Raw genomic sequence first — 48367 nt, forward strand, 5'->3', positions numbered from 1 at the left:
ACGGAAATGGCAGAGATCGTCTTTGCGGCCGGCGCGCCGCATGCGCCTGGCCTGATCGGTTTGCTCGAAGCCGCGCCCGCCGACGTCAAGGACATCGTCACGGTCACCTATCGCAATCTCGCCGACGCGATCGGCTCGGCCCGGGCGGATGTCCTGATCGTGTTCGCCAACGATCATATCGCCAACAGCCGCATCCGTGCCTATCCGGACTTCCTGATCGGCATGGCCGCCGAGCATCACGGTCCATTCGAGTGGTTCAAGCCGTGGATCGGCTGCGAGGACTATACGGTGAAGGGCTCGCCCGAGATTGCCGCGGCGCTGTTCAGCGGCATGACCCGGCGCGGCATCCGGATGTTCGCACAGAACGAGAACCTCAAGTTCGACGACAACATCTCGGTGCCGGTGCTGCTCACCAATCTTGCCGGAATGGGAATTCCGATGGTGCCGGTCTTGCAGAACTGCACCGTCCCGCCGATCCCCGACCAGCATCGCTGCTACGCCGTCGGCGAGGCGCTCGGCGACTTCATCCGCAACGACCTGCCTTCCGATATGCGCGTGGCACTGCTCGGCTCCGGCGGCCTCAGCCACGAGCCCGGGGGCGCGCGCTACTACTTTATCGACGAGGCGTTCGACCGCTGGTTTCTCGATCTCGCCGCTTCCGGCGACCATCAGAAGCTGTTGAAGGAGCTGACACTGGAAAGGATGGAGGCCGCAGGCTCCGGCGGCACCTCGGAATTGCTGTCGTGGGTGGTCGTGCTCGGCGCGATCGGCTCGAGGCCCGGCAAGAATTTCGGCTACACCGTCCACCGCGACTTCAAGTGCGGCGTCGGCGCCGTGCTGTGGGACATGAAGGCCAACCTGCCGAAGCGCCGCGCGGCATAGGGAGAGCCCCTTGGGACTGGAGAAATTTGACCCGGCACTTGCCGTTCACGACCTGATCCAGGACCTGAAATGGTCGGTCGAGTTGCGCGCGAAATTCGCCGCCAACGAAGCTGCCGTGCTCGATCGATATCCGCTGCGCGAGGACGAACGGCGTGCGATCGAGACAAGGAATTTCCTGGCGCTCTACGACATGGGCCTTCACCCCTACCTCGGCGGCCAGCTTGCCCGCCTGATCTTCGGAAACGAAGCCGGCAAAGGCGCGACAGTTGCCGTGAACAAGCTCGTCGAGTCGCTGCAAGGCAAAGGATCAGTGGCGTAAGCAACGCCGCTCTTTCATTGCGGGCAGCCCCGGAGCAATGGCGTTCTCAGAGCTGGCGGACGATGCCTGGCCAGGCATATCGAGGTCGCGCTGTCATCGCGGGAAGTCTGATAGTATTTTTCTCGCTGGCCTTAAGCTCCACTCGAAACCGGATTTGAAGTCATGCGGCGACGAGATCTCGTTTGCCTTTTCGGAGGGGCAACAACGCTGCGACCGTTGACCTCGTATGCTCAGCCTCGCAATCGGCTGATCCGCCTCGGCTACCTGACCGGCGGCGGCTTCAATGACGTTCAGCTCGGCTTCTTCCGTCAGGGTCTCGCGCACATTGGCTGGACAGAAGGTCGCGACTTCACACTCAGCGTACGGTACGCGAATTTCGACTACGAGCGTTTGCCTGCGCTGACTGACGAGCTCCTGGGAGAGGGTATCGATCTACTGATCGCCGTCGGACCTGCGACACGCATGATCCAGATCACGCAACGGATCGTGCCGATCGTTTTTGCCTTCAGTGGCGACCCGGTCGCCGCGGGATTCGTTGGTGGTTTTGCGAGACCCGGAGGCAATGCGACCGGCATGTCGTTTCTTGCGCTTGAACTGGCAGGCAAACGCCTCGACATTCTGCGCGAAATCCAGCCAACGGCACGGCGGGTCGCCGTTCTTGTCAATCCCCTCCACCCGGGAGAACAGGACGAGCGCCGTGTCACGAACGAGTCGGCCACGCGGTTGGGCTTGCAAACCGTCTTCTTTGAAATGCGCAACGACCGTGAGCTCGTGACGGCTCTCGGGGGAATCGCAGCTGCGGGGTGCGATTCGTTCACTTGCTTTCCCGACCAGGTCACTCTCGCCAACAGCAGGCCGATTGCTGATCATGTACGGCGCGATCGGTTGCCGAGCGTATTCGGATGGCGCAACTATTGCGATGCGGGTGGTCTGGTGAGCTATGGTCCCAGTATGAAGGATGGGTTTGCACGGCTTGCCTACTTCGTTGAACGGATCGCAGGCGGAGCGAACGCGGCCGACATTCCGGTCGAGTTGCCTACGGTGGTTGAGACTGTCGTCAACATGAGGACCGCGAAGGCACTCGGCCTTACCATCCCGGCATCGATCCTCGTCCGCGCCGACGAGGTGATCGAATGAGGCGGCGCTGCCTGATCGTCGGCCTCGGAAGCGGCGCCGCAACGTGGCCGGTCGTCGGACGTGCACAGCAATCCTTGCCCAAGGTTGCCGTGATCATGGCGACGGCTGAGTCGGAGCGTTTGGGCCAGGATCGTCTCAAATCATTTCTGCGCGAGTTCCAGCGGCTTGGCTGGGTGAACGGGAGCAACGTTCGGCTTGATGTTCGATGGGCCGGCGGCAGCGACAATCGGATGCGCGAGATCGTGGACGAAGTCGTGGCGATCAAGCCGGCCGTCGTGCTCGCAAATGGTACGCCGACAGTGGCCGCCCTGAAGCGCGCGACGACTTCGATTCCGGTCGTGTTTGCCGGTATCAACGAGCCGGTGGTTCAGGGCTTCGTCGCGAGCATGGCGCGCCCCGGCGGCAACATCACCGGCTTCACCCAGGTCGACTTTTCGATCGTTGGCAAATCGGTGGAGATGCTCAAGGCCATGGCGCCTGCCCTTTCGCGGGTCGGCCTGATGTACAATCCGGAGACCTACGGCTTCTACGACACTTACCTGGCAAGGTTTCAGGCGGAGGCGCGATGGCCGATTGAGTTGACACGCGCAGCGGTGCGCACGCCCCCTGACATCGAGATCGCCGTCGCGAACATCGCTTCTCGGCCGGGAGGTGGGCTCGTGGTCATGTCAGACGCATTCAACTTCATCAACAACGCGATGATTCGTGCGGCGCTGGAGCGCCATCCACTACCGCACATCGTTCCCTGGCGCCAATACGTCGCCGGCGGCGGCCTGATGTCCTACGGCCCTGACCTCGACGATATATTTCGTCGGTCGGCTGACTACGTAAGCCGGATCCTCAAAGGTGAAAATCCAGCGGACCTTCCTGTACAGGCGCCGACCAAATATGAGCTTGTCGTCAATCTCAAGACCGCCACGGCGCTGGGATTGAACGCGTCTACGCCGCTACTCACCCACGCCGACGAGGTGATCGAGTAGTCGGTTTCGCTATGTCTGCTTATGGGCCCGAAGCAGCTATCGGGTTCGCAAACTGCGATGTCCGCGACTGATGCGACATCCGGCAGCGCTTACACGCGCTCGAGGATCGACAGGCCCCGGTTGCGATCGATCAGGTAGATCAGGCCTCGATGGTCGACGTAGACGTCGTTGCTGCAAACACGCTGGGCCCCCGCCGGCACATCCGGCATCCACCAGGCGGCCTGCTTCATCGACAGGGGATTGGCGATGTCGATCACCCTCAGCCCATTGGCGAACCAGGCGGCGGGAACCTCGTTGCCGGTGACGGTTTCGACGGGCTGGTGGCAGGCCGTCATCAATGGCGTCTCGATCCCGACCAGTTCCGGCAGCTGGAAACAGCTGACCGGTACCGGGCGGGTCTCGTCGGTGATGTTCACCATCCAGAGCGCCGCCGGCAGCTCGGGCGAGAGCTTGGGATCCAAAGGCTGCACGTGCTCGTCCGCGACCAGCATCCAGCGATGACCGGCGATCGGCACATCGATCGGCACCAGGCTGTGCGTGGGCCAGCCGAAGGGTGGACTCCAGTCGAGGCTGGCGATCAGCTTCGGCCTGGTCATGTCGCTGATGTCGAGGATGACCCCGCCGCCGTACCAGTAGCTGACATACAGGCGGTCGCCGCGCCGGATCGGATGGTGGCAGCGGTGGTTCTTCGCCTTCCAGCCCGGTGTTTCGCCGCCGGCGGTCCACTGTCCCAGCATCCACCAGCGCCCGACCTCTTCGGGTCTGGTCGGATCCTTCAGGTCGAGGATCATGACGATGGTGCCGACATAGCCCTCTTGCTCGGTGGAAATGTAGGCGTACCGGCCATCGAAGGTGAAACGGTGCACACCCGTCCCGGCGCACTGCCAATGGCAGATGTCGCGCGGGTTACCCGGCCGGCTGACGTCGAAGATGCGGAGGCCGACGAAATCACCGGGCGGCTTCTCGCCCCGCGTACGCTCGCGGTTCGCCACCATGACGCCGTTGGCCACGCGTACTTTGTGGGAATGCAGGCCCGGCGGAATGTCGATCGAGGCGACGACTCTCGGATGCGCCGGATCACTCACGTCCAGGATGGAGGTCCCGTGCGGCGGCTGCATATGTCCGACATAGGCGTGATTGCCGTCCACGACGACCTGGCCGCCACCGGCGATATCGATCCAGGCCACCTCGCGAATGCCGGAACCCTGACCCACGGTGTTTTCCCCTTCCGTAATCTTCTCAGCCCGCGGGCAGCTGCTCGAGCAGCCGCCCCTTGCCGGGAAGGGGCGTGTCGAACTTCATGGTCTGCAGCACCGCCCACAACGCCGCCTGGTTGGTGGTGATCACCGGCTTGCCGAACTGGCGCTCCCAGGTGGCGATCCAGTCCATGGTCGGGAAATTGCCGCCCGGCACCATCAGCGCGTCGATGCCCGGGCGATCGATCCGGCGGAATGCCGCCTCGGCCATGCCGGCGTCCATCTTGCCGATGGCGTAGGCGTTGGCGGCGCCCAGGCTTTCCGAGGCGACTACGGTGATGCCGTACTTGGTCTCGTAGTAGCGCCGGGCCCGTCCGATCACCTCTTCCGAATAGGGTGTCGCCATGGCGACGCGGGACGCCTTGAGGGCGTTCAGCGCCCGGCCGATCGCCTGGGCGGAAGTCAGGGACGGCACGCCCGACGCCTCGGTCATTCGCTTCACGGTCACCGCGTCGTAGTCGTCGGTGAACAGGCTCGCCGAGGTTTGCGCCAGCGCGATCACCTCGACCCGCGCCTCGCCGAGCAGCTTCGCCTGATAGGCCACGTCGGCATCCAGGCTCGGCGAAAACGGCGTGTTGCTGCCCTTGCCGAGCCGCCCGGTGTGCACCTGCAGCTCGCGGGCCAGGCGGCAGAACTCGATCTCGCAAGTGGTGTTGGTCGAGGGGACCAGGATCCCGAAATGTCGCGGCATGGCATCGTCCCCCTTCGACGCCAGCGTGGCACACGCGGTGTGTTGTTTCCAGATCATGAATCTTTCCTCGGGCGCTCCTGCGATGAGGCAAATGACGCGATTTGATCTGGGTCAAAGCGAATGGCCACTACCCTGATCATCCTTACAGCCATATGGCCTTGCGCCGCGCCTCACATAAGGGAGGTAACGATCATGACGACGCTCCAGGATCTCCGGCGAACGATCGGTCACTTCGCCGACCGGACGCGCAAGCGCATGCAGCTGCGGCGGGAACTCGAACAGCTCGAGGCCCTCGGGTCCCTCGATGCGGTTCTGGCGGATGCCGGCCTCGTGCGCTCGCAAATCGAGCCTCTGATCACAGGATGTGCCGGCTCCAGAGATCTGCTGGACAAGATGCTCGCCCGGCTCGGGATCGACGCGGCCCAACTGCCCGTCGAGAGCCTGCGCGACATGACGTGGACCTGCACCACCTGCCCGGACAAACGCAAGTGTCGCAAATGGCTGGCCGGCATCGAGGAAGCGGACTTCCATGCCTTCTGTCCAAATGCCGAGCAGCTCGACCATGCCATGGCCGCTGCGGCGCCGGCCGGCTGCTCGTACCGCGCCGCGCCGACTGGCGGCCCGAACGACGACGCCTTTCACCCGAGCGCCGACGAGCTCAGACGACTGCGTGCCGAGGCCAGCCGACGCGAGACCCGCGCGTTGCTCGATAGCGCGCGCCTCCTCTAACCTGACGCGAACTGGCGAGCCGCGGCCCGCGTAGTCTTCCGCCCGGACACGGTATTGGCGGCGTTTGGCGGCGCATCCTCGTCAAGAAACATTGCTTTGGCATCGGCGCTTTCTCCTTCAGGAGGGCGGGCCGGCGGATGACAATGCCTGCCGATCGCAAACCCGGAGTCCCGCCGTCGTGCGCTTTGGTTTCTATCTTCCCACCCGTGGTCCGCTCGCCACGCGCGACGCGGTGCTTGCCCTGGCGCGCGAAGGCGAGCGGCTGGGGTTTCACTCCGCCATGATCGCGGACCACGTCGTCTTCCCGGTGGGCAGCGAGTCGCCCTATCCCTATACGCTGGACGGCAAGCATCCGAGCGGCGGCGATGCGCTCGAAACCCTCTCCATTCTTGGCGTCGTGGCGGGCGCGACGGAGAGGTTGCGTCTCGTCACGTCGGTGCTGGTGCTGCCGTACCGCAACCCGGTGCTGACGGCGAAGATGGTGGCGTCGCTCGACGTGCTATCCGGCGGGCGTGTCACGCTGGGGGTCGGAGTCGGCTGGCTGAAGGAGGAGTTCGAGGCGCTGCACAGCCCCGATTTCGAGCGGCGCGGCGCCGTCACCGACGAATGGATCGCGATCTTCAAGCAGCTCTGGACGCAATCGCCTGCGAGCTTCAGCGGCCGGTTCTACAGCTATGCCGACATCCGCGCCGAGCCGTTCCCGCTGCAGAAGCCGCATCCGCCAATCTGGATCGGCGGCCACTCGCGGGCCGCCCTGCGCCGCACCGCGCGGCATGGCAATGGCTGGCATCCGGTCGGGGCCATCGCGGCCTCACCGCTGCCGCCTAATGAGATTCGAACGCATCTCGAGACGCTGAAGCGGATGACCGAGGCGGAGGGGCGGGACTTCTCCAAGCTCACCATCTCCTACAAGGCGCCACTCTACGACACCGGCGTTCCCGATCGTGCCGGCGACCGCCGCAGCTTCTCGGGCACCGCCGAGGAGATCGCCGGCGACATCCGGTCGTTTGCCGCCATCGGCGTGCACGAGTTGATCTTCGACTTCCGCGGCGGCTCGATGGCTCAAAGCATCGAAGCCTTGCAACGCTTCGCTGCCGAGGTGATGCCTCTGCTTGGCGATTGAACTCGGGCGTTCAAGCGCGCCCGGCCCGCGTCCGACGGACAGCACGAGGCCACCGTTGGTCACAGCAAGCACGCTCTGGTCACAGCCGCTCGGGTGCGGACTGGGGTATGGCATTTCAGAGCGAGTGCATGGAGAGACGCTGGTGGCCTATCTGTGGCTGACGCTGTGCGATCCCGATCCGCAGAACAACGGTCAGTTCATCTATTCCGGCGGATTGATCAGGGCAGTAGCCAATGCCGGTGCCGAACTGACGGTGCTCGGTCTCAGCCGCCGGCCCGGGCGTTCGCACGGCCGCCGCGAGCCCAATATCGACTGGCATCTGGCCGAGGACCGGCCCGCGAATCGATGGATGCGCGGGGCCTCGCGGTTGCCGCCGTTTGCGTTGCGCACGCGCGTGCCGGCGATGAGCGCAGCCCTGGCGGTGCATCTTTTGACCGGGCGTTGGGATGCCATCGTGCTGGACAGCTTCAACGTGGCCTGGGCGCTGCCTCATGCCCTGCGCCATCGCCGCCGCCATCCGCACACCAAGATCGTCTACCTCGCGCAGAACAACGAGACGGTCGCCGCTCGAACGCTGGCGAAGGCCGCAACCGGTCCCATGCGCGCAGTCCGTATGGCCAATGTCGCCAAGACCCAGTGGCTGCAGCGCCGGCTGGTGGAGACGGCGGATCTGGTCGCGGCCGACTCGCCCGACGATTGCCGTGACCTTGCGGCACTCGCGCCGGGCAAGCCGATCGTCTTCGTGCCGCCCGGCTATGGCGGGCCACGCCTCGCCAACCGGATCATCGACTCCCGGCTGCCGCGGCGCGCCATCGTGGTCGGCAGCTTCGATTGGCCGGCCAAAAGGATCAGCCTCGACGCCTTCCTGTCGGCCGCGGCGCCGCTGTTCGCGGCCAACGGCGTCGGGCTGCAGGTCGTGGGCCGCACGGAGGATTCCCATATTGCCGCCCTGCGTCGCCGCTTTCCCTCGGTCGAGCTGGTGGGCACCGTGCCCGACGTGCGACCCTATATGGAGAAGGCGCGGATCGCGCTGGTGCCCGACATGCTGGGCGGCTTCAAGCTGAAGTCGCTGGACTACATCTTCAACCGGCTGCCGATCTTCGCGATGGAAGGGGCTGTGCCCGGCACGCCGCTGGCCGACGGCTGCGGCCTTCGCCTGTTCGGGAGCCATGCAGCGCTTGCGCGCGGCGTGGTCGACATGATCGACGACACGGCAAGTCTCAACGAGCAGCAGCAGACCGCCTATGCCCTGTCCGCGGATCGTTTCGACTGGGGCACGATCGGTCGCGGCCTGGTGCGTCAGATCCAGAAGCCGCCGATGAGGCGCACCAACGGCGCGGAAACGAGCGAAGACTACTTCATGGCCGCGCCCATGCCGCTCGGCCGCTGCCGGCCGCTCGTCGCGCGCTGCCTGTCCGCCTTCAGACCCGACTGAGGCCAATCCGACGACGGCGAGGCGACTTGTTTGCCTCGAGGGACATTCCTGCCGGAGAGGAGCTCACCATCAACTACCGGCGCATGGACGAGCAGTTCGACAATCTCAGCCGGGATGTCGTTATCGAGGATGATCAGTTCCTAAAGACGGCGTCGTAGCCGCCGCGCTCACAGGAGCTTCGCCTGCTCCGGCGGATAGGTGATGGTCCGGCCGTCTACCTGCGCGAAACTCGTGAGCTTGTGCAGGCGCCAGCTCGTCTCGGACAGGATCTCCACCACGGGAACGCCGCGCACGCCGAGCGCATCGGCGACCAGGGAGCGATGGCAGCGCCATGGCACCGCCTCCGCGCACATGATGGCAACCCGCTCGGCGGCCGCCAGATGCACCAGGGTCTCCAGTCCTTCCCGGAAGGCCGGTGTCTGCATGTAGTCGGCGTAGCCGCGGAAACTCTCGTTGCGCCAGCCCGTGTTCGGCGAATCCTTGCGTGGGCGGCGCAGCCCGCCCAGCGCCGGCAGGGGTCGATAGTCGATGTGCTCCTTCGCAAGCGAGAGGCCGAGCGTGTCGCCGTTGAATTGCGGATTATGTCGCGAGCGCGGGACCGTTCGTATGTCGGCCAGGCATTCGATGCCATACGTGTGGAGCAGTGCGACGAACCGCTCGAGCGGCAGGGTCGAGTGTCCGACGGTGAAGAGGGTTCCCTGCGGCCAGTCGGCCTGTTGCGGGGGAGGAGAGGGTGTCATGCGCTACAGAAACGCCATGGCCGGGGTTCAGGCAGCAAGGCAAATGGAAAAGTTTCACCTTGAACGAGCGAACGATAGGACAAGAATCGACTGGCGCCAAATGTGCAGCCAGGTTTCGAGGGACACGACCGCCATGTCCAGCCGACCCGCTTTCCCGGACGCGAGCCGCCGACCCGCCGCCCGCGCCGACTTCCATCGCATCCTCGGCTCGCTCGAGGATCCGAAGGTCATCGACATTCTGGAGTTGAACCCGACGGTCGCGGATCTCGAGCAGGCCGCGATCTGCATCGCCGGCGATCACGACGTCCTCGCGAGGGACGGCCACCGGGTGAGCAGCGTCGCGGCCCGCGTGGTCGAGATCATCGCCGGCGACGAGGAGCAGGACGACGAGCCGTTGTCCCCCTCGCCAGAGGCTTGAGGCCCTCACTTTTCCCCGGCGGCCGGCGGTTCGCGCAGCAGTTCGCGGGAAAGGTAGTCGGCCATGATCCGATGCCAGGCGGCATTGGGATGGCCATCGTGTCGGCTGAGGAGGTACCGGTCGGGCGGGTGGTAGAAATCCGGCACCGCGTCGGTCATGCGGCTGAGACGGATGTTGCTTCCAGACAGCCCCTGCTCGATCAGGCGCACCTTCTCGTCGTCGCCGCCGTCCCACAGGATGACGCGAAATTCGCTGCCGGGAAAACGTTCATGCGCGACGCGGGCCGACTGACGGATGACCCCATCGAGCAGGGCAATGTCGGGAGCGTCAATCCGGTACGGCCGGCCGAAGAACCTCTGCCAGATCAGGGAGCTTGCCAGCACCATCCGCAGCCGTGCCGTCAGCCAGTTGTGCGCCGGGTCCGGATCGTCGAAGTGACCCTGCTGCACCACCGATCCGTCCGGCAGGAGGCGGAAGCGCGGCCCATGCGCGTCCCAGGAATCCTGGCCGGAGACGCGGGCGGCATGATCGGGAATGCATAGATAGACGAAGTATCTGGGCGCACACTGGACGATCCGGCCGACACGTCCGGACTGCAGGTTAGCCAGCATCTGGTGCGGACCGTAGCCGGGAAAGCCGAAGTTGTAGATGGCATAACGACCGGCGGTAGCGAGCGACACGAGGAACGGGAAGTTCTCCCGATCGCCTACGCCCTCGCCGAAGGTGATCGAATCGCCGAAGAAGACCACGCACTCCTTCGCGGAAGCCTCGGGCGGGGCGGTGACCCGCAAGCCGTGCGCGTCGATGGTGTAGGCGACGTCGTAGATCACCTGGTCGCCGTAAAGCTTGCGTGCAGTGACCTTGGCATTCCTGTTCGGCGCGTAGCCCAGCACGTCGTCGCGATGAGTGAAGCCCGCGACGATCGTGCCTTCCATCCGCGTGCCGTCGCCCTCGGCCTGCTGGTGGGCAAGGTAGGTCTCGAACAATGCCAGGGCGCCGACGACGGCCGCCAGGTTGACGCAGGTGACGGCCCATGCCCGGCGACCCCTCAGCAACCAGCCGAGGAGAGCGAGGACGAGTGCAACGGCGAGAAGGGCGATCGAAAATGTCACGCGAATCCCTTTGAAGTCGCTGGGCCGAAACGGGCGCAGAATGCCTTTGCTGCCAGCGGAATCCCATCCGGAATAGTGTGTTGCGCTCCACGCCACCCTGCGGACGCGCCGCCCGCCGGGCTAAAAATGGGCGATGCCTCTTGCGAGCGGGCGGAGTACAACCATCTCTGAAAGAGGCGTCATTTTGCGCCGCATCGATCGTTGCCGCGGCGGCACCATTCAGCCGGCCGCGGGGCGAGAGAGGGGCTGTCCATGGAGATCGTCCGGCAAGGGAGCAGGCACGTCCTCCCGGCCATTGCGCACGCATCCGCCGTGGCGGTCTGCCTGTTCGCGAGCGTCGCGGCGGCGGACGTCATTCGGGCGGAGCCGGTCGCCTGGAAGCTCGAACCGGATGGCAAGCCGGCGTCCTATGCGGTGGTCGAGCCGTCGCGCACCAACATGAACATCGCCGACGTCGTGCTGGCCTGCGAGAGCGCCGGCGAGCGAAGCGTGCTGCAGCTGCAGATCTATCTGACCGGTGACGGACCGCTCCTGCCCAGGGGCATACCCGCATCGAAGCTGAAGGACGAGCCGCGTGCCGAGATCTCGATCGACGGCAAGATCTTTCCGGTCAGCCTTCTGTTCGGCGACGACCATGCGGTGCTCGCAGATCATCAGGTGGACGGCTTTGCCGGCCTGTCGGACGAGCTCGTCGATGCGATGGCGAAGGGCCGGACCATGACCTTGCGCCTGGATCTCGTTGCCGAGCCTCCCGGGACAGCGGCTGCCTTCGACGGTGAAGCAGTGATCGATCTGCAGGCGGGCAATGGCGGCGCCGCCGTCGATGCGGTGCGCCGTTGCGTGGCGCCGGCCAGGGATCGGACCGTCGGCCTGGACGGTCAGGCAGCGCCACCACAATAGTGCCTTGCGGGGGGACCGAAGGCCCTCTTCCAGTGGTGCGCTCCGGGCAGGCGGTCGACCGCCGTATCTGACGATCGTGCCGCATTGCGGCGATCAAAGCGTCATCTGGTGATAGACCTGCCGCAGGATGGCTCGCCGATCGGGATCGCCCTTGGCGAGCGCCTCGAAGAAGTTCTTCGATTGCTCGAGCGTCGTGTGCGGCGGCAGGGCGATGACATTGGGATCGGCCTGCATGTCGATCACGACCGGTTGGCGCGCCGCCAGCGCCTCCTGCCAGACCGACGCGACATCGTCCGGCCGGCTCACCGTCAGGCCAACGAAGCCAAGCAAGCGTCCGTAGGCCGCGTAGTCGAAGTCGGGCACGTCCTGCGTCTGCGGCGTCTTCGGCGAGCCGCCCAGCGCACGCAGTTCCCACGACACCATGTTGAGGTCGCGGTTGTTCAGCACACCGACGATGAAGCGCGGATCGGCCCAGCGCTTCCAGTATTTCGACGCGGTGACGAGGGCATTGAGGCCCAGCATCTGCATCGCTCCGTCGCCCACGAAGGCGAAGGCGGGGCGATCGGGGAAGGCGAACTTGGCGGCCGTGGCATATGAAATCGCGGGCCCCATCGTCGCGAGCGTGCCCGACACGGCCATCCTCATGCCGCGCCTGAGCTTCAAGGCCCGGGCGACAAAGGTGGTCGACATGCCGGTGTCGACCGCGACCATGGCCTCGTCCGGCAAGCGCGCCGACAGCTCCCAGAACATGAGCTCGGGATTGAGCGGTTCGGCCGGCAGCCGGGCTTTTTCCTCCTCCTCCCGCCACGTCCGGCGCGTGTGCTCCTCGATCGTCTTCCGCCACTTGCCGTCGGCACGGCTGCCGAGCCGCGGCAGCAGGGCGCGCAGCGTCGCCGTGGCGTCGCCGACCAGCGCCACGTCCATGGGATAGCGCAGCGAGAGCATGGTCGGATCGATGTCGATCTGCACTCCCTTGGCCTGGCCTTCCCGGGGCAGGAACTCGCTATAGGGGAAGGTCGAGCCGATCATCAGCAGCGTGTCGCATTCCTGCATCAGCGTGTACGAGGCCTTGGTTCCGAGAAGCCCGATCTGCCCGGTGACGTACGGCAGATCGTCGGGCAGTATCGCCTTGCCCAGCAGCGCCTTGGCCACTCCGGCCTGCAGGCGCTCGGCCACCTCCATCACCTCGGTCGCCGCGTCCGCCGCCCCTGAGCCGATCAGGATCGCGATCTTCTCACCCCGGTTCAGGATGTCGGCGGCCCGCTCGAGGTCGTGCTCGCTGGGGATCACCAACGGCTGGCTGAAATCGACGCCGGTATGGATCGTTCCGTGGGCATGCTCCGGCACCTCGACGGCGGCGGCTTCCTGCACGTCGTTGGGAAAGATGACAGCGGTGACCGTGCGTCGGGCGCGGGCGATGCGGATCGCGCGGTCGACGAGGTGCCGCACCTGCGCCGGCGCGGTGCAAACCTGCACGAAGTCGGTGGCAACGTCCTTGAAGAGCGAAAGCAGATCCACCTCCTGCTGGAAGTGGCCGCCGAGTGCGGAGCGGGCCTGCTGGCCGACAAGCGCCACCACGGGCTGATGATCGAGCCGGGCGTCGTAGAGGCCGTTCAGGAGATGGATCGCGCCGGGACCGGAAGTGGCGAGGCAGACGCCGACCTCGCCCGTGAACCTGGCATGACCACAGGCCATGAAGGCGGCTTCTTCCTCGTGCCGCACCTGCACGAATTCGATCCCGCCGTCGGCGCGGCCGAGCGCCGAGACGATGCCGTTGATGCCATCGCCCGGATAGCCGAAGACGCGCTTGATGCCCCATTCCTTCAGGCGGGTGAAAAGAAAGTCGCCGACGGTCTTGGCCATGGTGCGCTCCCGGAATGCTGGGAAGGACTCGTCCGGAAAACGGCCCGGGTGAGGCGCACGTTCCCTTTCACCCGCTCGACGGGCAACCATGGCGCCGCCGCCGTGTTGCTTCTGCACCGATCGGAGGGCTTCATGTCGAAGACATTGCTTGGGGCCGGCGCGCTGGCGCTGGTGCTGCCGTCATTGCTGTGTGCGCAAACGAACGGGACGGGTGACCGTCAGGCGCAGGGCGTGCGGGCGACCGCGGCCGAGAAGGCCGGCAGGTCCTCGACCGACACGCCGGACTTGGGTGACACCATTCGGACCCACAATCCATCGGTCAGCACCTTGCCGGACACCGCCGGCGGGACGGACCCGCAGCGCGCCCGCCAGCGATAAGCGAACGCAACGCGCCGGCGCACCATCAGGACAGCCCGTCGTAACAGCCCTGATCTCAGGCCTTGGCCCGATTGCTTGCCCGGCAATTGCATTTGTCGATCTGGTGCAGCTCGAGCATGTTGCCGCATGGATCGTTCAGGAAAACCTGCAACGACTCCGGACTGGTCAGCCCTTCGATCTGCCAGTAGGGAACGCCCATGCGGTCGAGCTCGGCCCGCGTCTCGATGATGTCGGCAACGGCCAGCGCGACATGCGGCAGGGTCGGGTCCTGGCCCGGCCCCTTGGCCACCGGCGAGGGCTGCGCTCCACCGAACAGGTGGATCTGGCCCACGTCGCCGACATTGATCCACATGCCCGGAATGCCGGGAATGGTGGGCCGGCCGGCATCGCGCTCGAGGCCGAGCACGCCGGTATAGAAACTCTCCAAGGCCTTCATCTTTTGCGCTTCCGCATCGATGCGGAAGCCGGTGTGATGGATCTCCAGGATCTTGATCGCCATCGCTTGCGTTCCTCCGTTGTTGTACGCGCCGCCGCCAGCCAGCCCGGCGGATGATCCGCCGCACGACGAAGAGCCTGACGATTTGCGCCTTGATGTTTCTCGACGCCGGTTCGGCTGTCGAGGCGAAATCGTCGAATCTCGCCATCGATGTTTGGGGCCCGGGAGCTGTCGTGGGTCCTCGAGACCGCGACGGCCGTGTCAGCTCTTCAAGGCGCCGTCCGCAACGTGATCAGTGCCACTTCGCCGCGGCAGTTGAAGCGCACGGGCGGCGGCGAAACGCCCAGTCCGCGGCTCGTGTAGCCGAGCATCGATCCCTGTCGCCACAGGCCGACGGCCGCGTGGCGGCATCGGGTGAGCTGCGTGACCAACGGTCTGCCACCAGGCAGGCAGATCTGCCCGCCGTGGGAGTGGCCTGCGAGATAGAGCGCAAAGCCTGCGGCTGCGGCATGGTCGGCCATTTCGGCGGAGTGAACGAGTGCGATGCGGAATTCTCCTTGCGCGTCGCGCAGCGCGGCATGCGCGGCGGCGCTGTAGAAATTGTGCACGTCGTCGAGACCGGTCAGGCCCAGCCGGTGACGGCCGCGCTCGACGGTGACGGTTCGATTGACGAGGACCTCGAAGCCTATCGCCTCGAGGGCGCCGACCATATCGATCGGATCGTGATTGCCGAGGATTGCAACGCGATGTCCGCGCACGCGGACGCCGCGAAGCGCCCGCGCCAGGAGGCCAGTCGAACGCTCGACCGGCGCCTGCTGATCGCCATGCACGTCGCCGGTGACTACGAGCAGATCGACCTCGACGCCATCGAGCAGCCGGTGTGCCACCTCGGCGATCTCGGGAAAGACATCGAGGTGCGTGTCGCTGACATGCAGCAGGCGATAGCCGTCGAAGGACGGCGGCAAGCCGGGAACGGCAAGTTCGAGCTCGGTCCGCCGAACGTCGAGCGCATTGCGGAGACCGCGGGCGTGGAAGGGCGTCAGGCGCAGGCCGAGAGCGAGGATCGCGAGCAGTCGATTGAAGATTGCCTTGCGCCACCGCGTGCGCCGGCCCTTCGGACTGATCCAGTAGCGGCTGCGTTCGATCTCGCGCCGGGTCGCCGCCCATTGCGCGAGGCCGGCCGACGGCCGGGAAGCGTCAGCGACGTCGGATTTCATAGGCCACGATCATAGGCGGAGGCGGGCATGGCGAGGCGCGGCCCTTCGTCCGGGGCCGCACCGGCCGGGCTTCAGCCGATGAACGTGCCGTCGGGATCGCCGTTGAGCATGACCCGGCCGACCGCCTCGAAATGGGCGTCGCGCGACTGGATTTGCTGCGAGAGGGTATGGACGTCGCGGAAGCGGCGCTCGAATGGCGTGCCGAGGAAGATCGCCGACGTGCCGGCCGCCTTGTAGACGCGGTCGCTGACGTCGAGCGCGTTCTGGATGGCGTGGCTGCAGGCAAGCCGCACGCGGGCACGCTGCAGGGCGTCGAGCGGCTCGATCTCGTCGGCACTTTCCCATGCCTCCTTCAGCACGTCGATCAGATAGGCACGGGCGGCGCCCAGCGCCGCCTCGTGGCGAGCGACGTCGGACTGCACCAGCGGATTGTCGGCGAGCCGAACCTGGTTGCGCGGCGCTTTCTCGGCCGCCAGCTCGACGAAGGCCTCGAGCATGGCGCGCGCGATGCCGAGTGCCACGCCTGCCACGCCGACGGCGTAGAGACCCTGCATGGTGAAGGCGTAGAGCGGCCCGCGATCGCGCCTGAGACTCGGATCCTCACGGGTGCCCGAATATGCCTCGGGCACGAACTGGTCGCGCACGCCATAGCCCTCGGAGGCCGTGCCGCGCATGCCGAGGGTGTTCCAGTTGTAGATTGCCGTCGTCTGCGCCTTGGGCATCAGCAACGTGCGCACCGTCGGCCGGCCGAAGCGGTTCAGTCGCAGCGAACCGTCCGGCTCGATCACCTGGCAATGCACGCCTATCCAGTTCGCCTGCCGCCTGCCGCTGGCGAAATGCCATTCGCCGGTGACCCGATAGCCGCCAGGCGCCGCGATGGCGCGATGGCGGTTGGGCGGGCCCCAGGCGATGAGGCCGCGTGGATCGCCATAGATCGTGCGCGCCGACTCGAGCGGGATGAAGGGAGCGATCAACGCCGAGCTGTTGGCGACGAAGATGTTCCAGCCGACCGAGCCGTCGTGCCGAGAGACTTCCTCGACCACGCGCAAATAAACCCACGGCTCGATCTGGTCGCCGCCCGCCGAGCGTGGCAGCAGCATGCGGAAGAGCCGCGACTCGTGCAGCGCCGTCAGCGCCGGCTCGGGAATCTCCTGCGTCGCTTCGATCTCGTCGGCAGCGGCCGCGATCATCGGTCCGATCTTGCGGGCCTGGGCAAGCGGGTCCGGCTTGACCGGCAACACAGCGACATCAGTCATGGAAATCCCCGCAATGGCCTGGCAACGATTGGGGGCCGCGCCGACCGCCTTGTCAACGGGGCGACCTCGAGGGGTACCGTACGTCGCGATGTAGCGCGATCGCCTGCCATGATGCAGTGTCGGAATGGAGGACCCCATGAACGAACCAACCGGCGCCAGCGTGCGGCAGCGCCTCGACTACGTGCCGATCACCAGACGGCCGCGGCTCAATCTGCCAGGCCATGCACGGATAGCGGTCTGGACGATCGTCAATGTCGAGAACTGGAGCCCGACCGCACCGATGCCGCGCGCCGTGCTGCCGCCCCCGATGGGCCAGCCGCTGTTGCCTGACGTGCCGAACTGGGCCTGGCACGAGTACGGCATGCGGATCGGCTTCTGGCGCTTCCTGGAAGTGCTCGCCGGGCGTGGCCTCAAGGCGACTTTTGCAGTGAACGGCACGGCGTGCAGCCTTTATCCCGAGGCTTGCGCCGCGGCGCGCGACGCGGGCTGGGAGTTCATGGGCCATGGCTTCGTGCAGCGGCCCATGCACAAGGTCGACGATCAGCGCGCCGCGATCGCCGATACGATCCGTGCCATCGAGGGCTTCACCGGCAAGCGCCCGCGTGGCTGGGAGAGTCCGGGGCTTACCGAGACCGACGAGACCCTCGATCTTCTGGCCGAGGCCGGCATCGAATACGTCGCCGACTGGGTGCTCGACGAGCAGCCGGTGCCGTTGAAGACCCGCGCCGGCGAGATCGTCTCTGTCCCCTATACGGTCGAGGTCAACGACGTCGTGATCAGTGCCGTCCAGCAGCAGCCTTCGGACGAGATCCTGCGCCGCGGCCGCGACCAGTTCGACCGCCTCTATCTCGACGGCAAGACCGCGCCGCGGGTGATGGCGATCTCGATCCATCCCTATCTCACCGGCGTGCCACACCGCATCAAGTACCTCGAGATGCTTTACGACCATATTCTCGGCCACGATGGCGTCATGATGTGGACGGGCGCGGAGATCCTCGACTGGTACCGGAACGAACGTACGGTACCGTAACGTCGCAGGCGCAACCGGCCGCGAGAAGGGGTTGTTGTCTCTTTGCAAGAGGAGAGCAACCATGGCGCAAGCGAGCAAGATCACGGACCATGCACGGATCCGGCAATGGGCAGAGCAACGCGGCGGCCGTCCTGCCCGCGTGAAGGGCACGGTCGATCGCGCAGGCGGCGGCGTGCTGCGCTTCGATTTCGCGGAGAAGGACGAGTCCCTGGAGGAGATTCCCTGGGATCAGTTCTTCCGCATCTTCGAGGACAACAAGCTCGCGCTGATCGAGCAGGACGAGACGACGAGCGGACGGACCAGCCGCTTCTCCAGGTTCGTCAACCGGTGACGACCATGTCCGGACAGGTCCTTCAGAATGTGGGCTATCTCCTGTGGGCGGCGGGATTCGTCGTGCTGTGCATCGGCCTCGGCATCGCGACCGTCGGCTACCGCCGCTTCGCGCATCGCCAGCATCGATAGGTCGGCCATCACGTCGGATGGTTGCCGCCGTGCGGGCGGCGCATTAGACAGGATCGGTGAAGAAGATCCTGATCATCGGCGTCGGCGCCGGCGATCCGCGACAGGTGACGATCGAGGCGGTCGAGGCGCTGAACCGGGTCGACGTCTTCTTCGTGCTGGAGAAGGGGGCGATCAAGCAGGACATGGTGGCGCTTCGCCTCGAGATCCTGCGGCGTTACATCAAGGATCGTCCCTATCGTGTCGTGGAGGCGCCGAGTCCGCCGCGCGAGCGCGCGCCGGCCAACTATCTCGCCTCGGTCGATGCGCTCAATCGGGACAAGCAGGCAGCGTTCGCGCGCATGATCGCGGCCGAGCTGGCGGATGGCCAGTGCGGCGGCATCCTTGCGTGGGGTGATCCAGCGCTCTACGACAGCACGATCCGCAACGTCGAGGCGATCGCCGCCGCCGGGAAGGCGCTCGACTACGAAGTCATTCCCGGCATCAGCAGCATCCAGATCCTGGCCGCGCGCCATCGCATCACACTGAACCGCATCGGCCAATCGGTCGAGATCACGACCGGCCGACTGCTCACGGAAGGATGGCCCGACCATGCCGACAGCGTCGTCGTCATGCTGGACGGCGAGGAGACCTACAACCGGTTCGCCGACCAGGCGATCGAGATCTTCTGGGGCGCCTATCTCGGCACACCAGACGAGATCCTGATCGCCGGCCGGCTGGAGGACGTCGCGGCCGACATCAACCGCGCCCGCCGCCACGCGCGTGAGGCGCACGGCTGGATCATGGACACCTACCTGATGCGAAGGGTCAGGCCGTGAACGCCCTCACCGTTGGCGCGGCAGCAGCATCACCAGCTTGAAGTCGATGCGGCTCGCAACGGTGAAGGCGACCTGCTCATAGGAAAGGCGGCCGCCGCGCGGGTGATCGAAAGTACGTTCGCCGCCGAGCCGCTCCAGCACCTCGTGATCGCTCCAACAGCGGGCGAAGAACGCGCTGCTCGCCTTGAGGTCGTCGACCATGGCCATCAGCGCCGGATCATCGACATGGCGTCCCGACTCCGCCCGGAACTCGGCCAGCACGCGGCGCGTGCGACGGTTCCAATCAGGAATGATCTTGCGTGCCACCGGGTTCAGGAAGACGTAGCGCAGCAGGTTCTTGTCTTCGTTGCGGTCGAGCCAGCCGACGAACAGACGGGCTGCGGCGGCATTCCAGGCGCGCGCATTCCACAGACGGTCGAGCAAGTAGGCCGGCGGCTTCACCGCGGCAACCGCATCGGCCAGTGCGGGCGGCACGTCCATGCCGGCGGTGTCCGCATCGTCCGATGCCGCAGTGGCCGGGTCGCGCTTGCCCGCGAGTTCGAAGAGATAGCCGCGCTCGGCGGGCGTCAGGTGCAGCGCGCCGGCGAGCGCTGCCAGGGCCTGGGGTGAGGCCGAGACGTCGCGGCCCTGCTCGAGCCAGGTGTACCAGGTGACGCTCATGCCGCACCGCTGCGCCACCTCCTCGCGTCGAAGGCCGGGCGTGCGGCGGCGCCGGCCCGGCGGCAGGCCGAGGCCGGAAGGGGAAAGCCGGGCACGTTGGGCGCGCAGGAAATCGCCCAACGCACGCTTCTGCACAGCAAGTGAGTGCGCCATGATGGAGATGGTGGTGTTGTCAGTACCAGGATAACGGCCTCTCTTGTACCAGCTTGCAAAGTCTGGTGCCATGCGGGCGCTCTTGCCGGAGGGTCCATGCGCCGTTTCCATATCGCTCTTGCCGTCGCCGACCTCGAAGCCTCGATCGAGGACTACACCCGCCGCCTCGGCACACGCCCGGCGGCGGTCGTGCCGCGCAAATATGCGCTGTTCCGCACCGACCAGCTCAATTTCTCGATCAACCAGATGCCCGAGCGTGCCGGCCAACTGCGCCACCTCGGCTTCGAGGACGACGCGGCCCACGGCTTCTCCTCGACGCACGACGTGAACGGCATCGAGTGGGAGCTGTTCTCGCCCGCCGACCAGGATGCCAAGATTCCGGAAGTCTACGGCAACGAGGTCGTCCGCTAGGCGCCGAGCGCAGGCTGGCGCGGCGTGCTACCCTCTCGCGATGGACATCGCGCGAAAGCCCATGTGGGCTTCGTCCCACCGCGCATGGACCGCGGTCGTCTGCATCATGATCGTGCAGGCACTGGTCCTTCATGCCATGGGTCGCGTGTGGCTCTGCACCTGTGGCACGCTCCGGCTTTGGGTGGGCGACATCCGCTCGGCCGAGATGTCGCAGCAGGTGACCGACTGGTACACCTTCTCGCATATCGTCCACGGCATCCTCTTCTACGGCCTGTTGCGGCTTCTCCTGCCGCGCCTGCCCGTTCTCGCGCGGCTGGCCATCGCCGTCGGCATCGAGGCCACCTGGGAGATTGCCGAGAATACGCCCTGGGTGATCGAAGCCTACCGTCAGCAGGCGCTGGCGCGCGGCTACGTCGGCGACAGCATCGTCAACTCACTGTCGGATACGCTGTCGATGATGACGGGTTTCGCGCTGGCCTCGATTCTGCCGTGGAGAGCGACGCTGGCACTGGCGATCGTGATGGAAGTCGCGGTGGGCTACCTTGTCCATGACAATCTGACGCTCAATATTCTGAACTTCATCCACCGCTTTCCCGCTATCGAGGCCTGGCAGTCGGCGGTGCAGTAGCAGACGGCGCACGGGAACCTTGCCAGCTCAAAGTCGTTGGCACTGAATTCCGTACCGGCCGCCGGATGCGGGGCGTCGTGGCACGTCCCGATTTCGGCGTTTTGGAAGGGTAGGGGAGGGCAGCATGAACGATGCGGCAGCGAAAGACGGCGTCTCCCTCGACCAGCTTTGCATCAACACCATAAGGACGCTGTCGATCGACGCCGTGCAGCAGGCGAAGTCGGGCCATCCCGGCACGCCGATGTCGATGGCGCCGGTCGCCTATACGCTGTGGCAGCGGTTCCTGCGCTTCGATCCCCAGGATCCGATCTGGCCCAACCGCGACCGCTTCGTGCTCTCGGCCGGCCATGCGTCGATGCTTCTGTACTCGCTGCTGCATCTCACCGGCACCCGCGCGGTCGACGCCAAGTACGAGACCCTGGGCGAGCTGTCGGTGAAGCTCGAGGACATCGAGCGCTTCCGCCAGATCGACAGCAAATGTACCGGGCATCCCGAATATCATCTGACCTCGGGTGTGGAAACGACGACGGGACCGCTGGGGCAGGGTTGCGCGACCAGCGTCGGCATGGCGACGGCGGGCGCGTGGATGGCGCAGTATTTCAACAGGCCCGGCTTCACCATGTTCGACTACGACGTCTACGTGCTGTGCAGCGACGGCGACATGATGGAGGGCGTGGCGAGCGAGGCCGCCTCACTGGCCGGCCATCTCAAGCTCTCGAACCTGTGCTGGATCTACGACGACAACCACGTGACCATCGAGGGCCATACGGATCTCGCCTTCACGGAGGATGTGGGCAAGCGCTTCGCGGCCTATGGCTGGAAGGTTCGCCACGTTGCCGACGCCAACAATACCGACGAGGTGGCGAAGGCGATCGCCGGCTTTCGTCGCACAAAGGATGCGCCCACCCTGATCATGGTGCATAGCGAGATCGGCTATGGCTCACCGCACAAGCAGGACACATCGGAAGCGCATGGCGAGCCGTTGGGCGAGGAAGAAGTCAAACTGACCAAGCGCACCTATGGTTGGCCGGAGAATGCCAAGTTCCTGATCCCCGATGGAGTGCGCGAGCACTTCGCCCAGGGCATCGGCGCGCGCGCGGCCAAGCTGCGCCATGGCTGGGAGCGGCGGCTCAAGAGCTATGCCAGGCAGCATCCCGAACTCGCCGACCATATCGAGCGCATGCAGACACGCGAGTTGCCGCACGGCTGGGACGCCGACCTGCCGAGCTTCCCGGCCGACATGGAAAAGGGCATTGCCACACGTACGGCTTCGGCCAAGGCGCTGAATGCGATTGCGCCACGATTCCCCTGGTTGCTTGGTGGTGCCGCCGACCTCGGCTCGTCGACCCAGACCCGCCTCACCTATCAGGGCGCCGGTGAATTCGAGGCGGAGGACCATTATTCCGGCCGCAACATGCATTTCGGCATCCGCGAGCATGCAATGGCTGCGATCATGAACGGCCTCGCGTTGTCAAAGGTGCGCAGCTATGGCTCGACCTATCTCATCTTCAGCGACTATCTGAAGCCTGCGCTCAGGCTCAGCGCCATCATGGAAGTGCCGGCGATCTACGTCTTCTCGCACGATTCGATCGGCGTCGGCGAGGATGGGCCCACGCACCAGCCGGTCGAACAGCTCATCGCGCTGCGCGCCATCCCCGGCCTGATCACCATCCGACCCGCCGACGCCAACGAGACGACGGAGATGTGGCGCGTCGTCATGGCCTTGAAGCACCAGCCGGCCTGCCTGATCCTGAGCCGGGAGCCGCTGCCGGTCTTCGATCGCACGCAATATGCGCCGGCGTCCGGTCTGGCACGCGGCGCCTATGTGATGGCCGATGCCGAAAGCGGCGCGCCCGAGGTGCTGCTGATCGGGACCGGCAGCGAGGTCAGGCTTTGCCTCGCGGCCTATGAGGACCTGAAGAAGGAGGGCGTGCGCGCCCGTGTGGTCAGTATGCCGTCCTGGGAGCTGTTCCAGATGCAGGACGACGCATATCGCAAGGACGTCCTGCCGCCCGCTGTCAAGGCGCGGGTTTCGGTTGAAGCCGGCTCTATCCTGGGGTGGGATCACTATGTCGGCGAACGCGGCGCCAAGATCGGCATGCACACCTTCGGCTCATCGGCTCCCCTCAAGGACCTGATGAAGAGGTTCGGCTTCACGCCGGATGCCGTGCTCGAGGCGGCGCGCCAGCAGCTTGCCGAGGCGAAGAAGTAGCGGAGAGGAAAATGCAGCTTGCGGTGATCGGCCTCGGCCGGATGGGCGGCAACATCGTGCGGCGGCTGACACGCGCCGGCCACGAGTGCGTCGTGTTCGATCAGAACGCCGCGACGGTGAAATCGCTCGTCGGCGATCGCGTCCAGGGTGGCAACGACCTTGCCGATCTCGTGAAGAAGCTCGCCAAACCGCGTGCGGTCTGGGTCATGCTGCCGGCGGGTGAGATCACCGAGAACACCGTCAACCAGCTCGGCACGCTGCTGGAGCGCGGCGACACGATCATCGACGGCGGCAACGCCTTCTTCCAGGACGATGTGCGCCGCGCCAAGGCGATGAAGCAGAAGGGCATCCACTATGTCGATTGCGGCACGTCGGGCGGCGTCTGGGGCCTGGAGCGCGGCTACTGCCTGATGATCGGCGGCGAGAAAGAGGTCGTTGACCGGCTCGATCCGATCTTCGCCACGCTCGCGCCGGGCGAGGGCAAGATCGACAAGACGCCGCATCGCGAGAAGCGCGACCCCCGCGTCGAGCGCGGCTACCTCTACTGCGGTCCGGCCGGCTCGGGCCGCTTCGTGAAGATGGTCCACAATGGCATCGAGTACGGCATCATGCAGGCCTACGCCGAGGGCTTCGAGATCATGCAGAAGGCGGCCGCGAAGGAGGTGCCGGAGGAGCGGCGCTACAAGCTCGATCTCGCCGACATCGCCGAGGTCTGGCGGCGCGGCAGCGTGATCAGCTCGTGGCTGCTCGACCTCACGGCGATGTCGCTCGCCGAAGATCCCGCGCTCGCGAAATACTCGGGCGTGGTCGAGGATTCGGGCGAGGGACGCTGGACGGTGAATGCGGCGATCGAGGAGGCGGTACCGGCCGATGTGCTTTCGGCCGCGCTCTTCGCGCGCTTCCGCTCGCGCGACAAGGAGGGCACCGCGAACAAGCTTCTCTCGGCCATGCGTCACGCCTTCGGCGGCCACGTGGAACCGAAATGACCGCGGCCGGCCGCGACGGAGCACAAACGGCCCCAGCCTGCGTGCTGGTGATCTTCGGTGCGACCGGCGATCTGACGCGCCGTCTGCTGGTGCCGGCGCTGCGCAACCTCAGGCGGGACGGCCTGCTGGCGGAGAACCTTGCCCTGATCGGCCTTGCTTCGCGCGACATCGGAGACGCGGGTTTCCGCAAGCATCTCCGCGACGGCATGGAGCAGTTCAAGGCCGGCAAGGGCGACGCGGACATCGCCTGGTTCACGCAACGCGCATACTACCTTGGCGGCAAGTTCGAGGACCCCGGGATCTACAAGGCGCTGGCCGGCAAGCTTGCGGAGGTCGAGGCCGCGCACCATACGGCAGGCAACGTGCTCTTCTATCTCGCCACGCCGCCGAGCGAGTTCGCGGTCATCGTGGAGCAACTCGGCAAGGCCGGGCTGACGCGCGAGACGGACGGTCACTGGCGGCGCGTCATCATCGAGAAGCCGTTCGGGCACGACCTGCCCTCGGCGGTGGCGCTCAACAAGGAGATCCTGAAGACGCTCGACGAGGGGCAGATCTACCGGATCGACCATTATCTCGGGAAGGAGACGGTCCAGAACATCATGGTGTTCCGCTTCGCCAACGGCTTCGTCGAGCCGCTGTGGAACCGTGATCACATCGACAATGTGCGCATCACCGTCGCCGAAACCGTGGGTGTCGAGCAGCGCGGCCGCTTCTACGACCAGACGGGCGCATTGCGCGACATGGTGCCCAATCACCTGTTCCAGCTCCTGACGCTGATCGCCATGGAACCGCCGAGCTGCTTTGGCGCCGATGCGCTGCGCAGCGAGAAGTCCAAGGTGCTGGATGCCGTCCATCGGCTGAGCGCCGAAGAGGCCCGGCGCAACGTCGTCCGCGGCCAGTACGGCGCCGGCATCGTCGACAACAAGCAAGTCGTTCCCTACCGCGAGGCACCTGACGTGCCACGACAGTCGACGACAGAGACCTATATCGCGATGAAGCTCGCTATCGACAACTGGCGTTGGGCCGGCGTGCCGTTCTATCTGCGCACCGGAAAGGCGCTCGCGAGGCGGCGAAGCTACATCACGGTCCAGTTCAAGCAGGCGCCGCTGGCACTGTTTCGCGACACGCCTGTCGAGCGCCTGCCGCCCAACGACCTCACCTTGCACATCCAGCCGGACGAGGGCGTCACGCTGCGCTTCGGCGTGAAGATTCCCGGGCCGACCGTGAATATCGACGGCGTCGATCTCAAGTTCAACTACCAGGACGCCTTCGAGATCATGCCGAGCACGGGCTACGAAACCCTGGTCTACGACTGCATGACCGGCGATGCCGCCCTGTTCCAACGCGCCGACTCGATCGAGGCCGGCTGGCGCGTGGTGCAGCCGGTGCTCGACGCCTGGAAGGAGGAAGGACGGGCCGAGCTCCCCATCTATCCGGCCGGCAGCTCGGGGCCGGAAGAAGCCAACCAGCTCCTGAGTCGCGACGGCCGGCGTTGGCGAGCGATCTCGACCGACGGCCTGTCGGCCGGCGGCTAGAATGAACGGACGGCCAGTGATCTCGGCGCTGATCTCCGATGTCGACGGCACGCTGGTCACGGCGGCCAAGGTGCTCAGCGAGCGCGCCAGACGGGCGGTGGCGGACCTGCACGCGAAGGGCATCGCCTTCGCGATCGTTAGTGCGCGGCCGCCCGAAGGCATGCGCATGTTCGTCGAGCCGCTCGGGCTATCCCGCGTCATGGCGGGCTTCAACGGCGGCGCCTATGTCCGGCCCGATCTCAGCCTCCTCGAGGAGCGGGTGCTGCCGCCCGAGGTGGCGCGCCGCGCGCTTGACTTCCTCGACAGCAAGCGCGTGGATGCCTGGGTGTTCGCCCATGGCCGTTGGATCATCCGCAATCCCAAGGGGCCGAGAGTCGATCACGAGGCGATGACGGTGCAGTTCGGGCCGACCGTCGTGAGCGACTTCGGCCCGGCTCTCGATGCGGTCCACAAGATGGTGGGCGTCAGCGACGACTTCGACCTGCTGGCGCGCTGCGAGGCCGAGGTGCAGAGCCTGCTTGGCGGATCCGCGACCGCCGCCCGTTCGCAACCCTACTATCTCGACGTCACCCATCCCGAGGCCAACAAGGGCGTCGCGGTGCGCACCATGGCGAAGCTGATGGGCGTGCCGCTCGAGGAGGTCGCGGTGATCGGCGACGGGCGGAACGACATGGCGATGTTCGCGCAGTGTCCGTTCAGCATCGCCATGGGCAATGCCAGCGACGAGGTGAAGGCGAAGGCTCGCTTCGTGACCGCGTCGAACGAGGAGGACGGCTTCGCGCGCGCCATCGAGCGATATCTTCTGTCGCCGGACCGGGAGAGCGCTGCATGAGGGCCCGGCCGGTCCTCGTCGCACCCTCGATCCTGTCGGCCGATTTCGGGCGGCTCGAGGCAGAGGTGAGGGCGATCGATGCAGCCGGAGCGGACTGGATCCATGTCGATGTCATGGACGGCCGTTTCGTGCCCAACATCAGCTTCGGGCCGGTGGTGATCGAGGCCGTCCGGCGCGCGACCAGGAAGCCCCTGAACGTGCATCTGATGATCGTCGAGCCCGAGCGCTATCTCGAGGACTTCGCCAGGGCGGGCGCCGATCATCTCCTGGTGCAGGCCGAACCTTCCTCGACAGTCCATCTCCATCGCGTGCTGTCGCGCGTCCGCGAGATGGGGAAGAAGGCGGGCGCCGTGCTCGATCCGGCGAGCCCGGTCGACTGGATCGAATACGTCCTGCATCTCTGCGACATCATCCTCGTGATGACGGTCAATCCGGGCTTCGGCGGCCAGAAGTTTCTGCCCGAGATGCTGCCCAAGATCCGCAAGTTGCGGTCGCTTTGCGACGCCTTGGGTGTCGATCCGGTGATCGAAGTCGATGGCGGCCAGAACTGCGAGCATGCCGGCGAGGCCGTCGCAGCCGGTGCCAACGCCATCGTGGCGGGCTCGGCGATCTTCGGCGCCCGGGACTATGCTGCGGCGATCGCGGCAATTCGCGCGGGACGGTGCCCATGAAGAAACCGATCGTTGAGGTGGCGGACGATGCCGCCGCGCTGGCCGAACAGGCGGCGGACTGGCTGTTGGCTCTGGCGCGGCAGAGGACCGGCACCTTCAGCGTCGCGCTCTCCGGCGGAACGACCCCGCGGCGACTCTATCAGCTCCTGGCCAGCGTACCGCGCCGGGACTCGTTCCCCTGGGATCGCACGTGCTGGTTCTGGGGCGACGAGCGTTTCGTGCCGCACGACGACGCGGACAGCAACTACCATATGGTGCGCGAGGCAATGTTGGCACGCGCCCCGGTCCCGGCAGCGAACATCCATCCGATGCCGACCGAGGGACTCGAACCGGAGGAGGCTGCGGCGGTCTACGAGCGAACGCTGAAGCAATTCTATGGTGCCGAGGAGCTCGCGCCCGACAAGCCGCTGTTCGACGTGGTGCTGCTGGGCCTCGGCACCAACGGCCATACCGCTTCGCTGTTCCCCGGCATGGCGGTCCTCGACGAACGCCGCCGTTGGGTCGGCACGATGACCGATCCCGAAGCAGGCACGCGGCTCACGCTCACCTATCCGGCGCTGGAGAGCAGCCACGAGGCGGCCTTCCTGGTGGCAGGCGAGGACAAGCGCGCGGTGCTGCGGCAGGTCCTTGGCGGCAATGCGTCGCTGCCGGCGGCCCGGCTCCATCCCCGGGGCACGCTGCGCTTCCTCGTCGACCGGGCGGCGGCGGGCGAGGGCCGGTCGTGACGGAAGTGGTGGACGCCACCTCCATGAAGCGGGCGGCGGCGGCAAGGGCCGTCGCCGAAGTCCAGGACGGCGCGGTCCTGGGCCTTGGCACGGGCACGACGGCCGAGCTCGCGGTCGAAGCACTGTCGAAACGCGTCGCGCAGGGTCTTCGCATCGTCGGGGTGCCGACATCCGAACGGACGCGGGCGCTGGCCGAGCGGCTCGGCGTGCCGCTTGCTCCGGCCGGCGACTGGCCGCGCCTCGATCTCGTCATCGACGGGGCCGACCAAGTCGAGCGCGACAGTCTCGACCTGATCAAGGGTCTGGGCGGCGCGCTGCTGCGCGAGAAGATCGTGGCGAGCGCCGCCAGGCGCATGATGGTAGTGGTGGACGGCTCGAAGCTTGTCGACCGTCTCGGGGGACGGACGCCCCTGCCGGTCGAGATCGTCGCCTTCGGCTGGCAGGGCACGATGGAGCGGCTTGACGCCCTTGGCCTGCAGCCGCGGCTGAGGCTCGTGGCCGGCCAGCCCTTCCTGAGTGACGGCGGCAACCACATCGTGGATTGCCATCTTGGCGAGATCGCCGATGCGCGCGCCCTGGAGGCGAAGCTCTCCGGCATCGTGGGAGTGGTCGAGACGGGCCTGTTCCTCGGCCTGGCATCGACAGTGGTGGTGGGAAATTCGAGTGGCATCGAGGTCATGCAACGATGAACGCGAACGACGGTGGCCCCTATACGCTGGGGCTGGATATCGGCGGTACCGGGCTCAAGGGGTCCGTGCTGGACAAGAGTGGGCATATGATCGTGGACCGCGTGCGGGTGCCGACACCGAAGGGCTGCACGCCCGACCAGATGGTCGAGGCGCTGGCCAAACTGGTGAAGCCGCTGCCCGCCTTCGATCGCGTGTCGATCGGCTTCCCGGGCGTGGTGCGCGACGGTCGCGTGGTGACGGCGCCGCATTTCGGCACCGATCCCTGGCGCGGTTTCCCGTTGCAGCAGAAACTTGGCGATCGTCTGGGCAGGCCGGCGCGACTCTGCAACGACGCCGAGATACAGGGGCTCGGCATCATCCTCGGCCATGGACTCGAGGTCGTGCTCACACTCGGCACGGGGGTCGGCAGTGCGATCTTCGCCGGCGGGCGCATGACGCCGCATCTCGAGCTTGCACATCACCCCATCCACAAGTCGGAAACCTACAACGCGTATCTCGGCGCCGCGGCCCGCAAGAAGGCCGGGACGAAGAAGTGGAACCGGCGGGTGCTCAGGATGATCGACATCGTGGAGACGCTGCTCAACTACGACACGCTCTATATCGGCGGCGGCAACGCTGCCAATGTCGACAAGAGCAAGCTGCCCGACAATGTAAAGATCGAATCGAACGACAGGGGTATTACCGGCGGGCTGCGCCTGTGGGACGATACCGTCTGGCAATCCGCCCGTGACATCGGCCACGGCGGCGAGGGAGACTGAGTGCGCGACCTTGCGCTGCCTCGGTGATCGAGGTTTGTGCGGCGCAGAGCCTGCGCCAGACAAGAAAATGCTCGCGGGCCGGTCGCCACTCCGGCTGGCCATGTGTTGCTACCTACGCACCGTGAGGTCATGGCCGCTTGCTGTCGGATTGCCGCTCTTGGGTTTTTTGCCCCTCCCCGGCTCCCGTGCGTAAAGCTGCGTGTCTGCATTCCACGCCGCCGCGAGTTGGACTCTTCTACCCAAAGAGGAATTGTTTTGTAAAAGCGCGATCTAAGACCATTTTGTGGAAAAGACCGCGACCGGCAGACGAACAAAGACCTGCTGCAGTGCGATAGCTCCGCCAGGCGCCGACAGCGTTTCCTGTCCGATTGCATCCACCCACAGAGCGCGTCCAGGGACGGAAAGGACCGAGTCCTGCCATGACTTCGGTTCGAGCGTCAGCGTGCCGCGATCGCTCACCAGCGCTTGCGGCAGGCGCGGCACGGCGACCAGCAGGTGGCTTTCGCCATAGGTGCGCAGGAAAGCCACAACGTGCTCCGCCATCGGACCCTCGACCGCGACCGGCCGATAGTCGCCACATGTGAACAGGTCGGGCAGCGCACGACGCATCGCCAGGAGGCGAGCGATGATCGCCTGCTTGATCCGGCCGTCGCGCCAGTGGGCAAGCGCGTCGGCGTGGTCCAGTGACGAAAGGCTCTCGCAACGGCGCTCGAAATCGACCGGCCGGCGATTGTCGGGATCGACCAGGCTGAAGTCCCAGTAGTCGGTACCCTGATAGAGGTCGGGAACGCCGGGCGTCGTGAGCTTCAGCACCGCCTGGGCAAGCCCGTTCACGGCGCCGGCGGCGGCAATCGACTGGACGAAGGCGAAGATATCGGCGAGCAGGTCGGGCAGCGCCCCCTCGGCGAGCAGGCGCTGAAGGAAGCGCCGCGCCGCGGCCTCGTAGATCTGGTCGGGATCGGACCAGTCGCTCCGGAGCTTCGCCTCGCGCAGCGCCTTTTCCTGCCAGCCGGCCAGTCGCTCGGCGAAGGCGACGCGGCCCGCGGCATCGTCGGAGGCCAGGTCGAGCGGCCAGGCGCCGACAATCATCTGCAGCAGCATGGCGATGTCGCCGGCCGCCGGCTGGCCGTCCGTGCGCAAGGCCCCACTGGCTTCCATCCAGCGCGCCGACCGGTCGATCCAGGCTTGGGGCCGCTCGCTCAGCACCGCAAGACGTGCCCGCACATCCTCGCCGCGCTTGTGGTCGTGGGTGGCCGTTGCAAGCATTGAACGTGGAAGCCGGGCGCAACGCTCCTCCATCAGAGCATGGAAATCGGCGGGACGGGTGCCGAAACGATCGAGATCGAAGCCGACATCGTTGCGCGACAGCAGCCGGCCGTAGCGATAGAAGGCGGTGTCCTCGACCGACTTGGCTGCCACCGGCGCGCTCAGCTGCTGGAATCGACCAATGGCGGCGCCGTCGGGCACGATCTCGGTCATCCAGCGGTGCAGCGTGTCGACCACCCAGCCGTCGCTCGTCCGGCCGGTCCGCTTCGCGCCGTGCGCCGCGGCATCGAGATAGGGCCGGTCACGTTTCGGCCGCTCGGTCGGGGTGGCGTAACTGCGATAGACCGGGAAATGCACCAGCATCTCGACGAGCGCGCGCCGCAATGCAGGACGGCTGAGCTCGGATGTGGCTGGATCGGCCCTGGCGAGGCGGGCGAAGGCGGCCACCGCGGCTTCGAGCGGGGCAGCGAAGCTTCGGCCAATGATCTCACGCCGTGCAGCCTGCTCCTCGGGCGCGAAGTCGGCGGGTCGTCCGCTCAACTGCGCCCAGGCCGTCGCCAGCACCCGCTCGGCTGCGGGATCATGCTGCAGGGCACTTACCTGATCCATGAAATCGTAACCCGTCGAGCCGTCGCATTCCCAGTCCGCTGGCAGCGTCTCGCCTCTCAGCAGGATCTTCTCGACCACGAGATAGGGGCGCATCGGCTCCTCGGGATCGAGCCGCCGCCTCAGCTTGCGGCAGTAGGAGGCGGGATCGTTGAGTCCGTCGACGTGATCGACGCGCACGCCGTCGACCAGCCCTTCGCGATAGAGGCGGGCAATCAGCGCGTGGACGTTCTCGAAGGTCTCCTCGTCCTCCATGCGCAGGCAAACGAGGTCGTTGATGTCGAAGAAGCGGCGCCAGTTGATGCGGTCGTTGGCGGTGCGCCACCAGGCGAGCCGGTAGGCCTGCCGATCGATATCGGGGCCGGTCATCGGCAGATGCAGATCATGGTAGTGCAGGAACGTCTTGCCGGCCCGTTCGGCCACGCCGAGCTCCTTCGCCGCGATCGCCTCGTGGAGCGGCTTGGCGAGTACCGGCAGGAGCACGCGGCCGCGCAGCTGCGGATCCTCGGTATCCCAGTCGATGTCGAACGAGCGGGCATAGCGGCTGGCCTCGCCATGATGCAGCAGGTCGGCCCACCACGGATTCTCCAGGCTCGCCGCCATGTGGTTGGGAACAATGTCGACGATCAGGCCGAGCCCCCGGCGCCGCAGCGCCTCGACCAGGCGCGCGAGGCCTTCTTCGCCGCCCAGTTCGGGATTGACCCGCGTCGGATCGATCACGTCGTAGCCATGCTTCGAGCCGGCGCGCGCCGCCGTGAGCGGTGAGGCGTAAAGGTGGCTGACGCCGAGTGCCGCCATGTAGGGCACGAGCTTCTCTGCATCGGCGAAGGTGAACCCCTTGTGGAACTGCAGGCGAAGCGTGGCGCGCGGTGTCATGGCCGGGCTTGCCGCAACAGGCCGAGTCGGCGTACGGCAGCCGGTTCCTGCAACAGCTTGTCCGCCGGCTGGCTGAAGCGGCGCCGCCAGTTCGGATGCTCGTTGATCGTGCCAGGGAGGTTGGGTTGCTCGGCCGTGCCGATCATGTCCTCGAGCGGAACGAGGGCGAGCGGGCTCGGCGTCATGGCGACGAAGGCGACCGCGGCGTCGACGGCCGCGGCCGAACCGTCGGCCGGCGGCCGCGTGCCGGTCGCCACCCCGGCGTCGGTGAAGGCCTGCCACAGCGCCGCCCGATCGTGCTCGCGCTCCTCGACATCGCCTTGCTTCACCGTGCCGAGCCCGCGTCGCAACTCGAGATCAGCGCCTTGCCACCATCCTGCGACAGTGGGCAGGTCGTGCGTGCTTGTCGTGGCGATCGCGTCGTCGCGCCAGCGCGCGGGCTCGAGGAACCCCGCTCCATCGCGCGCAAACCACAGCACGTCCATCCCGGCCATGCCGAGCGCCCGGCAGCGCGCCCGAAAGCCGGCGGGGACAGTGCCGAGATCCTCGCCGATGACGGGGGCGTGGTGACGATGCGATTCGAGCGCCAGCAGGCGCATGAGATCGTCCATGGGATAGGAGAGGTACGCGCCGTCAATGGGCAATGCGCCGTTCGGCACCAGCCAGAGCCTCATCAGACCCATGGCGTGGTCGATCCGCACGCCGCCGGCATGACGAAGCGCCGCGCGCAGAGTGGCGATGAAGGGCTCGAAGCCGCCCGCGACCAGCGCCTGCGGGGAGAAGGAAGTCAGGCCCCAGTCCTGCCCCTTGGGATTGAAGGCATCAGGCGGCGCGCCGATGCTGAGGCCGGCCAGGAACTGCGCCGGATCGGCGCCGACCTGGCTGCCTTCAGGATCGAGCCCGATGGCGAGATCGCTGACGATGCCGAGGCACATGCCGCCCGCACGCAGATCGGACTGGGCGCGGGCGAACGAGGCATCGGCGATCCATTGCAGAAACAGGAAGTAATCGAGCGGTGCCGGGCCGGGGGCCGCCTGCGCCTCGAATTGTGCATGCCGGTGCAAGGCTGCGCCGGCTTCGCGCACGAAGGTCCTGAACTCCGCCGCAAGGGCTGTCGTGCTGGCGAGATCGCGCAGCGCGAAGTCGTCGTACAGCCGGCGCAGCAGACCGAACTTTGCGTGCGCCGCCTCCTTCCAGTCGATCAGGGGCCGGTCGGCGATCTTGGCCGAGCCTGCCGCCATCGCGACGCGTTCTGCCCCGAGCGCATCGGCCGGGTCGGCCAGCAGCGGATTGAGGAACAGCCGGTTCGACGGGGAATAGGGACCGTAGCGCGACGGGTCGAAGGGAAAGAGGCTGTGGGTCGGGCTGACGGCAATTGCATCCGCCCCGCTTGACCCGGCGGCCGCACCCAGCGCCCGCAGCCCCGTAGTATCGCCGATGCCGAAATCGCCGGCTCGACGCAGGCTGTAGAGCTGGACGCCGATGCCCCATAGCCTGCGGTTCTCGCCGATGTCGGCAAGCGTCACGCAGCGCGGCGGCGCCACCGCAAGCGTGATCTCGCGCTCGCCATAGCGCAGCTTGTGATAGCCCGGAGTGGCGATCGGCGGCGCGATGCCGTCGCGCAGGATCAGCGCCTTCCGCCATCCGTCCTCGAGGACAAGCTCGGCCGGCACCTTCTCGTCGTCGGGAGCGATGCGGGTCGGCGCGCCGGTTGTCGCGGTGACAAGCGGCGGACTCGCCGTCATCCGTTTCAGCCGCTCGCTGCTCTCTCGCAGGTCGTCTGCGCCGGCGCAGGGAAGACCGAGGGCCTCCAACAAGCGGACGAGGGAAGGGACGGCCACCTGCCGCGGCCGGCTCTCTGCGTCGATCCAGTCGACGGCGATACCGGCCTGCTGCGCGAGCTGGCGGATCGCCGCGTCATTCATTTCGGCTCCTCGACGAAGACCACCGTCGCATGGGCGCAAAGCCCGCCATTGCCGAGCGCCGCCTCGCGCGTCTCGAGAACCAACCGGCCGCCAGGTTGCTCGACGGGAACGGAGGCATCGCCGAGATTGGCGGCGATGCTCAGGATGGCCCCGTCGCCGAGGTGCCAGCGAGCGAGTACTGCCGCCGGGCCGAGCACGGCTGCGCCGACGCTTCGCGCTGCAGCCAGGCGCGGCACGATCAGCTCCTGCCGGAGCGACAGCGCCGCGCGGTAGAAACTGTCGTCGCCGGAACGGTCCAGCCGGCAGCGCTCGAAGGTCTCGATCGCATTGGGATCGGGAATGTCCCTGCCGTCGAAGCCGGCGAAGGCGGCGAACTCGCGCCTGCGACCCTCGCGGACCGCATCGGCGAGCTTGCCGTGATAGTCGGTGAAGAACTGGAAGGGCGTGCGAGCCAGCCGGTCCTCGCCCATGAACAGGAGCGGAATGCCCGGGCTCAGCAACTGCAGAGCGACGGCCGCCCGCAGCGCGTCGATATCGGCAAGCGTGGTCAGGCGGTCGCCGAATGGCCGGTTCCCGATCTGGTCATGGTTCTGCAGGAACAGCACGAAGGCGGTGGGAGGAAGACCGGTACACGGTGTGCCGCGCGGCTTGCCGCGGCGATAGGCGGACGGTTCGCCCTGGTAGACGAAGCCCTCCGACAGGCAGCGCGCCAGCTTGTGCGCCGGTTCCGTCGCATAATCGGCGTAGTAGCCGTCGCGCTCGCCGGTCAGCAGCACGTGCAGGACGTGATGCGCATCGTCGTTCCATTGCGCGTCGAAGTCCCGGCGCAGATGGCTCGCTTCGTTGCCGTCATGCTCGAGAACAAGATGGACATGGCGGCCCTTTTCCACCGTGCGTCGGATCTCGGCCGCCATCTCGTCGAGCCAGAGCTGGTCGTCGATGGCGTGCACGGCGTCGAAGCGCAGACCATCGAAGCGATACTCCATCAGCCAATACAGCGCGTTTTCGATGAAGAAGCGGCGCACCGGCGGCTGTCGGAAGTCGATCGACGGGCCCCACGGCGTATGAATATCGCCGCGGAAGAACTGCGGCGCGTAGAGACCGAGATAATTTCCCTCGGGCCCGAAGTGATTGTAGACGACGTCGAGGAACATCATCAGCCGCAGCTCGTGCGCGCGGTCGATCAGCGCCTTCAGCTCGCCCGGCGTGCCGTAGGCGCGGTCGGGCGCGAAGGGCAGCACGCCGTCGTAACCCCAGTTGCGCCGACCGGAGAAGTCGTTGAGCGGCATCAGCTCGACCGCGGTGACTCCGAGCGCGGCGAGGCGCGGCAGCTCCTCCTGCACACCGGCGAAGCCGCCATGGAGCCCTGTGTGCAGCTCGCACACCACCGTTTCCGTCCATGGCCGGCCCCGCCAGCCGGGATGCCGCCAGCGATAGGCCGAGGGATCGACGACGAGGCTCGGCCCGTGCACGTCGTCGGCCTGTCCGCGCGAGGCGGGGTCGGGCACGTCCTGGCCCGTTTCGAGGCGATAGACGTAACGCGCGCCGGCGCCGCAACTCGTCTCGAGCTCGAACCAGCCCTCGGACAGGCGCGTCATCGGCCGGGCGGCGCCATCCTCGATCACCACGGCAACGGCGTTCTGCTGCGGCGCCCAGAGCCTGAAGCGCGTGCGACCCTCGCCAAGAACCGTGGCGCCGAACGGCAGCGGACGAACGAACCCGGTCATTTTCTCTCCGGTTCGAGAACGCTCCTGGTCAGGACGACGCTGCGCGATTTGACGAGCAGGGTGTGATTTTCGAGCGTCCGCTCCGGCTCCTTCGGCGACGCGCTGTCGATCAGCACCTGGGTCGGCAGGTCCGGCGGTGGCAAGGTGAAGCTTTCGTCGTCCGGCGTCGGATTGAAGAGACAGGTGAGGATGGTGACGCCGCCGTCCGCCTCCCTGGACGCCCGCTGCAGCACCAGCGTTCGCTCCTGCGGATTGTTCCAGGCGTCGCTCGTCATTTGCCGGCCCTGCTGATCGAACCACTGGATATCGAGCAGGCCGGGCACGGGTTCGTCGCGGCCATGAAGGTACTGGCTCCATCGCAGCACCGGATGGCGGTGGCGCAGCGCGATCACACGACCGACGAACGCGCTGAGCGCCCGCCCTTCCTCGGAGTCGGCCTGCTCCCAGTTGAACCACGAGATCTCGTTGTCCTGGCAATAGGCGTTGTTGTTGCCGTTCTGGGTGCGGCCGAACTCGTCGCCGCCCAACAGCATCGGCGTGCCCTGCGACAGCATCACCGTGGCGAGCATCGCGTATTGCAGGCGTCGGCGGATCTCGTTGATGGCGGGATCATCGGTCGGTCCCTCGACACCCCAGTTGGCCGAGTAGTTCTCGGCGGTGCCGTCGTTGTTGTCCTCGCCGTTGCCCTCGTTGTGCCGCTCGGCGTAGCTCACCGTGTCGCGCAAGGTGAAGCCATCGTGGCAGGCGGCGAAGTTGATCGAGGCGTAGGGCCTGCGGCCGCGATAGCCGAAGATGTCGGCCGAACCCGCGAGGCGCGCCGAGAAGTCCGAGCGCTCGCCCTCGTCGCCGCGCCAGTAGCGCCGCAGGCCGTCGCGGTAGCGGTCGTTCCATTCGGCAAAACGCGGCGGATGCGCGCCGAGCTGGTAGCCGCCGGGGCCGGGATCCCACGGCTCGGAGATCAGCTTCACCTGCGACAGGACCGGGTCCTGCAGGATCGCATCGAAGAAGCCGGAACCGGGATCGAAGCCGTAGCCTTCGCGGCCAAGCGTCACGCCGAGGTCGAAGCGGAAGCCATCGACATGAAAGGCGGTCACCCAGTAGCGGAGCGAATCCATCACGAGCTGCAGCACGCGTGGATGTGACAGGTTGAAGGTGTTGCCCGTGCCGGTGTCGTTGATGTTGTGGCGCTCGTTTTCCGGCACCAGCCTGTAGTAGCTCGCATTGTCGAGGCCGCGGAAGGAAAGCGTCGGCCCGAGCTCGCTGCCCTCGGCAGTGTGATTGTAGACAACGTCGAGTATGACCTCGATGCCCGCTGCATGCAGGCGGCGCACGGCGATGCGCATTTCCTCCGCCGAGCCGTCGGAAAGATAGCGCGGCTCGATGGCGAAGAAGCCGAGCGTGTTGTAGCCCCAGTAGTTCCTGAGCTCCTTCTTCAGGAGGTACTGATCCTGCACGAAGGCGTGGATCGGCAGCAGCTCGATCGCATTGATGCCAAGGCGGCGCAGGTGATCGATCACCGAGGGTTCGGCCAACGCTGCAAAGGTGCCGCGCTCGCGCGGCCGCAGATCCTGGCGCAGCATCGTCATGCCGCGCAGGTGCGCTTCGTAGATCACGAGGTCGGACCATGGAATGTTGGGCGGCCGGTCGTCGCCCCAGTGGAAGGCGTCCGCGGTGACGACCGCCTTCACCATGCCGGGCGCGCTGTCGCGACGATCGAAGGAAAGATCCGCGCGCGGCGAATTCACGCGATAGCCGAACAGCGCGTCCGAGCTGCGCAGATCGCCGGCGATGCGGCGGGCGTAGGGATCCAGGAGCAGCTTGTTGGGATTGAAGCGATGGCCACGCTGCGGCTCGTAGGGGCCATAGGCGCGGTAGCCGTAGATCAGGCCTCCGCGACTGCCCGGCAGATAGCCGTGCCAGATCTCGTCGGTGTATTCGGGCAGGACGTAGCGCGCCACCTCGCGTCGTCCCGCCGGATCGAAGATGCAGAGATCGATGCGCGTGGCATTGCCGGAGAACACGGCGAAGTTGGTCCCAAGCCCGTCCCAGGTGGCGCCCAAAGGGGACGGCGCCCCCGGCTCGAGGCGGTCGGGAAAAGGAGCCATGGATCAGCTTTCCGCACGGAGATAGAGGGTGGCGAGTGGCGGCAGGGTGAGATCGAGCGACTGCGCCTCGCCGTGCGTCGGCTGGGGGACGGCGTGGATGGCGCCTTCGTTGCCCATGTCGCTGCCGCCGTAGAAGCGCGAGTCGGTGTTCATGATTTCGCGCCAGACGCCGCCGCGCGGCACGCCGATGCGGTAGTTGTGGCGCGGCGCCGGGGTCATGTTGCAGACGACCAGTACCGGCGCGTGGCCGTCATGGCCGTGGCGGAAATAGGCGAAGACGGAGTTGGACCGGTCGTCGCCCACGATCCAGCGGAACCCGGCAGGTTCGCTGTCGCGCACATGCAGCGCCGGCTCGCGGCGGTAGAGATGGTTGAGGTCGCGCACCAGCCGCTGGATGCCGGCATGGTCGGGATTGTCGAGCAGGAACCAGTCGATCTCGCGGTCGTGGTTCCATTCGCGCTCCTGCGCGATCTCGCCGCCCATGAACAGGAGCTTCTTGCCTGGATGCGACCACATGAAGCCGAAGTACGCGCGCAGGTTGGCGAACTTGCGCCAGCGGTCGCCCGGCATCTTGCCGAACAGCGAGCCTTTGCCGTGCACGACCTCGTCATGCGACAGCGGCAGGATGAACTTCTCGGAGAAGCCGTAGAGCAGGCCGAAGGTCAACTCGTCGTGGTGATAGGAGCGGTGGATAGGCTCGCGCTCCATGTAGAGGAGCGTGTCATGCATCCAGCCCATGTTCCACTTGTAGGAGAAGCCCAGCCCGAGCTCCCGTTCCGAGCGCGTCACACCAGGCCATGCCGTCGATTCCTCGGCGATGGTCACGGCGCCGGGACAGCGTTCCTTGACTACCGCATTGAGGTGACGCAGGAAGTCGATCGCCTCGAGATGCTCGCGACCGCCATAGACATTGGGGATCCAGTCGCCCGCGCTGCGGCTGTAGTCGCGATAGAGCATCGAGGCCACGGCATCGACGCGCAGGCCATCGACATGGAAGCGCTCGAGCCAGTGCAGTGCGCTCGCGATCAGAAAGCCCTGCACCTCGCGCCGACCGAAATTGTAGATGAAGGTATTCCAGTCGCGATGGAAGCCCTCGCGCGGGTCGAGATGCTCGTAGAGCGCCGTGCCGTCGAACCGGGCGAGACCGTGCGGGTCGGTCGGGAAATGCGCCGGTACCCAGTCGAGGATCAGGCCGATGCCGGCCGCATGCAGGCGGTCGACGAACTGGGCGAATTCCTCCGGCGCGCCGTAGCGGCCGGTTGGCGCGAACAGGCCGAGCGGCTGATACCCCCAAGAGCCACCGAACGGATACTCGGTGATGGGCAGCAGCTCGAGATGAGTGAAGCCCATGTCGACGACGTACGGGATGAGCCGCTGCGCCGCCGTTTCCCACGAGACCGTGCCGTTGCCCCGCATCCACGAGCCGAGATGCACCTCGTAGATCGAGATCGGTGCCGTCACCGCCTGTCGTTCGGCGCGCGCCTGCATCCAGGCCTCGTCGTGCCAGCGCCACTGCCGCGGCGAGGCGACCACTGACGCGGTCGCGGGCGACGGTTCGGCCTGCTGCGCCAGCGGATCGGCCTTCTGCGGCAGGCGCACGCCACCGGGCCCCACGATATCGAACTTGTAGCGCGTTCCCGGCGTGATGCGCGGAATGAACAGTTCCCAGACGCCCGCCGGGTAGCGCAGACGCATGGGATGGCGCCGCGAGTCCCAGCTATTGAAGTCGCCGACCACGGCGACGCGGCTGGCGTTCGGCGCCCATACCGAGAAGCCCACACCGTCGACGCCCTCGAAGGTCATGGCGTTGGCGCCCATGGCGCTCGCCAGCTCGAAATGGCGGCCCTCGTTGAAGAGATGCAGATCGAGATCGCCCAGCAGCGGCCCGAAGGAGTAGGGATCCTCCGTCTCCTGAACCGCCTGCGGCCACTTGATCCGGAGAAGGTAGGGCACGTGGTCCGTGACCATGCCTTCGAACAGCCCGTCCTTGCCGTGCTGCTCGAGCGTGGCGATGGGCGTTCTGTCGGTGCGTCGCAGGACTTCCACACCGAGGGCGCCCGGCAGGTAGGCGCGGATCAGGCGGCCCCGCTCCGTATCGCGCGGGCCGAGCACCTTGAAAGGATCGTTGTGGCGTGCGCCGGCGAGGGCTTCTGCTTCCTCGCGGGGCAGGGCAAGGGTTGCGATCTCGTTCACGAGGCGCTCTCCGCTTCCTGGGCGAGAACGCGCAGGGTGTAGCGATGCAGGCCGTGCAGCGGGACGGAGATCCAAGCCGGTCGATTGGCCGCTTCGTAGACGACCTCGTAGGCCGCCTTCTCGATCATGAAGAAGAGCAGCAGATCGGGGTTGTCGAGGCCTTTCAGCTCGCTGACGCCTGCGCTGTACGCCTCGTGGAACGCACGCTGGGAAGCATCGCGCAGCCGGCGCATGAACTTGATGCGCGTCGCCTCCGGCAGCGGCGCATAGGCCGGTGTCTTGGGATCGAGCGTCGTCGCCACGGCATAGTCGAGCGAGCGCATCAGGCCTGCCACGTCCTGCAGCGGGCTCATCTTGGCGCGCCGCTCGGCCAGCGGGCGGCCCGGTTCGCCCTCGAAGTCGATGATGTAGGCGTCGCCCGTCGCGACGAGCACCTGGCCAAGATGGAAATCGCCATGGATGCGCGTCATCAGCGTGCCCTTCCCGGACCGGGCGAGCCGTTCCATCGCCGCCATGAGTTCTTCCTTGTGGGCCATCAGCTCCGCGGCGGCGGCGTCGTCCGCCTCCTTCTCACCCGTCGGCAGCCGGGCAATGCTGTCGTACGCCTTGTTCACCAGGGCATGGGCGCGACCGATCCATTGGCTGACGTCGTCGGCCGTGCTGATGTGCGGCGCGAAAGCGTCGTTGTCGGTTTCGCGGGCGAGGATCACGTGCATCGCCGCGAGCTGGCGGCCGATCGTCGCGACGATGGCGTGGTAGTCCTCGACATGATCGGCGCGGGCTTCGGTCGAGGCTTCGTGCATCGCGAGGTCGTCGACGGCGCGCTTGAACTGGTTCAGCGTCCAGGTCCAGGCGTCGCCCTGGTTGCGCACGAAGGCCTGCGCGACGGCCAGCGAATGGCGCTCGCCCTTGTCGTCGATCCGCACCATCTCGCCGAACAGGGCGGGCGTATTGGCAAACCCCTGCTGGGTAAGATGGCGGCTCATCTCGGCCTCGGGGTGCTGGCCCGCCGAGACGCGTCGGAAGAGCTTCAGGATCGCCGTGTCGTCGACCGTGAGCGAGCTGTTCGACTGCTCCGCCGACAGCCAGCTTACCGTCGCCTCCGGCTTGACCCGCAGCGCCTCGCGTCCGGCCTCGGTCGCGGAAAAGACGATCCTGCCCTCGGGCGATTCGATCTCCTTTCCCTCGGCCATGGCATTCATCAAGGTCGTGGCGAAGCTCTGGATGGCGAAAGCATCGGTCAGCAGGCCGATCCGCCGGCCGCGCCGCACGCGGGCGATCGCAAGCTGCCCGGGCAGGGGGCCGGCCGCCTCGTCCTCCCATGACATGGAGAGCGGGAGCAGCCAGCGGCTCGTGGTGCCGTTGATAAGCGTCTCCGTCTCGGCCATCAGGAGTTCGCGATCGCCGCCGGGAACGGGGGCGGTGTAGGCGATGCGCGCCTGTTCGATCTTCTGGTCCTTGGCCGAGAACCAGCGGCGCTTGTCAAGGTAAGTCGGCAGCACGTCGCGCTCGAGGAGGGCGCTTCCCGATTGCAGCAGTGCGGTGGCGAGCCCCTCGCGTGACAGGACGATCGTCACGAAGTCGGGCAGCGGCTCCGGCGCCGGCGTGTGCCAGGACGGTGCTTCGCTCTCCTTGGCGAGGATGAACCAGTAGAAGCCGAAGGGAGGGAGGGTGAGCAGGTAGGAAAGCTGGCCAACCGGCGGGAAGAGCGAGGCGCCGCTCAACTCGATCGGCACCCGGCCGGTGAATTCCGAGAGCTCGAGTTCGACGGCCTGGGGCGTGCGCGACACGTTGGCGACGCAGAGGAGGGTCTGCTCGTCGCTCTCGCGCAGGTAGGCCAGCACCTTGCGGTTCTTGGGATAGAGGAAGCGCAAGGTGCCGCGGCCGAAAGCGGCATGGGCGCGGCGCACGACCAGCATGCGGCGCATCCAGTGCAGCAGCGAATAGGGGTCACGCGACTGCGCCTCGACATTGACCGTTTCATAGCCGTAGAGCGGGTCCATGATCGTGGGCAAGGCCAGCGTGTTGAAGTCGGCGCGCGAGAAGCCACCGTTGCGGTCGGGCGACCATTGCATGGGCGTGCGGACGCCGTCGCGGTCGCCGAGGCGGATGTTGTCGCCCATGCCGATCTCGTCGCCGTAGTAGATGACCGGCGTGCCAGGCATCGACAGCAGCAGGCAGTTCATCAGCTCGATGCGGCGGCGATCGCGTTCCAGGAGCGGCGCCAGCCGGCGCCGGATGCCGAGATTGATCCGCGCGCGCCGGTCGGTGGCGTAGGTTTGCCAGAGGTAGTCGCGCTCCGAGTCGGTCACCATCTCCAGCGTGAGCTCGTCGTGATTGCGCAGGAAGATTGCCCACTGGCAGGTGTCGGGGATCTGCGGCGTCTGCCGCATGATATCGGTGATCGGGAAGCGATCCTCGCGGGCGAGCGCCATGTACATGCGCGGCATCAGCGGGAAGTGGAACGCCATGTGGCACTCGTCGCCCTGGCCGAAATACTCCTTTGTGTCCTCGGGCCACTGGTTGGCCTCGGCGAGCAGCATGCGGTCGGGATAGAAGGAGTCGATCTCGGCGCGAATGCGCTTCAGGATGGCGTGCGTCTCGGGCAGGTTCTCGTTGCTGGTGCCCTCGCGCTCGACGAGATAGGGCACGGCGTCGAGCCGCAGCCCGTCGACCCCGAGATCGAGCCAGAAGCGCATCACGCTCAGCACCGCCTCGACGACCCGCGGATTGTCGAAATTGAGGTCGGGCTGGTGCGAATAGAAGCGGTGCCAGTAGTAGGCGTTGGCGACCGGGTCCCAGGTCCAGTTCGAGCGCTCGGTATCGATGAAGATGACGCGCGTGCCCTGATACTTCTGGTCGTTGTCGGACCAGACGTAGAAGTTGCGCGCCGCCGATCCGGCCTTGGCCTTGCGCGCGCGCTGGAACCACGGGTGCTGGTCCGAGGTATGGTTGATGACCAGCTCGGTGACGATGCGCAATCCGCGCCGGTGGGCGGCGGCGATGAAGCGCTTCACGTCGGCCATCGTGCCGTATTCGGGATGCACGGCGCGATAGTCGGAGATGTCGTAGCCGTCGTCGAGGCGCGGCGACGGATAGAAGGGCAGGAGCCAGATCGTGTTGACGCCGAGGTCGGCGATGTAGTCGAGCTTGGAGATCAGGCCGGGAAAGTCGCCGATACCGTCGTTGTTGGAGTCGAAAAACGACTTCACATGAAGCTGGTAGATGATCGCATCCTTGTACCAGCAGGGCACGCGCATCGAGAGGTCGGTCGCTTCGGCGCGGCGCGTGAATTCCTTGCTCTGGATATTCATGCGCCGTCTCCTTGCAGCGGTGCGAGACGCCAGATGGCGAAGGGCAGCACGCCCGGATCGAGCCGCAGCCGCTGGCCCTTGCCCGACCAGGTGAAGCGGTGGCCGGTGATCAAATCCTCGGCGGCGAGCGAGCCGCTGTCGGACAGCTTCCATTCCCACAGCGGCAGCTCGAAGTCCGTTTCCTGCGGATGGTGCGGATCGAGGCTGACGGCGACCAGGATCATGTCGTCCTGCCCGGATCGCGTGCGGCCATAGACCATCATCTGGTCGTTGGTGGCGTTGTAGAACCGGATGCCGCGATGGCTGTGCAGGGCGGGATTGGTCCGCCTGATGCGGTTGAGCGCGGTGATTTCCGCGGCAATGTTGCCGGGCGCGTTCCAGTCGCGCACGCGGATCTCGTATTTCTCGGAGTCGAGATACTCCTCGCGGCCCGGCAGAGGCGCCGCCTCGCAGAGCTCGAAGCCCGAATACATGCCCCACAGCCCCGAGGTAGTCGTGGCCAGCACGGCCCGGATCAGGAAGCCGGCGCGGCCGGAAGTCTGGAGGAAATGGGGATTGATGTCGGGCGTGTTGACGAAGAAGTGCGGGCGAAAGAACTCGACCGGCGCGGTTGTGGAGAGTTCGGTCAGGTACTCCACCAGCTCGTGCTTGGTGTTGCGCCAGGTGAAGTAGGTGTAGGACTGAGAGAAGCCGACCTTGGCCAGGCGATACATCATCTTCGGCCGGGTGAAGGCTTCGGCCAGGAAGATCGCATCGGGATGGCGGCTGCGCACGTCGGCGATCATCCACTGCCAGAAGGGCAGCGGCTTGGTGTGCGGATTGTCGACGCGGAAGATCTTGACGCCCTGTTCGATCCAGAACAGCACGACGTCGCGCAGCGCCTCCCACAGCGCCGGCACCGCTCCCGATGCGTAGAAATCGACGTTGACGATGTCCTCGTACTTCTTGGGCGGATTCTCGGCGTGCTTGATGGTGCCGTCCGGCCGGTGCCTGAACCAGTCGGGATGCTGCTTGAGCCAGGGATGGTCCGGCGAGCACTGGATCGCGAAGTCGAGCGCGATCTCGAGCCCATGCCGGTGCGCCGCGGCAACCAGGCGGCGGAAATCCTCGAGGCCGCCGAGTTCGCGATGGATCGCATCGTGCCCGCCCTCGGCGCTGCCGATCGCATAGGGGCTGCCGAGATCGCCTGGCGCGGCCTTGAGCGCATTGTTGCGGCCCTTGCGCGCCGTCGTGCCGATCGGATGGATCGGCGGAAAATAAAGTACGTCGAACCCCATGTCGCGAATGCGCGGCAGGCGTTCGATCACGTCGGTGAACGTGCCGTGACGCCCGGCGTCGCTGGTCTGCGAGCGCGGAAAGAGCTCGTACCAGCTCGCGAAGCCCGCAGCGGGCCGCTCGACATCGAGCGGCAACGGCTCGTGACGGGTGACGAAGGGCGGGTAGGCCCCGGCCTCGACCAGCTCCTTCTCCTCGGCGACCTCGACGGAAACGTCCATGCCGGCTTCGCGCTTGACCTTCATCGCATGGCGCACGGTGGCGAGCTCGTCGAGCCACGCCTCGACGGTGAACAGCCAGCGGCCGACGCGCTGCGGCGTCATGGCTGCCTGCCAGCGGTCGTTGGGCAGCGGTGTCATGGGGGTTCTGTTCCAGCTCTTCTGGTCGGCCGCCTTCCACAGGAGCTCGGCACCCAGCACGTCATGGCCGTCGATGAAAATGTCGGCCTCGACGATGACGGTCTCGCCGACGATGCGCTTGGCGGCGAACGGGCCGCCCTCCACGCGCGGCGCCAGGTTCTCGATCACGATGCGGGGCGCTTTCGTCGCGTCGCGCAAGGCATCCTTGCGCCTGGGCCGCGCCTCGACGATGGGCGGCTCGGGCTCGAGCGCCATCAGGCGAACTTCGCCCGGTTCGAGAGTGGCATTCGCAGCCGAGGGCGTGGGCAGCGCGACCGGGATGGAGCGCACGCGGCCAAGATCGCTGTTGATGCAGAGTGCGCTCTCGCCGTTGCGCGACTGCACGACCGAGACCGGACTGCCCGATCCGGTCAGGGCCCGCCATTCCCCGGCAACCCTCACGGCCGCAGGGACCAGGGTCGAGTTGGCAGCGCCGATGTCGGGCGCGAGATCACCGTCGGCCTCGCGCTCCATCTCGACGAAGTCGGCGGGCTCGCCGAATCGCGGGTCCAGCTGGCGGCGCGTCATGAACTCGAAGCCCATCGGAACGAGGAGACCACCGCCGCTCAGCGCCGCGATTTGCAAGGTGCGGCGGGAGAGCGCGAGTCGGCGCTCCGAACTGGGCTCCTGCGCCCCGAGGCGTTCCTCGAACGGCGCCTCGGCAACGCCGATCGGCGGCGCCACGCGCTGCAGGATGTTGTGTTCCTCGATGTACCAGCTCGCCCGGCCATCCCACCATGGCGTCGAGGCGAAAACCGCATCGAGACCCGTCTCGGGGAAGCTTGCCGCCCGCTCCCAGGACAGGCCGAGCGTCCAGCCCAGGAACCGGCAGCCTGGCGTCTCGCGCCGCGTCGCCTCGATCATGAGGCGCAGCGCCGAGGCCGGTATGCGCTCCAGCCCCAGCAGGCGAAAGCCCGCAAGCCCCGCCTCGACGAGCGGTGGCAGCCGCTCGGCCCACCAGTCGGCGAAGGTCTCCGCCTCCTCGAAGCGGGCGGGTACGGCGCGGAACGGCGACGCCGGCTGACGCGGATCGATGAACATGCCGATGCGCTCGGGCGCACCGAACAGGTCGGGAAACAGGAGCGCCGTCTCTCCCGCGGCGGCGACGCGATCGATCATGAGGTCGGCCAGAAGATTCAGCCCGGCGGCGGCCGCCCGTTCCGCCATGGTCCGCACCACCGCTTCAGCGGGGCCGTCGATCCCGAGGGCGGGATCGGACCGGTCATGCTGGCCGGTCAGGAACAGGTCGCCGTCGGGACCCGGCGCGAACGGCGGCGCGACGCAGACGTGGTCGAACCCCATGCCGGCGATCCGCTTGAAATGACGGTCCCAGTCCGATACCGGGCCGGCAAGGCGCGGATGAAGATAGTAGATCTTGAACGGAGCAGGCCGGGATGGCGCAGAGCTCGGACTCGTTACGCCAGTCGACTGGGCTGGGGCGTTGGGCTGAAGCGCCATACGGGTAAAACGCAGATTTTCCATATGGTTCCGCGCCTTCCTGCGATATATGGACTTGACTGGCGCAGCCTTCCTGCGTTGGGGGCAGTCGGCTGCGCAGTCCCGGAATAAAGCACATCATGCCGCACCGGGACTGTAACCCCGGGCCGAGAGGCGAGGCCGTGTCGTCGGTGCTAGCGAAAGGTCCCTCGCCACGCATCGGATGACAAGTTTTTCGTCATCGACGCGATACGCAAGGATGACACATTCGGTCGGGGTCAGGTCGTGACGCGGATCGACGGGGCGCCGCTTTCGGCGCGCCCGATGATGCGCGCACCAGGACAGCCGGAATCACGGGTCCTGCGCAAGATCACCTCTGCCGCGCCCGGCGCACAGGCGATCAGGAGGCCGCCCGATGTTTGCGGATCGGCCAACAGGTGACGCTTCCAGTCCGGCGTTCCCGCCGGCAGGACGACATCGTGGCCGTAGCTCGCCCAATTGCGGTGCGAGGCGCCGGTAACATGCCCTTGCCGGGCAAGTGCCGCGGCGTCTGTCATCGTGGGCACGGCGTCGGCCTCGATGACGAGCGTGAGGCCGGAGCCGCGCGCCATCTCCAGCCCGTGACCCAGCACGCCGAAGCCCGTGACGTCGGTGACGGCATGCACATCCCGGTCGGCCGAGAGCTCGGCGCCGACCTTGTTCAGGAGTGTGGTCGTGCCGATCATCTCCTGATAGGCCGCGGGCGCGAGCGCGTTCTTCTTGATCGCGGCCGAGTAGATGCCGACGCCGATCGGCTTGGTGAGGATCAGCACATCGCCGGGCTGGGCGCCGGAATTGCGCCGCACCTGCTCGGGCCGGCAAGTGCCGATCACGGCGAGGCCATAGACCGGCTCGGGGCAGTCGATCGAATGACCGCCCGCGACGGGAATGCCGGCAGCGGCGCACACCGCGGCGCCGCCCTTCAGGATCTCGCGCACCATCTGGGTCGGGATCTTGTCGACCGGCATGCCGAGGATGGCGAGCGCCATCACCGGCCTGCCACCCATGGCGTAGACGTCGGAGAGCGCGTTGGTGGCGGCGATGCGGCCGAAGTCGAACGGATCGTCGACCATCGGCATGAAGAAGTCGGTGGTGGCGATGATGCAGGTGTTGTCGTCGACCTGCCACACCGCGGCGTCGTCGGAAGTCTCAGTGCCGACCAGAAGCTGCTTGTAGATGGGGGCCGCCGGCTGGTCGGCCAGCAACTCCTGCAGCACCGAGGGCGCGAGCTTGCAGCCGCAGCCGCCGCCATGGGCGAGGTCAGTCAGTCTGAGGGTGGTCTCGGTCATGGGCGATCCTCGGTTGCTCGGGGCTGCGGCGCCGATGGTAGGATCGACCCATGGCGGCGGACAAGGACTACGAGATCGTGGTGGCCGGCGGCGGCATCGCCGGTCTGTCGGCGGGACTCGCCACCGCGCGGCTGGGCCGTCGCACACTGGTGCTCACCGGCGACGTGCTCGGCGGCCAGCTTCTCAGCATCGAAAAAGTGGAAGGATACCCTGGCTTCCCGGAAGGCGTGCCCGGCTACGACCTGTGCCCGATGGCGCAGGAGCAGGCGGTCGCCGCCGGCGCCGAATGCGTCGCCGGCGAGATGACGGCGCTGTCCGCGAAAAACGGCGGCTGGGCGCTGGCCACCGCCGAGGGCGAGGTGACGGCACGCGCCGTGATCCTCGCCACCGGCACCCATCTGAAGACGCTTGGCGTTCCGGGCGAGGAACGGCTGACCGGCAAGGGCGTCAGCCACTGCGCGACCTGCGATGCGCCGCT

General features: G+C 66.6%; 43 protein-coding genes. 26 read left to right on the forward strand and 17 right to left on the reverse strand.

The annotated features are described in order from the left end of the window. The 4 genes from VH499_RS19885 to VH499_RS19900 form a co-directional block, all read left to right on the forward strand. Positions 1-882 (forward strand): hypothetical protein (locus tag VH499_RS19885; RefSeq protein ID WP_332054489.1); only part of this gene is annotated, 882 nt, incomplete at its 5' end. Between the two features lie 10 nt (positions 883-892). Further along, positions 893-1201, forward strand: a complete 309-nt coding sequence (locus tag VH499_RS19890; RefSeq protein ID WP_332054490.1) for a hypothetical protein — start codon at positions 893-895, stop codon at positions 1199-1201. 162 nt (positions 1202-1363) lie between these two features. Next, positions 1364-2338, forward strand: coding sequence for an ABC transporter substrate-binding protein (locus tag VH499_RS19895; protein ID WP_332054491.1), 975 nt, complete (start codon positions 1364-1366; stop codon positions 2336-2338). A 74-nt stretch (positions 2339-2412) separates the two neighbouring features. Next, the gene (locus VH499_RS19900) at positions 2413-3318 is read left to right on the forward strand and encodes an ABC transporter substrate-binding protein (RefSeq protein WP_332054492.1); all 906 of its coding nucleotides are present in this window, start codon (positions 2413-2415) and stop codon (positions 3316-3318) included. Between the two features lie 89 nt (positions 3319-3407). Here the strand turns inward: VH499_RS19900 and VH499_RS19905 are convergent, their stop codons facing one another. Together VH499_RS19905 and VH499_RS19910 are read right to left on the reverse strand one after the other, a co-directional pair. Continuing rightward, positions 3408-4532: a hypothetical protein gene (locus tag VH499_RS19905; RefSeq protein ID WP_332054493.1), complete on the reverse strand. Its 1125-nt coding sequence runs from the start codon at positions 4530-4532 to the stop codon at positions 3408-3410. Between the two features lie 25 nt (positions 4533-4557). Next, positions 4558-5322: a hypothetical protein gene (locus VH499_RS19910; RefSeq protein ID WP_332054494.1), complete on the reverse strand. Its 765-nt coding sequence runs from the start codon at positions 5320-5322 to the stop codon at positions 4558-4560. Positions 5323-5457: 135 nt separating this feature from the next. Between VH499_RS19910 and VH499_RS19915 the strand changes: the two genes are divergently transcribed. From VH499_RS19915 to VH499_RS19930, 4 genes are all read left to right on the forward strand, one after another. Further along, positions 5458-5994 carry a DUF6455 family protein gene (locus tag VH499_RS19915; RefSeq protein ID WP_332054495.1) on the forward strand — a complete coding sequence of 179 codons (537 nt, stop codon included), beginning with the start codon at positions 5458-5460 and terminating at the stop codon, positions 5992-5994. A gap of 178 nt (positions 5995-6172) precedes the next feature. Continuing rightward, on the forward strand, positions 6173-7117 hold the full coding sequence (locus tag VH499_RS19920; RefSeq protein ID WP_332054496.1) for an LLM class F420-dependent oxidoreductase: 945 nt from the start codon (positions 6173-6175) through the stop codon (positions 7115-7117). 142 nt (positions 7118-7259) lie between these two features. Further along, entirely contained in the window at positions 7260-8552 is a 1293-nt protein-coding gene (locus tag VH499_RS19925; RefSeq protein ID WP_332054497.1) for a glycosyltransferase, read from the forward strand. A gap of 26 nt (positions 8553-8578) precedes the next feature. Beyond that, on the forward strand, positions 8579-8710 hold the full coding sequence (locus VH499_RS19930) for an SET domain-containing protein (RefSeq protein WP_332054498.1): 132 nt from the start codon (positions 8579-8581) through the stop codon (positions 8708-8710). Between the two features lie 9 nt (positions 8711-8719). Here the strand turns inward: VH499_RS19930 and VH499_RS19935 are convergent, their stop codons facing one another. Continuing rightward, positions 8720-9292 (reverse strand): DUF488 domain-containing protein, encoded by a 573-nt coding sequence (locus VH499_RS19935; protein WP_332054499.1) that lies wholly within the window; start codon positions 9290-9292, stop codon positions 8720-8722. A gap of 133 nt (positions 9293-9425) precedes the next feature. Between VH499_RS19935 and VH499_RS19940 the strand changes: the two genes are divergently transcribed. Further along, positions 9426-9710, forward strand: a complete 285-nt coding sequence (locus VH499_RS19940; RefSeq protein WP_332054500.1) for a hypothetical protein — start codon at positions 9426-9428, stop codon at positions 9708-9710. A 5-nt stretch (positions 9711-9715) separates the two neighbouring features. Here VH499_RS19940 and VH499_RS19945 read toward each other — a convergent pair whose 3' ends face one another. Continuing rightward, on the reverse strand, positions 9716-10822 hold the full coding sequence (locus VH499_RS19945) for a hypothetical protein (protein WP_332054501.1): 1107 nt from the start codon (positions 10820-10822) through the stop codon (positions 9716-9718). A gap of 252 nt (positions 10823-11074) precedes the next feature. Between VH499_RS19945 and VH499_RS19950 the strand changes: the two genes are divergently transcribed. Further along, a complete protein-coding gene (locus tag VH499_RS19950) occupies positions 11075-11722 on the forward strand; it encodes a hypothetical protein (protein ID WP_332054502.1) in 648 nt (215 codons plus the stop codon). A 93-nt stretch (positions 11723-11815) separates the two neighbouring features. Here VH499_RS19950 and VH499_RS19955 read toward each other — a convergent pair whose 3' ends face one another. Then, positions 11816-13585 (reverse strand): thiamine pyrophosphate-requiring protein, encoded by a 1770-nt coding sequence (locus tag VH499_RS19955; RefSeq protein WP_332054503.1) that lies wholly within the window; start codon positions 13583-13585, stop codon positions 11816-11818. A 132-nt stretch (positions 13586-13717) separates the two neighbouring features. Here VH499_RS19955 and VH499_RS19960 point away from each other — a divergent pair, with 132 nt between their 5' ends. Further along, on the forward strand, positions 13718-13963 hold the full coding sequence (locus tag VH499_RS19960; RefSeq protein ID WP_332054504.1) for a hypothetical protein: 246 nt from the start codon (positions 13718-13720) through the stop codon (positions 13961-13963). A 55-nt stretch (positions 13964-14018) separates the two neighbouring features. On the opposite strand, the gene VH499_RS19965 is transcribed toward VH499_RS19960, so the two are convergent. The 3 genes from VH499_RS19965 to VH499_RS19975 form a co-directional block, all read right to left on the reverse strand. Beyond that, positions 14019-14462 (reverse strand): VOC family protein, encoded by a 444-nt coding sequence (locus tag VH499_RS19965; RefSeq protein WP_332054505.1) that lies wholly within the window; start codon positions 14460-14462, stop codon positions 14019-14021. A gap of 206 nt (positions 14463-14668) precedes the next feature. After that, positions 14669-15616 (reverse strand): metallophosphoesterase, encoded by a 948-nt coding sequence (locus VH499_RS19970; protein ID WP_332054506.1) that lies wholly within the window; start codon positions 15614-15616, stop codon positions 14669-14671. Positions 15617-15687: 71 nt separating this feature from the next. Continuing rightward, positions 15688-16872, reverse strand: a complete 1185-nt coding sequence (locus VH499_RS19975; RefSeq protein WP_332054507.1) for an acyl-CoA dehydrogenase family protein — start codon at positions 16870-16872, stop codon at positions 15688-15690. Positions 16873-17008: 136 nt separating this feature from the next. Here VH499_RS19975 and VH499_RS19980 point away from each other — a divergent pair, with 136 nt between their 5' ends. From VH499_RS19980 to cobF, 4 genes are all read left to right on the forward strand, one after another. Further along, on the forward strand, positions 17009-17902 hold the full coding sequence (locus VH499_RS19980; RefSeq protein WP_332054508.1) for a polysaccharide deacetylase family protein: 894 nt from the start codon (positions 17009-17011) through the stop codon (positions 17900-17902). Between the two features lie 61 nt (positions 17903-17963). Beyond that, the gene (locus VH499_RS19985; RefSeq protein ID WP_332054509.1) at positions 17964-18233 is read left to right on the forward strand and encodes a hypothetical protein; all 270 of its coding nucleotides are present in this window, start codon (positions 17964-17966) and stop codon (positions 18231-18233) included. Positions 18234-18238: 5 nt separating this feature from the next. After that, entirely contained in the window at positions 18239-18364 is a 126-nt protein-coding gene (locus VH499_RS19990) for a hypothetical protein (protein ID WP_332054510.1), read from the forward strand. 56 nt (positions 18365-18420) lie between these two features. Beyond that, positions 18421-19179: a precorrin-6A synthase (deacetylating) gene (cobF, locus tag VH499_RS19995; protein WP_332054511.1), complete on the forward strand. Its 759-nt coding sequence runs from the start codon at positions 18421-18423 to the stop codon at positions 19177-19179. 6 nt (positions 19180-19185) lie between these two features. On the opposite strand, the gene VH499_RS20000 is transcribed toward cobF, so the two are convergent. Continuing rightward, entirely contained in the window at positions 19186-20064 is an 879-nt protein-coding gene (locus VH499_RS20000; RefSeq protein WP_332054512.1) for a helix-turn-helix transcriptional regulator, read from the reverse strand. Between the two features lie 24 nt (positions 20065-20088). Here VH499_RS20000 and VH499_RS20005 point away from each other — a divergent pair, with 24 nt between their 5' ends. From VH499_RS20005 to VH499_RS20050, 10 genes are all read left to right on the forward strand, one after another. After that, entirely contained in the window at positions 20089-20403 is a 315-nt protein-coding gene (locus tag VH499_RS20005; protein ID WP_332054513.1) for a VOC family protein, read from the forward strand. 40 nt (positions 20404-20443) lie between these two features. Next, a complete protein-coding gene (locus tag VH499_RS20010) occupies positions 20444-21031 on the forward strand; it encodes a DUF2585 family protein (protein WP_332054514.1) in 588 nt (195 codons plus the stop codon). A 124-nt stretch (positions 21032-21155) separates the two neighbouring features. After that, a complete protein-coding gene (gene tkt, locus VH499_RS20015) occupies positions 21156-23243 on the forward strand; it encodes a transketolase (protein ID WP_332054515.1) in 2088 nt (695 codons plus the stop codon). Positions 23244-23254: 11 nt separating this feature from the next. Further along, a complete protein-coding gene (gene gnd / locus VH499_RS20020; RefSeq protein WP_332054516.1) occupies positions 23255-24229 on the forward strand; it encodes a phosphogluconate dehydrogenase (NAD(+)-dependent, decarboxylating) in 975 nt (324 codons plus the stop codon). Beyond that, positions 24226-25764 (forward strand): glucose-6-phosphate dehydrogenase, encoded by a 1539-nt coding sequence (gene zwf, locus VH499_RS20025; protein ID WP_332054517.1) that lies wholly within the window; start codon positions 24226-24228, stop codon positions 25762-25764. Before gnd ends, zwf begins: the two co-directional genes overlap by 4 nt. A gap of 1 nt (position 25765) precedes the next feature. Further along, positions 25766-26596 (forward strand): Cof-type HAD-IIB family hydrolase, encoded by an 831-nt coding sequence (locus VH499_RS20030; RefSeq protein ID WP_332054518.1) that lies wholly within the window; start codon positions 25766-25768, stop codon positions 26594-26596. Then, positions 26593-27267 (forward strand): ribulose-phosphate 3-epimerase, encoded by a 675-nt coding sequence (gene rpe / locus VH499_RS20035; protein WP_332054519.1) that lies wholly within the window; start codon positions 26593-26595, stop codon positions 27265-27267. The genes VH499_RS20030 and rpe overlap by 4 nt, the downstream gene beginning before the upstream one ends. Continuing rightward, complete coding sequence (gene pgl / locus VH499_RS20040) at positions 27264-27992, forward strand: 6-phosphogluconolactonase (protein ID WP_332054520.1); 729 nt, start codon at positions 27264-27266, stop codon at positions 27990-27992. The genes rpe and pgl overlap by 4 nt, the downstream gene beginning before the upstream one ends. A gap of 8 nt (positions 27993-28000) precedes the next feature. Then, entirely contained in the window at positions 28001-28681 is a 681-nt protein-coding gene (rpiA, locus tag VH499_RS20045; protein ID WP_332054530.1) for a ribose-5-phosphate isomerase RpiA, read from the forward strand. Beyond that, complete coding sequence (locus tag VH499_RS20050; RefSeq protein WP_332054521.1) at positions 28678-29439, forward strand: ROK family protein; 762 nt, start codon at positions 28678-28680, stop codon at positions 29437-29439. Before rpiA ends, VH499_RS20050 begins: the two co-directional genes overlap by 4 nt. Positions 29440-29709: 270 nt before the next feature. Here VH499_RS20050 and treY read toward each other — a convergent pair whose 3' ends face one another. The 8 genes from treY to selD all read right to left on the reverse strand — a co-directional run bounded on the left by treY (position 29710) and on the right by selD (position 47889). Then, on the reverse strand, positions 29710-32187 hold the full coding sequence (treY, locus tag VH499_RS20055) for a malto-oligosyltrehalose synthase (protein WP_332054522.1): 2478 nt from the start codon (positions 32185-32187) through the stop codon (positions 29710-29712). Next, a complete protein-coding gene (gene malQ, locus VH499_RS20060) occupies positions 32184-34112 on the reverse strand; it encodes a 4-alpha-glucanotransferase (RefSeq protein WP_332054523.1) in 1929 nt (642 codons plus the stop codon). Before malQ ends, treY begins: the two co-directional genes overlap by 4 nt. After that, positions 34109-35839: a malto-oligosyltrehalose trehalohydrolase gene (treZ, locus tag VH499_RS20065; RefSeq protein WP_332054524.1), complete on the reverse strand. Its 1731-nt coding sequence runs from the start codon at positions 35837-35839 to the stop codon at positions 34109-34111. Before treZ ends, malQ begins: the two co-directional genes overlap by 4 nt. After that, positions 35836-37944 carry a glycogen debranching protein GlgX gene (gene glgX, locus VH499_RS20070; RefSeq protein ID WP_332054525.1) on the reverse strand — a complete coding sequence of 703 codons (2109 nt, stop codon included), beginning with the start codon at positions 37942-37944 and terminating at the stop codon, positions 35836-35838. Before glgX ends, treZ begins: the two co-directional genes overlap by 4 nt. Positions 37945-37947: 3 nt before the next feature. Beyond that, positions 37948-40137 carry a 1,4-alpha-glucan branching protein GlgB gene (glgB, locus tag VH499_RS20075; protein WP_332054526.1) on the reverse strand — a complete coding sequence of 730 codons (2190 nt, stop codon included), beginning with the start codon at positions 40135-40137 and terminating at the stop codon, positions 37948-37950. Further along, positions 40134-43397, reverse strand: coding sequence for a maltose alpha-D-glucosyltransferase (gene treS / locus VH499_RS20080; protein ID WP_332054531.1), 3264 nt, complete (start codon positions 43395-43397; stop codon positions 40134-40136). Before treS ends, glgB begins: the two co-directional genes overlap by 4 nt. Positions 43398-43447: 50 nt before the next feature. Then, on the reverse strand, positions 43448-46606 hold the full coding sequence (locus VH499_RS20085) for an alpha-1,4-glucan--maltose-1-phosphate maltosyltransferase (protein WP_332054527.1): 3159 nt from the start codon (positions 46604-46606) through the stop codon (positions 43448-43450). A gap of 233 nt (positions 46607-46839) precedes the next feature. Then, positions 46840-47889: a selenide, water dikinase SelD gene (selD, locus tag VH499_RS20090; protein WP_332054528.1), complete on the reverse strand. Its 1050-nt coding sequence runs from the start codon at positions 47887-47889 to the stop codon at positions 46840-46842. A gap of 50 nt (positions 47890-47939) precedes the next feature. On the opposite strand from selD, the gene VH499_RS20095 reads away from it, so the two are divergent. Further along, on the forward strand, positions 47940-48367 hold a 428-nt coding region (locus VH499_RS20095), incomplete at its 3' end, for an NAD(P)/FAD-dependent oxidoreductase (protein WP_332054529.1).

Origin of the sequence: Reyranella sp. (assembly GCF_036558665.1) — a bacterium.
GTDB lineage: Bacteria > Pseudomonadota > Alphaproteobacteria > Reyranellales > Reyranellaceae > Reyranella.

What these genes read in the sequence shown, in the direction of transcription:
- VH499_RS19895 (WP_332054491.1), top strand. Translation starts at nt 1,364, where the DNA reads ATGCGGCGACGAGATCTCGTTTGCCTTTTCGGAGGGGCAACAACGCTG.
- VH499_RS19910 (WP_332054494.1), bottom strand. Translation starts at nt 5,322, where the DNA reads ATGATCTGGAAACAACACACCGCGTGTGCCACGCTGGCGTCGAAGGGG.
- VH499_RS19915 (WP_332054495.1), top strand. Translation starts at nt 5,458, where the DNA reads ATGACGACGCTCCAGGATCTCCGGCGAACGATCGGTCACTTCGCCGAC.
- VH499_RS19935 (WP_332054499.1), bottom strand. Translation starts at nt 9,292, where the DNA reads ATGACACCCTCTCCTCCCCCGCAACAGGCCGACTGGCCGCAGGGAACC.
- VH499_RS19940 (WP_332054500.1), top strand. Translation starts at nt 9,426, where the DNA reads ATGTCCAGCCGACCCGCTTTCCCGGACGCGAGCCGCCGACCCGCCGCC.
- VH499_RS19950 (WP_332054502.1), top strand. Translation starts at nt 11,075, where the DNA reads ATGGAGATCGTCCGGCAAGGGAGCAGGCACGTCCTCCCGGCCATTGCG.
- VH499_RS19955 (WP_332054503.1), bottom strand. Translation starts at nt 13,585, where the DNA reads ATGGCCAAGACCGTCGGCGACTTTCTTTTCACCCGCCTGAAGGAATGG.
- VH499_RS19960 (WP_332054504.1), top strand. Translation starts at nt 13,718, where the DNA reads ATGTCGAAGACATTGCTTGGGGCCGGCGCGCTGGCGCTGGTGCTGCCG.
- VH499_RS19965 (WP_332054505.1), bottom strand. Translation starts at nt 14,462, where the DNA reads ATGGCGATCAAGATCCTGGAGATCCATCACACCGGCTTCCGCATCGAT.
- VH499_RS19970 (WP_332054506.1), bottom strand. Translation starts at nt 15,616, where the DNA reads ATGAAATCCGACGTCGCTGACGCTTCCCGGCCGTCGGCCGGCCTCGCG.
- VH499_RS19975 (WP_332054507.1), bottom strand. Translation starts at nt 16,872, where the DNA reads ATGACTGATGTCGCTGTGTTGCCGGTCAAGCCGGACCCGCTTGCCCAG.
- VH499_RS19980 (WP_332054508.1), top strand. Translation starts at nt 17,009, where the DNA reads ATGAACGAACCAACCGGCGCCAGCGTGCGGCAGCGCCTCGACTACGTG.
- VH499_RS19985 (WP_332054509.1), top strand. Translation starts at nt 17,964, where the DNA reads ATGGCGCAAGCGAGCAAGATCACGGACCATGCACGGATCCGGCAATGG.
- VH499_RS19990 (WP_332054510.1), top strand. Translation starts at nt 18,239, where the DNA reads ATGTCCGGACAGGTCCTTCAGAATGTGGGCTATCTCCTGTGGGCGGCG.
- VH499_RS20000 (WP_332054512.1), bottom strand. Translation starts at nt 20,064, where the DNA reads ATGGCACCAGACTTTGCAAGCTGGTACAAGAGAGGCCGTTATCCTGGT.
- VH499_RS20005 (WP_332054513.1), top strand. Translation starts at nt 20,089, where the DNA reads ATGCGCCGTTTCCATATCGCTCTTGCCGTCGCCGACCTCGAAGCCTCG.
- VH499_RS20010 (WP_332054514.1), top strand. Translation starts at nt 20,444, where the DNA reads ATGGACATCGCGCGAAAGCCCATGTGGGCTTCGTCCCACCGCGCATGG.
- tkt (WP_332054515.1), top strand. Translation starts at nt 21,156, where the DNA reads ATGAACGATGCGGCAGCGAAAGACGGCGTCTCCCTCGACCAGCTTTGC.
- gnd (WP_332054516.1), top strand. Translation starts at nt 23,255, where the DNA reads ATGCAGCTTGCGGTGATCGGCCTCGGCCGGATGGGCGGCAACATCGTG.
- zwf (WP_332054517.1), top strand. Translation starts at nt 24,226, where the DNA reads ATGACCGCGGCCGGCCGCGACGGAGCACAAACGGCCCCAGCCTGCGTG.
- VH499_RS20030 (WP_332054518.1), top strand. Translation starts at nt 25,766, where the DNA reads ATGAACGGACGGCCAGTGATCTCGGCGCTGATCTCCGATGTCGACGGC.
- rpe (WP_332054519.1), top strand. Translation starts at nt 26,593, where the DNA reads ATGAGGGCCCGGCCGGTCCTCGTCGCACCCTCGATCCTGTCGGCCGAT.
- pgl (WP_332054520.1), top strand. Translation starts at nt 27,264, where the DNA reads ATGAAGAAACCGATCGTTGAGGTGGCGGACGATGCCGCCGCGCTGGCC.
- VH499_RS20050 (WP_332054521.1), top strand. Translation starts at nt 28,678, where the DNA reads ATGAACGCGAACGACGGTGGCCCCTATACGCTGGGGCTGGATATCGGC.
- treY (WP_332054522.1), bottom strand. Translation starts at nt 32,187, where the DNA reads ATGACACCGCGCGCCACGCTTCGCCTGCAGTTCCACAAGGGGTTCACC.
- malQ (WP_332054523.1), bottom strand. Translation starts at nt 34,112, where the DNA reads ATGAATGACGCGGCGATCCGCCAGCTCGCGCAGCAGGCCGGTATCGCC.
- treZ (WP_332054524.1), bottom strand. Translation starts at nt 35,839, where the DNA reads ATGACCGGGTTCGTTCGTCCGCTGCCGTTCGGCGCCACGGTTCTTGGC.
- glgX (WP_332054525.1), bottom strand. Translation starts at nt 37,944, where the DNA reads ATGGCTCCTTTTCCCGACCGCCTCGAGCCGGGGGCGCCGTCCCCTTTG.
- treS (WP_332054531.1), bottom strand. Translation starts at nt 43,397, where the DNA reads ATGCGCGTGCCCTGCTGGTACAAGGATGCGATCATCTACCAGCTTCAT.
- VH499_RS20085 (WP_332054527.1), bottom strand. Translation starts at nt 46,606, where the DNA reads ATGGAAAATCTGCGTTTTACCCGTATGGCGCTTCAGCCCAACGCCCCA.
- selD (WP_332054528.1), bottom strand. Translation starts at nt 47,889, where the DNA reads ATGACCGAGACCACCCTCAGACTGACTGACCTCGCCCATGGCGGCGGC.